The following is a 51,472-nucleotide window of genomic DNA, read 5'->3' as shown; positions in this document are numbered from 1 at the left end:
ATAAAAAATGAAAAGAAAGACTTTCTAAAAAAAAAGTCATTAACTGCTAAAAATAGAAGTGTTTCGACAATGATTAGCCCTATTATAGCCTTAATTTACCTCAGTGTTTTGTAGATAATTGGAGCAAAATATAGGTAGAGAGGAGGGATAAATTGAGAACAACCATCTTGATGATGTCAATGATATTGTTCGTTGTGCTAACAGGTTGTGTGTTGGAGCAGCAACGACCGCTTGGGGCTAAAAGCGACCCCGATCTAACGTTTAGCGGAGTGGGCACTAATGAAATGAGAAGTCATGAAGGTCCGATTACAGATATGCTTGTTCCTGATAATACTGTTTTAGGTTTAACAAAGGGCAAGCCGCCTTATCAAACAGGATCATTAGGGTATAAACGTAATATAGGAATAACGGAAAAAGGGACCAATTGGAATGGACTGATGAATAATCGTCCAGGTCTCATAAAGAAATTGTATCCACCTGATCAAAGCTATTTATTAGAGAGAAAACGAGGCATGGGAATACAGCAAATGGGACTAGATGCAACAGAACAGTTAAAATCGTCTATTTTATCGTTAGAAACAGTGGAAGATGTGCATATTATTGAAACAGACGAGCAAATGTTAATTGGAATTGAATCAAGTGAAGCGAATAATGATAAGTTAACCCGTAGTGTTCGTGAGGAAATTCAAGTTGATTCAATAGATAAGGAAGTGTTTATTACGTCAAAACGTTCGATTATTAATCGGATGGAAGCATTTGAAAACGGGGAACAAGCTGGCTGGCCATTTCGTTCTTTTAAAGGAATGGTTGCCGAAATGCAGGAACTATTCAGATAAATAAAGAGGACCAGCCGATGATTTCAATCATAAATTATCTGTGCTGGTCCTTTATTTTTTCATTAATAAATACCAAATTCTTCAGTGACTGAAAACCATTCACGTTCTAATGATTTATAATTGATAATTGCGTTTTCATAATGCACCCGAGCAGAATGATACTGTTTCGTATCGATTGGGGCACGCATGTCCATCAAAATGCGGTCTAATACGTCTAATTCAACGAGTAGACTTAAGTGAATTTCGTGAAAACCATTAAACGCTTTAGGTCGCTCTGTATTGATTAATTCTACGGTTTGGCTTCTAATTTCAGCTAATGCTTGTTGAAACGATTGGAGGGCATCTGTTTCATTGTTAGGGTTTTCAAAAAAGAATGCATGATTTTCAAGATAGGAAATGACATTACTTAAATATTGACCTGATTTGTCAGCGTAAAAAATCATTTGCTCATCCGCTAAGCCCTTACGTCGGTTTTGATCTTTATCGCTAGCTACACCTTGAAAACCTAATGGGCGTTCATTCTTTTGAGAATCTTCGATCATTTGTGATTCAGAATCGACTTGACAAGCGGCTAAAGGGAGCAAGAAGGCGATAAGTAGAAAAGTGAAGCATTTTTTCAAGATAAATCCTCCTTATAACAATAGATAAGTATAGTATGAATTAAAGAAACAGAACTTATGCATCTTTCTTCATAGATACTCATAAATTGTTAAAAGTGATGATATAAGGAGGAAGTGCCATGATTGCTTTTTTTCTTGTTTTAATTGCTCTCTTTTTTTGTTTATTTGCCTTTTCACTATTATGGGGGAATCGAATAATAGAAGGAATTGAAGCTAGGTCTGGAAAAGAAGCAGATGAAATGCTGCAAATAATTGAAGCGAAAATGAAAAAATAAAAAGCTTGAAATGCCTGTTATTACAGGTGTTTTTTATTTGTTTCGAAAACTGTATTAAAACAGTTTTAAAAAACACTTCACTTTTATAATACAACTGTGTATAATGAAATTAAGCAAATAAATAGAATAAATAAAAAATAGGAGGTTTTATCATGAATCATAATGCAGAGAAACCAAAAAATGAACAAGAGGAACCGACGATTTTAGAGATGATTAATGACTATTATAGTAAAAATTAATTTAAACATGGCTGGAGAATAGCCTACTCCAGCCATGACTTCTAATGGAAAAAGATTTGCATTTCATGCTTCAATATGCTAATATGGCTATATCAATTAAACATTTTTTGAATATTGTTCACATTTTATAAGGAGAAAAGAAACGTCTTTTTTCGTTATAATATGTGAAATGCTGATTTACCCAGATTGTAAAGACGATGAACATATTAAGTAAACAAACAGAATGGAGTTTTTTGCATGCAAACAGGTAAAGTAAAATGGTTTAACGCTGAAAAAGGTTTCGGTTTTATCGAAGTAGAAGGCGGAAACGATGTATTTGTTCACTTTAGTGCAATTACTGGTGAAGGTTTCAAATCTTTAGACGAAGGCCAAGCAGTTGAGTTCGAAATCGTTGAAGGCGATCGTGGACCACAAGCAGCTAACGTTGTTAAATTATAATTAACTTCTACACGATCTCATTCGAGGTCGTGTTTTTTAATAGCATTCAAAATAATTTCATGTACCATATTTCTTTATAAAAATAATCGGATAAAATAAAAAGCACTCACGGCTGTGAATGCTTTTTATTTATTAAGGATAATAAATCGGGGAAGCTGGTCCAATATTAATCCCAAGTGCCATCCAGATAAATAACATCGCCGTCCAGATGACGGTAAAGACAATCGCGTATGGAAGCATAACAGAAATTAATGTTCCAATTCCCATTTTTTTATCATACTTTTGAGCGAAAGCGATTATAATCGCAAAATATGGCATTAATGGTGAAATGACATTTGTAGTTGAATCAGCTACTCGGTAAGTAAGCTGAGTGAATTCAGGAGAATACCCTAAACCCATCATAATTGGAATAAAAACAGGTGCCATGATTGCCCATTTTGCAGAAGCACTTCCAACAAATAAATTAATGAGCATTGTAATAGCCATAAAGCCTAGTAGCAGTGGAATGCCTGTTAAATTGACACTATCAAGAAACTCTGCTCCATAAACTCCAAGAACGATGCCCATATTTGTTTCATTAAAAAAGGCAACGAATTGACCAGCTGTAAATGCTAAAACGATAAACATTCCCATGGAAGCCATTGTATCGGAAAGTTGGCTTGCCACATCTTTATCGCTTTTGATGTTTTTCATTAAAATCCCATAAACTAAACCTGGAATTAAGAAGACGAATAAAATAAGGATTCCGAGAGAGTTCATAAATGGTGATTGAACGATCGGATTATCACCATCTCCACGCATTGGTCCCCATTCAGGAACGACTAACAGAGAAAGAACCCCAACTGTTAACAGCATGGCAAGTCCAGACCATGTTAAGGCGCGTTTTTCAGGTTTTGATAAATATTGAATGTTTTCCTCGGCTTCTTGGTCTTTGTTTGCTTTGTATTTTCCTAAGCGAGGTTCAACAATTTTTTCGGTTACATATGTTCCAGCAGCAGTGATAACAAAAACAGAAACAATAAGGAAATACCAGTTCATCGCAATGTTTATATCTGCAGCATAAGCAGGGTCATATGTAGCGGCTGCTTGACGCGTTAATTCTCCAAGCATTGGATCAGTGGCGGTAATAAATAAGTTGGCTGCAAAACCACCTGATACTCCGGCAAAGGCAGCGGCCATACCAGCAAGTGGATGTCGTCCAATCGCAATAAATAATAAAGCTCCTAGTGGTGGTAACACGATGTAACCTGCATCAGCAGCTAAACTCGACATGATCCCAGCAAAAACAAGAGCAGCTGTAATTAAACGTTTTGGAACAGAGGTTACGAGTCCTCTTAATGCGGCGCTAATAAGCCCACTTCTTTCAGCAATTCCAATTCCGAGCATCGTTGCAAGTACAATACCTAACGGAGCAAAGTTAATGAAGTTATTGACCATTTCACTAACCATATAGTTGATACCATCAGCAGAAAGTAAGTTTTTAACTTCTAAAATTTCTCCTGGTTCAGCTGGATTATCCACTGAGACATTTAAGCTAGATAAAACAGCAGAAAGACCGACGACTATAAGTGCCATAATGGCAAATAATGTTATAGGGTGGGGAAGCTTATTTCCGACCACTTCTACAAAGGTCAAAAATCGGTTAAACAGCGATTTTTTCTCTTGGTTGTCCATCGTAATAAAAACACTCCTCATAATAGATAATATTTTCAGACTAATATAAATTATTTTAAGATAATGTCTGAAAATGACATGTGAACCATTGTACTATAATTTAACTTTTTTGACGTTTAAATTTCTCAAAAAAATAAAGTAAATGTTTTAGCAATCTTATTAAAAATTTGATAATTTAGTAAAAAGAGAAATTAAGAGATAGTTAGACTTGGTGCAAGCTGTAAAGAGAAGGACGCCATCCACTTCTGTTCCAATACATATAATGAAAGCCGGTGACATTTTAAACGAGTAAAATGTCACCGGCTTTTCATATCAAAGGTGGGTTTTGTCCAAGCCTCTTATCTTTTTAACTTTTACTTTGTAGATGAAGACATTTCCCAATAAGGGGTTATGTCGTAGTGTCTGTAAATTTGTTCTTCATGCTCACGTGTAAACGGTTGGTCGGCATTGTAATTAGGTCCATTTTCAATTAATTCTTTCTCAATGGAAACCGTTATCGTGCGGTCAAGATGGGAGATTTCCTTTAACATATCAACGGAAACAACGACTAGATCCTTAGATAGAAACCCACCTACATTAACGATAAAGTATCGTATTTCTGATGTGTCATAGTTCATAATACAATCTACTAATTGACCGACCTGTCCATTTTTTGCATGGATATGAAATTTATTTAAATGATCAAAACTTTGTAAAGTAGGTTCTTCAGTTGTTGATGTTGTTTCGTTCTCATCTGCACCTATGCTTGTTTTATCGAGTTCTCTCATAGGAGGTGTAGCCGGGGTGTAAGCAGTGCGTCCAACAAAGGAAGGTCCGGTTCCTGTAGGTATGGCTCCTGGTGCATGAAGCCAATAATGATCCCAGCCATAGTGGTCATTTAACCTTTTTTCAAACGAGCGAGAAAATGGTTCATGATCTTCAGGTTTTGGGCTGTTTTTAATTTGCTCCTTCGTCAAATTAACCGTTAGCGTTTTCTCAATAAAGTCAAGCTCTTCAAATGCTGCCATTCTCAGTAGCACTTGCCCTCCGATAAACCATTTTCTTGTATCAGCAACGACATAACGAATTTTAAATGTATCACTTTCGAAAATAAAATCATCAATGGATCCTAATTCATCATCTAGTGCTTTCATGGAATACTTTTTCAATTTACCAGCTTCTATTAACATAAGGGCCCAGCTCCTTTTAGTTATTTATGATCGTGCTTATTCTTCTTTAACCACCTTTCCTTTATTTAAAACATCCTTTTTATGAACAATTTTTTATTTAATAAAAAAAGTAAGTGAAAATCATTTACAAATTATTAGTTTAGTATTAAACTGATTGTAGTGGAGGTGATGAAATCGTGTTTCGAAAGCAAAGATTACCACTTTTATTATGGTTTCGTTTAGCTCGTATTTATAATAAAAGCAACCGAATGTCGTCCAAGTATTTATCGCAATGGAACTTAACGGTGTCTCAACTTGATTTATTAGCTCAAATCGGAGTCCATCAGCCAATTGCTCAAAAAGATTTGGCCGAAAAGTTATTTGTAACAAAAGGGAACATTACTCACTCGCTCCGAATTTTAGAAAATGCAGGTTTTGTTAGCAGAAAACAAGAATGGCGTACAAAGTATATTCAATTAACGGATAAAGGGGAACGATTATATGAAGAGGTCGTCCCGAAGCAAGAAGAAAAGCAAGCTCAAATCTTTTCCTCTTTAACAAAGGAAGAACAGAAAACTTTATTGGAATTATTAAAAAAGGTGGAAAAAAACCAACTAAACAGGAGTGATTGATAATGGAAAGAAAAAGTTTAATCGGAACTCACCATGTTTCTTCTCTAACAGCGAATGCCAAGGAAAACTACCGCTTTTATACGGAAGTATTAGGAATGCGACTCGTGAAAAAAACGGTCAATCAGGATGATACATCGGTTTATCACTTATTTTATGCGGACGAACGAGGAAATCCTGGAACGGATTTAACCTTTTTTGAGATTCCCCATGCGGGCAAAACTTATTATGGCAACAATGCGATTACATTAACGAGTTTAAGGGTACCAAATGATCAAGCATTAAATTTTTGGCAAGAAAGATTTGAACAATTTCAAGTAAAGTTTGAGCCGATTACAGAAGTGAACAAACGAAAAACACTTAAATTTTGGGATTTTGAAGGACAACGATTAATGCTCATATCAGATGAACATAATCAAGGGGTCGCTGGTGGGAAGGCTTGGGATAAAAGTCCAGTTCCAGTCGAATATGCGATTTATGGATTAGGACCGGTAACGTTGACCGTCCCCAAAAAAGAGACAACAGCAGCTGTTTTAAAAGAAGTCCTTGGCTTTAAGTTAGTTGGCGAAATTGCTCCTTTTGTCGAAGGGCAGGCAAATATTCAAGTATTTGAAACGGGTGAAGGTGGTACGGGAGCAGAAATTTATTTGGAAGAAAGAACGGATCTTCCACGTGAAAGGCCTGGAAGAGGCAGTGTTCATCATGTAGCCTTCCGTGTTGAAAATCAAGAGGAACTAGAAAAATGGGCTAACTTTATTTCTGGTGTTCGTCTTCCTAACTCAGGAACGGTTGAACGTTATTATTTCCGGTCCTTATATTTTAGAGAACCAAATGGGATTTTATTTGAACTAGCTACAGATGGACCAGGTTTTGAAGGGGACGAATCTTTTGAAACTTTAGGAGAAAATTTAGCCTTGCCACCATATTTTGAAGACAAACGAAAAGAAATCGAAGCTAAACTAGTGCCATTAAATACAAAGCAATAAAAATTGGAAAAGGAGGAGACAAAAATGAATCATATTTTTAAAAAAGGAAATCCAGATAAACCGACACTTGTCTTGTTACATGGAACGGGTGGGAATGAACATGATTTATTACCTATTGCCGAAATGATTGACCAAGAAGCGAGTGTTTTAGGGATACGTGGAAACGTGTTAGAAAATGGCATGCCGCGCTTTTTTAAACGATTAGCAGAAGGGGTCTTTGATGAAGAGGATTTAAAATTTCGCACGAAGGAATTAAACGATTATCTCACGCAAGCGGCAGATGATTATGAATTTGACCGTGAAAATGTGATCGCCATTGGTTATTCAAATGGAGCCAATATTGCCGCAAGTCTAATGTATCATTATAATGATGCGTTTAAAGGAGCGATTTTATTTCACGCGATGGTCCCATTAAAAAATATCGAGTTACCTTCACTAAAAGGAACCGAAGTATTTGTTGGGGCAGGAAAAAACGATCCGATAATTCCAGCAGAAAATACTCAACAATTAATTTCAGATTTAGAAAAAGCAGGGGCTCATTTGGAAGCATTTTGGACGAACGCTGGACACCAGCTCACTCGCGAAGAAGTAGAAGCAGCAAAAGAGTGGTATCAAAAATTAGTCTAAACTAAATCAAAGCATAAAGTGAAAATGAAGTTAAATTGAAACAATAGGAGGTGTCAAAAGGTCATTAAATGATCTTTTGATAGCCTCTTTTTTTCAAGTTGATCATTAATATAGAAACAAAAAAGATGAAATCTTCTAACTATCTCAAAAAGCATATGGTAAAATATAACTAAATATAATGAAGGGGAAGATGATAGTGCAAATAAAAATATGTAGGCTCTTTGTTTTAATGATTATTTCGATCGGATTGGTTGGCTGCAGTAATGACACACCTAATCCTGACGTGTTAGCAGAACAATTTTTGGAAGATTACGAGAGTCGAAATTATGAGGCTATTTATCCAATGTTAACAGAAGGTGTACATACGCAAATTTCTAAAGAGGATTTTATTAGCTGGTATGAAGAGACAGACGAAACGATTCAGGCATTAAATCGAATGCTTTCATTGGAAAAAGAGGAGGTGCCTGAGGAGGAAGAGGCTCCAGAAGGGGAACAATATTATCTTTATTCATTAGAAGTAGAAACAAATATTGGACTGTTAACGAATGAAGGCAGAGTTAAATTTGAATTAGTTGAAATGGAAGAGGGGCAAGAGTGGAAAATAGATTGGACTCCCGGATTGTTATTGCCACAAATGGATTATGGTGATGGAGTTCAATATACGCCGATCAACCCTATCCGTGGAGAAATTTATGACCGAAATGGTAAAGAGTTAGCGGTTAATGGAAAGCTTCTTCAAGTGGCAATGGTCCTTGGGCGAATGGAAGGAAAAGAAGAAGAAATGATAAAAAAGGCAGCAGAACTGCTTGATTTAAGCGAAGAATTTATTGAAGAAAAGCTTAATCAATCATGGGTACAGCCTGATCACTTAGTTCCAATTGTCGAATTAGTTTATGATGGAAATGAAGAGTTAATGGACATGTTGCAAGAGACGAGTACGGAAGGCTTAACCTTTCAGACCATTCCTGGTCGTCAATATCCACTAGGTGCAGCCGCTGCCCATTTAACAGGTTATCTCGGGAATATTCAGGCTGACCAACTCGAAGAATTAAAGGAAGAAGGCTATACGGAGAGCTCAAAAATTGGAAGAGCGGGTTTGGAAGCTTTATTTGAGAGTGAGCTACGAGGGCAATTAGGTGGAAAGATTTCCATCGTCGCTGAGGATGGTACAGAAAAGGATGTACTGGTGGAAAAAGAGGCGGTTGACGGGGAACAAATGACCTTATCGATTGATGCGGATATTCAAAAAATGGCCTATGATCAATTAAAAGATGAACATGGAACAAATGTGACGATGAATCCGGTCACAGGTGAAGTATTAGCTTTAGTGAGTATGCCGACTTATAATCCGAATGATTTTATTGTGGGGATTTCAACTGAGCAATTTAACGAACTGAATAATCACCCCGGTAAACCATTTATAGCGAAGTTTAATCAAAGCTTTACACCAGGTTCTACGATAAAACCGATTACTGCAGCAATTGCCTTAGAAAATGGTTGGGATCCGAACGCAAAAATTGATGTACCTGAAAATGATCGCTGGCAAAAAGATGATTCTTGGGGCAATCATTTTATCACCCGTGTTTCTGGTATTCCTTTAACCTCTCTTAATTTAAGAGAAGCAATGGTTTATTCTGATAACATTTATTTTGCCAAACTCGCCTTAGAAACAGGAGAGGCGGATATTGCATCAGGGCTCGAAGCATTTGGATTCGGAGAAAAGCTAGATTTTAGTACGAATTTAGCAACTTCTACTTACGCAAATGAGAATGGTTTAAATCGCGATGCCCTTTTAGCAGATACGGGGTATGGGCAAGGAGAATTACTCGTGAATCCATTACATTTAGCTGTCATGTTTACTACTTTTCTTCATGAAGGTTCGATGATACAGCCGACATTAGTGGCAAGTGAGCAAACGGGCTCTTTCTGGAAGGAGCAAGTCATTTCTACTGAAACGGCGAACACGGTCAAGCAAACGATTTTCGACGCTGTTCAAAATCAACATGCGACTGGTCATGTAGCTAATATTTCAACGATGAATTTAGCTGGTAAAACAGGAACAGCCGAACATAAATCAAGCCAAGAAGAAGAAGGTCCAGAAACAGGTTGGTTTATCGCTCTTAATGACGGAGAACCAGAAGTCTTATCGCTAATGATGATTGAAAATGTAGAAAATAAAGGCGGCAGTCGTTATGTAGCCGAAAAAGTGAAACAAGTATTAGAAGCGTTTAATTAATCAATGTTTAAGCTATGGACAAAAGGCCTTTGAAGTTTTCAGAGGCCTTTTGTTATGACAGATAGGAGGTTAGAGCATGACATTTAAACCAAAATCGTTTTCTTGCAAAGATTTAAACTTTAAAATTAGAGCTGCTGTTGAAACGGATGGAAAACATTTATCGGAATTAAGAGTTATAGTTGATAGGGAAACCGAAAACTTTGATAGAGAAAGTGGTGAAGATTTTATTAATATTATCTTAACTGAAACAAATGATAGCAATAGTCTATTTTTAGTTGCTGATGTTGATGATAAGATTGTTGGATTTATTAGAGCGAAAGGAAATAATTTAAAAAGAACCTCTCATAGAATTGAATTTGGAGTGGCCGTTTTAAAGGAGTTCTGGGGATATTCTATTGGGAAAAATCTTTTAACAGAAATGATAAATTGGGCGGATTCTAGTGGAATAAGGAAAATATCTCTTCAAGTTCTTGAAACTAATCAAAAAGCAATTAAGCTATATAAAAGTTTAGGCTTCAAAATTGAAGGTGTCTTGAAAGAAGATAAACAACTTACAAATGGTTATTACAATACTATCTTAATGGGGAGAATTAATACTGATAATTAGAAATACATAGTTATTAAACTACTTTTTTAATGATATAAAATTTGTTGAAAGTGAAAACGACCTTAACCTTTGGTCGTTTTATTCCTTTTTCAGATAGGAAACATTCAGTTGAAATCACCAATTTAATTTTTTTTACAAATAATTTCAAAAAAAGTGAAGTGTTTTTTGGCTTTGTGTCGTCTAATAAATAGATAGCAAATAAATGAACAAATATAGATTCATAATAATGGAAATTATGGTATATTTGTTGAGGTGAAATAGCTGTTTGATTAAACGAATATTCTAGCTACACCTGTTAGAAGCTCGAGAAAAATCGGTTCGTCTTATGAAGACAAAAAGCGTCTTCAGAAGCCGCCCCTAATTTTTTCTCACTTCTGACCGAACAGGCTTCGCTTTATATTCAATCTAGCTACGTCCGTTAGAAGTTCGAGAAAAATCGGTCTGCCTATAAAGTCAAAAAGCGACTTTTTAGTCAGCCCTGCCCACAGGACGTGGGTACAAGGCGTTGCGAGAGGACGTCGCGAACTTAGCGTTGTTCCTTAGTGTTCTCACTTCTAAGCAAACGGACTTCGCTTTATATTCAAGAGAGGAGATGTATTTGTGGATAGGAAACCAAAACTAGCAATCTGGATTTTAGTTTTATTTTTTTAGTCGTTTTATTTATTCCGATAACATTTGCGAATGCAGAAGGAGAAGAATCATTACATATTGAAACAAATGTTGGTTTTGAAGGGAAAATCTCAAGAGGAGGGGGGTTCCCGCTTGAATTAACACTCACAAATCAAGGAGAGGATCTTTCAGGTGAACTTGTTATTCGTACTTCACCTACATACAATACATATGGAAACCTTATTTTTCCATTAGACATTCCAGCAGGTGAAACCCGGACTTTATTAGTCACGATTCCTGGTTATGATTCTAGTTATTATTACGGACAAAATCAGCCAAGTGATATATCTTTTTATGAGTCGGGTTGGTCAAAAGGCAAGGAAATTAAAATAACAGGTAAAAAAACGATTACAGGTCAACAGTTAACTGATGACGCTACGGTTATGGGGATTTTGTCTAATGACCCAGATTCATTAAATTCATTAAAGTCAATGACAGTCTCACCAAGTGTTACAAAACCACAATTTGTAAATGTCGACCCTAAAATGATACCAGAAGATTATATCGGTTTAACGATGCTTGATTATTTGCTTCTTGATCAATTTTCATTAGCCGATTTAACCGACCGTCAGCAACAGGCAATTGAATCGTGGATTCAGTTTGGCGGACAGCTAATTGTTGGAGGAGATCCAGCGATCGTGCAAAAGAGTGGATTATTAAAAGACGCCTTACCGATGGGGGCTATGATTTCAACCGTTCGTGCAGATGCTTCTTTATTTAAGCAATTTAACGAAGAAGAATCTTACCCTGAAGAAAATGTTGCTTTATATATTGGTGAAGTAGAAGAGGGTGGTCAAGTAAATTACACGTCAGCCGAAAACTATCCAGTCGCTGTTCAAAAACGTTATGGCAGTGGGGAGATTATTCAACTCGCCTTTTCACCAAGCGAAAGTGCTTTTATTAATTGGGAAGGGAATACAGACGTTTGGAAAAGCTTATTCAATCAAGCTCTTGTGCAAAGAAATCATCAATATAATTCATCGATTTATGACAAGCTTAATTACACGATGACCGAAGTGAATAATATCTTTGCCAATTCAACGATTCCATTTGGGATTCTTGTTGCCGTCTTTTTTGGATACGTTCTGTTGATTTTTCCACTTCTTTTTATTTTTTTGAAAAAGCTTGATAAAAGAGAATATGCATGGTGGATTTTGCCTTCCTTATCGATTGTAATTGCTATAGGTTTGTTTGGCTTTGGGGCCAAAGATCGAATTGGACAACCGCAACTGAATGAATTTTCGGTCATGAAATTGCAGCCGAACAAACAAGCATATGGTTTTGCTAGTTTTGCTTTATTTAGCAATAATAGTGGTGATTATATGTTATCGATCAATGAGGAAACATTTGCAGGATTTCCATATTCAACGAATCAATATTCTTATAGAGGAGGCTATGAACAAGCTGGTCAGGATGTTCTATATAAAAATGCCGGTCAGTTGGATGTTTTATTTGAGGATGTCGAATATTGGGCCGTCCGTAATGTGACCGGGCCGATTGAAAAAGATGCCCAGATGGCCCTTACTCATGATTTAGTTGTTGTTGATAAAGAAGTGTCAGGTACGATTAAGAATGATACCGGTTACCAGATTGAAGAATTATTTTTCAAAACAGGAAATACGGAAGTATCACTTGGTCCAGTAGCGATCGGTGAAACAATTGAAGTTTCCTTTGAAGCAAAAAATCAAATTTTTGCAACGCCTACGAGCAATTATTATCATCAAACAAATGTTGATGATGACTTGGACTCGTACCGTAAAGACTCTTTAATGAAAGCCGCTTCAGAAAATGGCCTTTTTGATCAAGGGTTACCGGCCTTCATCGCGATAACTAATGACTCCATTTTTGATGTAGAAATTAAAGGGAAACCGTCTAAAAAGTCTTCGTATCATCTGCTCGTTCAGTCAGCACATATTGAGAGAGAAATGAGCGAAAGCTTTGATATTGAACTAAATGAGATTAGACCAGATGTTTATATGGAAAGTGGATATAGTTATTTAGATACTTACCCATTAGAAGAAGGAGAGAACTTCTTTTATGCGGATGCCGGCACGATTATGGTTGATTATCAATTACCACATGAAATATTTAATGAGAATGTTCAGTACACAGATTTAAAAATTACGGTAAAAAATCAAGTGAGTTATGAAATATGGAATGAAGAAAGTGGAGATTACGAATCATTAGAAAATGGCACAGAATTTGATAATCCTGAGCGATATATTAATGGAAATGGACATTTGTTATTTAGGATAACAAAAGCGGATATGCCGCATGACGTCTCCCTTCCTACTATCCAATTAAAGGGAGTGTTTGAAGAATGATTGAAACGATCCATTTAACGAAAAAATACGGGACATTTACGGCATTGGATGATTTAAACCTCTCGATTGGAGAAGGGACCGTTTTTGGTTTTGTTGGACAAAATGGGGCAGGAAAATCGACGACCTTTCAAATTTTAGCGACGTTAATGGCTCCAACTTACGGGACTGCTTATATTGATGGGGTTGATGTTTGTAAGGAACCTAGTCAAGTTCGGAGAAAAATTGGCTACATGCCAGACTTTTTTGGTGTGTACGATCAATTTCGAGCGGAAGAATATTTAGACTTTTATGGAGCGAGTTATGGGATTTCAGCAAGAGAAAGAAAAGAATTAATTCCGCAATTACTTGAGCTTGTCAATTTAAGTCATAAAGCAGACTCTTATGTCGATATTTTGTCACGTGGCATGAAGCAAAGACTTTGTTTAGCTCGTTCTTTAATCCATGATCCTAAAGTATTAATTTTGGATGAACCAGCATCAGGATTGGATCCAAGAGCTAGAATTGAGATGCGAGGAATCTTAAAAGAGTTAAAGACAATGGGCAAAACGATCATTATTTCTTCTCATATTTTGCCTGAGCTAGCAGAGATGTGTGATGAAATTGGTGTTATCGACCAAGGCTCATTAAAAGCACGTGGAACTGTAGCAGAAATCGAAAAGCAACTCCAAGCAAAAAGGCTTATTCAAGTTCAAATTGCTGATGCTATTGATGAGGCGAGACGTTTTTTTGAAGATCAAGCCTTTGTTAGTGAACTCGTTGTCAAAGACGGTAAACTTGAATTTCTTTTTACGGGGACGGAAGATAATCAAATTGAATTGTTAAGAAAAGCCGTAGCCCATCATTTATCACTTGTTAGTTTTAAACATGTTGAATCGAATATAGAAGATGTCTTTATGGAGATTACGAAAGGAGTGGAGGACTATTGAAATCTTTACTCATAAACCCTGTCTTAAATAAGGAAATAAAACTGCGCTTCCGCTCTATTAAAAGCTATATCGGTCTAGCTGCATATTTAGGAATTTTAGCGTTATTATCATTAGGTTTTATCGGCATTCAGTTAAGTAATGATATGTACGGAACATTTAGGCCGTATGAGAGCCAATTAATGTTTACCTTTTTAAGTATGTTTCAGCTTGCCTTAATTATCTTTATCACGCCTGGTTTAACAGCTGGAGTGATTAGCAGTGAGCGTGAAAGGCAAACGCTGCCGATTTTATTAACGACTGATCAAACGTCGGCCTCGATTATTTTAAGTAAATTATTTTCATCGATTGCTTTTTTGCTCGTTATCGTTTGTTCTAGTTTACCTTTATATATGATTGTCTTTTTATATGGGGGGATTTCACCAAATAAAGTCGTGCTTAGCTTTTTAATGTATATTTTTACGATGTTTGTGATTGGGGCGATTGGGGTTTTAGCTTCTACCCTTTTAAGAAAGACGATTATTTCGATTGTCACGGCTTATAGTTTAGCGTTTTTCTTAACGGGAGGCTTAGCTGTTTTGGCCGTGATCTTAGTCGATTTTAGTTATTATTATACGAATGTTAATCAAAGTTATCCATGGCCGTTTTTAATCGCCTCGATTAATATTCCGATTATGTTTTTTCATATATTAGAACCGAGTGTGCTTCCAGAACTTCAACGAATTGCTGGATTGAGCTTTTCACCGTGGATCGTCTTTTTTATTTTTTATGGTCTGTTATTTTTTGCCACGATCCTTGTGGCTATTAAGAAATTAAGACCTAAAATGAAAACAAAACCTTTTCCTGAAAGTAAACATGAACAATAAAAGAATCGTGGATAAAAGGGGGCAAAAACGATGAATGAAAAGGAACAATTTTTAAAATTATTACAGCCATTGGTGAGGCGATTGTTTCGTCTCCATTTTTATCACTTTATTGGATTGACTGTATTTTATACTTTAATGGCGGGTTTATGTGTAACGGTTCTTTCACGTTTTATTGTGATCCCTTTTATCCAGTATTACTACGTTAGTTTATTTGGAATGATGACACTTCTATGTTTTGTCTGGTTCATCCGAACAAAGCCGAAAAGAAAAGACGCCATCCACCGATTTGATGAGCAGGTTGGAGAAGAACGAGCGACGACTGCTTATTCATTTTTGGATGACATTCGTCCAATCACAAGTTGGCAGCGCCAAGATACAATTAAACGGATGAAGGAAAAAAACGAAAAGGTATGGAGTACGACCAAGCTCCAAATCAATGGGAAAAAAACATTAGTTGGCTTCCTTGCTATTGTGCTGATGACTTTTTCCTTTTTAATCCCAAGTCAATCGATGTTACTAGCAAAAGAAAAAGAAACGGAAAAAAAGATCAATGATGAAACGGAAGAGCAGCTGCATGACTTGGCTGAAAATGTTGATGAAGAAATAATTGAACAGTTAAAAGAAAAGATGAAAGAGCAAGCAACAACAGATGAAATGCTTGACGAAATTTTGAATGCGGAACAAAAGATAGAAGAGCTAAAGCAACAGCTTGCCATGGAGGAAAAACAAACTTTAGATGGACTGGAATCTGATGATTTACAAGCAATTAAAGAAACGTTAGAACAGAAAGACTCCTCTTCTTTAAAAGAACAGTTGCAGCAATTAGTTGACGAAGGGTTAACGGCTGCGATTGATGAATTGCAGCAAGCTTTTCAAAATGAACCTGTCGATTTTGAGGCAATGACAGAGGAAGAAAAGGAAAAATTCCTTGCCAGTCTAGAAGAGCAATTAAACGAATGGTTAGAAAACATCGAGAGCTTGGAGCAGTTGGTAGAGCTACAGCAAAATTTACAAGAACTTGCTCTCTCCCATCATCAATCGATGTCTCAAGCGGGTCTTGGGGGAAATCGCAACTTGTCCTTTAATCCATCACAACCGAATTCAAATGAAACAGCCCAATCGAATCAATCGAATGGATCGAGCTCAGACACAGATGGAGATTCATCTAATCAGGAGGGGACTGAAAACAATTCTTCTGATCAAAATGGTGAAGGTGAGGGTTCTGGCAATGGGCAAGGCAGTGGTTCAGGTAACGGAGCAGGGGCAGGAACTGGTGGAGCAAGTAGTGGTTCAGGTAACGGAACAGGTCTAGGAATGGGTAGTGGTGCTGGACAAGGGACAGGGACAAGAGAACTACTGACGATACCTGAACGAATCAATAGTGACGACAACACGGAAGGTGATTTCTCAGAACTCAGCGAAGGAGAAGGGGAAATTCAAGAAAGCGATCAAGTTCCAACAATGCGAGGAGAGGTCCGATCATATCAAGAAGTGTTAGGAGAATATGAGGCTGCTTATCGTCAAAGTGTTGAGCGTCAAGCACTCCCGACGCATTTGGAAGTCATTATTGAAAGCTATTTTTCTGAATTGAAATAAGAAAGAGGGAAAAAGATGGAAGAAAAAATCCAGTTATATGAGCAAGCGAAAGAAAAAATCGATCAAGTGTATGAAGAGGTATCTTCCTTTATTGTTGGACAAGAAAAAGCGAAAAAACAAGTGCTCTGGTCGTTGTTAGCGGGAGGACATGCCTTACTGGAAGGTTTACCAGGGGTTGGGAAGACGATGTTAATTCGAACCTTTTCTGACGTGTTATCCTTATCGTTTTCGCGGATTCAATTTACACCGGATTTAATGCCATCTGATATTACCGGAACGATGATGATTAACCAATCAGAGGAGCCAAAAAATCGTTTTCAATTTCATCAAGGTCCGCTTTTTTCGCAAATGGTGTTAGCGGATGAAATTAACCGAGCGACTCCGAAAACACAAAGTGCTTTATTGGAAGCAATGGCTGAAAAAACAGTGACGGTCATGGGAGATACAAAGGTTTTACCGCAACCATTTTTTGTTTTGGCAACACAAAATCCAGTAGAATTAGAAGGGACATATCCATTACCTGAAGCACAAATGGACCGTTTCCTTTGCAAAATCAAGATGGAATATCCAACAAAGGATGAATTGAAACTGATTATAACTCGGACGGTGAATCAGACCGAAATGACCTTAAAAGAAGTAATGGATGAACAGCAATTGCTTCACTTGCAACATTTAGTCAAGGACATTTTGATCGCCGATGAAGTGTTGGATTATGCGATTACGCTTATTCAAGCGACACAACCACATTCGGAGCTTTCATCAGAGAAGGTAAAACGATATGTGAGGTATGGGGCAGGGCCACGGGGACTGCAAAGTATGATTAGATTAGCCAAAGCCCGTGCCTTAACAGAAGGACGTGTCCATGTTTCGATTGGTGATATTAAAGAAGTGTGCACTCCTGTCTTACGTCACCGCCTTTTCTTAACATTTGAAGGGGAAGCTGATGGGTATGATGCGGATTCGATTTTAGCTGACATTATCGCTCAATTGCATGAAGTAGGTGGGCGAGTATGAAACCGCTTCTCTTCTCTCAATTAGAGGCTCGTCTAAAAAAAATTCAATTTACGACGAAAAAACGCTTATCAGCCGGGCAGCAAGGGAATCGGAGGGCAACCGGGTTTGGCCGAACCCTTGATTTTTCTGATTATAGGATGTATCACCCTGGCGATGATTTAAGGCAAATTGATTGGAATGTTTATGCTCGGACAAATAAACATTATATTAAACGTTATTTAGACGAAAAAGAAATGCAAGTGGCGATTTATATCGATTGCTCTTTATCGATGGGTTTTGATGAGGCGAAATGGCATCGAACGAAACAACTTGCCGCCCTTTTAGGCTATATCGGTTTTTCGAGTGGTGATAGAGTAAGTGTGATTCCAGTGTCACCAAGAGAAAAACCATTTCTTCATAAAAAAGGGGGAGGTTATACAGAAGGAATGATTTCCTTTTTAAACCAAATCAACGCAGATGAGACAGGCTCTTTTTTTGAGCAACTCATCCAATTTCGTCAGAGCCGAGCTTCGGTTCATTTTTTAATCACGGATTGTTATGAGGAAAGTCATCTTATCATCGAAAAAGTGAGTCATTTTCAATCGCATCAACCGTTAATGATCGTTCAAGTGACGACTGAAGAAGAGCTCAACCCTTCGATACGTGGCGATAAAAAATTGATCGATAGTGAATCAAATGATTATGTTAATGTGACGGTAAGAAAATCAACGGTTCAGGCTTATCAAGAGCGGATGAATACACATTTTCAGCAAATAAAGAATACATTTGTTAAGCGAGGCATTTCGATTGTCCAAATAAATGCGGATGCTCCGTTAGAAGAAATGCTCCTGTTCTTAAAAAAAGAACGGTTTATTTTATAACATCAATCATTCTCACTTGTAAGGGGGTGCGAAAGTGGGATTCGTTTCGCCATGGTTTTTAACAACGCTTATTTTTCTTGCTGGATTAGTGGCGATTTATATGTTTAAAAAACAATATGAAGATAAACAGATTGCTTCGGATTTATTTTGGAGAGAAGCGATGAATGAATGGCAAGCAACAAAATGGTGGCATAAATTACAAAAACATCTGCTCTTTTATTTGCAATTTCTGATTATTTTATTGCTCATTTTTGCCTTAATTCGCCCCTTTTCAGAAGTAGAGCAAGAAATTGAGGGAGAACATATTATTATCTTATTAGATACATCTGCTTCGATGTCAGCTAAGGCTAAAGAAGAGCAATCGAGATTTGAGCAAGCAAAAACGGAGATTGAAATTTTATTAGATAAAGTACAAAACAACCAGCAAGTAAGCTTCATTTTAGTTGGACAAACGTCTGAATTAGCGGTCACAAAGGATACTAACTTAAATGAACTAAAAGAGGTCCTAAAATCGAGTGAACTGAGTTATGAGGAAGCTAATTTTCCGTATGCTTTATCCTTAGTTGATGCTCTTTCTGTTGAACAAAATATTTCTGTACATATTTATTCTGATCACTTAAAAGAGGAAGAGTTAACAATAGAAGGTGATTATCCACTTTCTGTTCATAATATTGGAAAAGAAAATAGCAATAATGCTGGCATAGGGGCATTTGTGATGTTGGAAAGTGAACAAAAGGGTTATTTGCAACTTTATAATGAATCTGCTGATGAAAAAGTAGTCGAATATCAAGTGAAAGTGGATGGGGAATGGTTATTAACGGAAACGGTCACATTAGCAGGAGCACAATCAACGTTTATCGAAATGGAATCGATTCCAGCAGGTTTTATTTATGAAGCGATTATTCAATATGAAGATGATTACGAATTAGATAATCGTATCGTTACCTTTAGTCAAATCGCTGAACAACCGACCGTTTATGCCGTTGGTCATTTAAGCCCATTTTTACTACAGCTATTGCCACAGATTAGTGAGCAAGTGGTCTTGGCTGATTCGTATGAGGCGATACATGAATTTGAGCCGAATTCCGTCATTGTTACTGATTCAACCGATGGAGAGTGGCCAGGAAAACCGACATTGTTTATTGGAACAAATGAAGGTGGACCTTTGCGATTTTCAACTAAAAGAGAATTAACAGAACGTCCAACACAACAAACAGATGAAGCCTTATTAAATTATCTTGATTTTTCTTCTGTTTTTGTCTCGTTAGCTAGGGAGCGGACGGAAGAAGTATTGGCAGAGACTCTTGTTCATAGTGACTCGATCGCTTTAATTGAGCGAGGGGTATTGGATAACGAGCTGTTTCTTTCGATTAATTTTGATTTACATGATTCTGATTGGCCATTAAAGCCTGATTTCCCGATTTTTATGTATCAAGCGATTCATTATTTAGCAGGGGACACGACCTTATTAGGATATTTCTCACCATCGGAAAGAAGAGAAATTCATTTTCCGAAAATAGGAATCTATCAATTAATCGATGAAAATGGAAGAATTTTAGATGAATGGAGTTCAGAAGATAGGTTTATACAGGCACCGAAAAAACCAGGCCTCTATCAGCTTAAACATCAAGATGGCGAAGTGGAACAACAGCTATTTGTCCAGTTACCAGAACGAGACAATCAGACCACTATTGAGCCTTCTTTTGAAATCGGACAAAGTCAAGGGAGTACGGGAGCTGAGCAGTTGAACTTAAAGGAATATGGTCATTGGTTATTGCTTATCGCTTTTTTGGTGTTGCTCGTGGAATGGGAGGTGTATCGACGTGAGCTTCGAATTTAGTCAACCTATCTATTTTTTCTTATTTCTCCTCATCATTCCGGTACTCCTCTTTTTTTTATGGCCGCTAAAAGAACAGAAAAAAGGAGAAACGAAACTCATTGTTGGGCTTCGCTCTTTAGTATTCGCGTTGATTATACTTGCTTTAGCCGATCCATCTCTTGTGTTAACATCTAAGGTCATTGATACCGTCTTTGTTCTTGACCGCTCTGATTCAGTCGGAGAGAGAGAGCTAGAAATGGAGCGATTTATTGTTGATGCGGTTAATGGAAAAAAGGAAGAGGACTCCTTTTCGATTGTCTCATTTGCTAATGAAGCGGTCGTTGAACGATTACCAAATACTCAGACTTCTTTTACTTTAAATGAAAAACTAGCAGCTGGACAAACGAATATAGAAGCAGGGTTACAACTAGCCTTAAGTTTATTTCCTGAGCGAAGTGGACGAATTGTTTTAATCAGTGATGGACTTGAAACAAAAGGAGATGCGACATTAGTAACGAATATCGCCAAACAACAAGGGGTGACCATTGATACTTATTTAATGGAGCAAGAAGAAAAAATGGATGTGGCCATCCGCGATTTGAGTGTTTCACAGCAGGTGTATAGTGGAGAAGAAGCAAATATCACCTTTGATGTGACTAGTTCTACAGACGTAGTGGGAGATGTAAGAATCCGTTTAAATCGTGATGTCATCATTGATGAGACACTTTCTTTAAAAGAAGGGATGAATACCTTTCAATTCGCTTATCTTGCTTCTGAACCAGGTCTTAATTTGCTCAGTGTGGAAATCAATGCAGAAGGAGATCAAATTTCTGAAAATAATCATTTAATGGTTACTTCACAAGTCATTGGAGAACCAAAGGTGTTAATTGTAGAAGGTGAAGTGGGGGCAGCTGAAAACCTTGTCCAAGCATTAACATTGACTGGGTTTCAATCCGAAAGAATGAGCGTGGAATCATTCCCATCCAATCTCAATCATCTTTTAAATTACCAAGCGGTCATTTTTGCCAATGTTTCCGCTGTTTCTTTATCCGAAGAAAAAATGGAGTTAATGGAAACAGCAGTAAAACAATTTGGTGTTGGCTTTATGATGACAGGTGGGGAACAAAGCTTTGGACTTGGTGGCTATTTTAAAACGCCGATTGAAGATATTTTACCTGTTGAGATGGAAGTAAACGGGGAAGAAGAACTTCCTTCGTTAGGAATCATTTTTGTCATTGACCGTTCTGGTTCGATGGACGGCTACCGACTACAATTAGCAAAAGAAGCTGCTGCTCGATCGGTTGAGTTGTTAAGAGAACAAGATACGGTAGGAGTAATTGCCTTTGATGACACGCCATGGCAAATCGTTGAAACGGGTCCAATTGAGGACGTACAAGAAGTGGCTGACCAAATTGCCTCGATCACCCCAGGTGGGGGCACAGAAATTTTTGGAGCTTTAGACTTTGCCTATCCTCAGTTATTAGAGGAGGAACTTCAGCGAAAGCATATCATTTTGCTAACGGATGGAGAGTCTTATTCAGGGGGCGATTACCAAGCGTTAATTGAAGGTGGCCTAGAGGAGTCTGTTACACTATCGACCGTGGCCATTAGTTCGGGTGCGAATCATCAGTTGTTGGAAGAACTCGCTGAATATGGATCTGGACGTTTTTATTCCGTCTATGATGAAAGTACGATTCCGAGTATTTTATCAAGAGAAACGATTATGATGACGAGAACTTACATTGAAGATCATCCATTTTATCCGACCGTTGTAAGGGATTCAGAATGGACACCGCTTTGGTCAAATGGGATAGCGGAAATGAACGCATATATTGCAACGACAAATAAACCTCGGGCCGAGCTCATCTTAGAAAGTGAAAAAGGAGATCCTGTGTTATCAAGATGGCAATATGGATTAGGCAAGACGATTGCTTGGACCTCTGATTTACAAGGGCAATGGGCTGGAAATTGGTCCTCTTGGCAAGAGTGGCCGACGTTTCTTAATCAACTAGTTACTTGGATGTTACCGGCAGCTCAAACAGAATCCTTTCACGTTAAACAAACACAACATGGTTCGACCACAAAACTAGAATTAACGACAGAGAGCGAGATAGCCTCTCTACTTGATGCCGAACTCGTTAATGAATCTGGCCACCATGTTGAGAGTCAATTTAGAATGGTCGCACCAGGCCGTTATGAATTGTCATTTGAAGCGAATGCAGGTATTCATTATTTACAGCTCACGGATCAATTGGAGGAATCAACACCTATTTATCAAACGAGCCTTTCCGTACCTTATTCAGCTGAATACGAGGCAAAAGAGGCAGATGGCGCTTTTTTAGCAGAACTTGCGTTGAATGGAGGAGGGGAAGTACTAGTAGGGCCAGAACAAGTATTTCGGCCGTTAGAAAGTCCGAAACAAGAACGGGAATCTGTTGGTCATTGGTTTATTCTCCTTGCTCTAACAATCTTTTTTAGCGAAGTCGTCATTCGTCGTTTTGGTTTACCTCGACTTAAACTAATGAAAAGAAGACAAGTAACCGAAAATTCAGTCTCAAAATCGAGGTTGTCATCATTAAATCAGAAGGCGAAAAGAGAGAGCAAATTAAAAACGGCCCTTCAAGAAAAACCAATACTAGATAAAAAAGAAGATATTTCAAAACAAACGAATGAAAGGAAAGAATCTTCAAAAGAAAAACCGACAGAAGTAGCTAAACAAGATATGATGAAACGATTATTAGAAGCAAAAAAGAATCAAAAACGATAGAATCATGTCGTATATTCGAATATAAGGATATACGGCTTCTTTTTATGGCGAAATCCTGTCACATCAAGAGCACTTAATTAAAATAGAAAATAAATAAAAAAATAGAATGAAAATTAAGAAAAATTCATAGCATTATGTAAGGGCTTACATTATAATGGTGATAACGATAGTTTAATTATTTTTGTAAAGGGTGTGTAAACGATGGAAACAAACTTCAATGATTTCTCGGTACACATGTCAAAAGAGCAGCTAAATCAAATGGTTTATGAAGTGATGAGTGATAACTATCGAATTTTTTGGGGCTTTAATGAAGGGAAAATGATCTTAAATATTTACAACAAGGAAGTTAACAATAAACTAACCTTTATTAAACGAAGTGGTTCAATGGAGCTTATCCATGTTGATGTAAAAAGTTCTACGGTAGAAAAAGCTTTAAAGAAATCTACTAAAGATGCAACCAAAAAGGTTATCAAGAAAAAAGCAAAAAAAGCACGGCCAAAAATGGACATTCAAACCGATATTGACAATGAATTAGGGCGGTTGCATTGGTACATCCAACAAGGCGAACGTTTAAAAGTTAAAAAAGTAAAAAGACTTTTATCGGAGTTAGTAGAAGAATTAAGTGGAGTTTCATAAATAGTTTTGAAAACATGGTCGTTTTATGCCATGTTTTTTTGTTTGAAATGGTTCAAGTGATTCGTACGCTAATCTCTTGAAGGTTGGTTTTTCATTACGAATACCAATTATTAACTCAACTTTCGCATCGAGAAAATCCGTTCAACTAGTTGGCAGAGCGAAAGGGAAGCTCTTAAACAAATACCCTTGACACGTTTGAAAAGCGAGAACGCACTATCACACCAAACGGATAAACTGTTCATTAAGAAAAAATAGACAATGTACAATGCACTTCGGCGGTCGCTCCCAAACAGACACTCCGCTCCTTGCCGAGAACCTCATGAGCCTCCTCAGCGTTTCACGCTTGCGGGGTCTCATTGGACGGTTTATTCCTGCAGGACGCGGAGTATGGTTTTGGTAGCGACAGCCGAAGCGCTTCATTTTAGTGAACAGATTCTTTCAACAGCATACGAAGAGATGTGTTCAGACTGTCAACGATTGAACCGTTTATGTAAAGTCCATTTGAGTCTTGTATCGCCATGAAGTCAATCTCTATCAACGGTTAAGGGTCCATTATACGCTGCGAAAGTTGAGTTAATAAGTACTCGAATTCCACAAGGCCAAGCTTTTCATTACGAATACGAATTAATATGCCACCTAATCTCACAAAGCCGAATTTTTCATTACATATTCGATTTATTCTATTCAGTAACTAATCCTGCTCACTGTAAATGACATTAGGGGATGAGTAATATAGGTTTGCACTTGTTAACGAAGGCCCATTTTGTAAATCAACCTATAAATCTCCAGTTTCCCTGTAGCATCTTTGCCTTTTTTATTTTAAAATGGATACGGAGACTCATTTCAATGTATTTGAGAAGGAGAAGATTGATGTGACCGAAGTAAATCAATTAAACAAATCTGAGTTAGAAGAACAATTGGAGCAATTAAAGAAGAAATATGAATCGTACAAAGAAAAAGAGCTTGCCTTAGATATGTCACGTGGGAAGCCATGTCCTGAACAAGTGGACTTATCTAGACCGATGCTTGATTTAGTAACGTCAGAAGATTTACTTAAAACAGACTCAGGTGTAGATGTGAGAAACTACGGGGGTCTTGATGGATTAGCAGAAGCAAAGGAATTTTTTGCTCCGATTTTAGGTGTAGCGCCAGCCGAAGTTATTATCGGAGGAAATTCAAGCTTAACGATGATGCATGATACGATTGCTAGAGCGATGCTGTTTGGGGTTGTGGATAGTGAAAAACCATGGTCTAAATTAGAAAAAGTCAAATTCATTTGTCCAAGTCCAGGGTATGATCGTCACTTTGCGATTTGTGAATTATTTGGAATCGAAATGATTACGGTCGATTTATTAGAAGATGGTCCAGATATGGATAAAGTAGAAGAGCTTGTGAAAGAAGACGCGACGATTAAAGGGATATGGTGTGTCCCTAAATATAGCAATCCAATGGGAAATACTTTCTCGGATGAAATCGTGAACCGTTTAGCGAAAATGGAAACAAAAGCGAATGATTTTCGAATATTTTGGGATAACGCCTATGCCATTCATCATTTAACGCTTGTTCATGACAAGCTAAAAAATATTTACGATGCTTGTGTAGAAGCAGGAAATGAGAATCGAGTTTTCCTTTTTGCTTCGACATCAAAAGTAACGTTCCCAGGTGCCGGTGTCGCAGCAATGGCTGCAAGCCCAGATAACGTCACGAAGATTAAAAGTGAATTAAGTATTCAAACGATTGGTCCAGATAAAATGAACCAGCTCCGCCATGTTCGCTTTTTTGAAAAAGAAGGTTCTTTAGAAGAGCATATGAAAAAACATGCCGAACTAATTAAACCGAAGTTTGACAAAACAATTGAACTTTTTGAAAAGTTTTTAGGCGGTAAAGGAATTGCAACTTGGTTAAGCCCTGTAGGTGGTTACTTTATAAGCATAGATACGTTAGATGGTTGTGCGAAAGAAGTGGTTGCTTTAGCAAAAGAAGCAGGCGTGACCTTAACAGGTGCAGGAGCGACCTATCCATATGGAAAAGATCCATATGACAGTAATATTCGTATAGCCCCTACATTCCCAAGTTTAGATGAGTTAGAAGTAGCAATTGAAATCTTCTGTCTTTGTGTAGAAATTGTTTCAATTGAAAAGAAATTAGCCGCATAAAGTTGCAAGAAGGCTGTTTTAAAGGCGTTATCGACCTTTAAGACAGCTTTTTTTGAGGGGGGATAAGTTTAAATGAAAAAGATTGTGTTCAAAGATACAATAACTACATCACAGCAATTGCGTGAATTTTCGGGAGAGCCTAGCGAGCTTGTCCAAAATAAAGTACTTGATTCTTTAGATGAACATTGTGTTCAATTTATCAACCAATCACCATTCGTATTAATCGCTACCTCGAATCAACACGGCGAAAATGATGTTTCACCACGTGGAGATGGACCAGGTTTTATAAAAGTTTTAAACAACAAACAACTGTTAATCCCTGAAAGACCAGGAAATAAACGAATGGACTCTTTAACGAATATTTTATCCAATCCTCGAATCGGTCTGCTTGTCTTAATTCCTGGACTGGGTGAAACATTACGAATAAACGGGAAAGCAACGATTATTAGAGACTTATATTATTTGGAAATGATGGCTGTCCGTAACAAAGTCCCGGAAATGGCAATTGCTGTGGAAGTGGAAGAGTGCTTTATTCATTGTGCAAAAGCGATAAAACGTTCAAGTTTATGGAAGTCAGAAACTTGGTTTGATAAAGAGGAGTTACCTAATGTTGCCAAAGTATTAGCAGCCCATGTAAAAAAACAAGATTATACAGAAGAAAATGTAGCCAAAAGATTAAAGGAAAGTTATGAAAATCTCCTATATTAAGTATATAAAAACAAAGAGCATTTTATTTCGATAGGTGCTTTTTGTTTTGAACGGAATAAATAATTTCACGTACCATAATGTATATAAAAATTTAAACAATAAAAAAATCAAAAACCTTAAACTAATTCTATAAATCTAGCAACATGACTAGAAAAACAAACAAACATTCGCTACAATAAAAGCATTATAAACAATCCTTTTGCTCCGTCAATTGATAGTTAGAAAGAATGACAGGAAGTGGTGAATCTTTTGTTTAAACAAACATTAGAGGAATTAATCAAGAACTTAAAAAAAGACAAAGAATTTAAAGACCAAATTGCATATTGGCATCAAATCGAGGGGAAAGCAGCGAAAACAATCCCTTTTTCAAAATTAATAGATGAAAGAATTCAACACGCATTAATCAATCGTGGAATTACTGAATTGTATACACATCAATATTCAGCCTTTGAATATGCAACACGTAATGAGCATTTTGTCGCGGTCACACCAACAGCCTCAGGAAAGACTCTGTGTTACAATCTTCCAGTCCTACAGAAAATTTTGGAAAAGGAAGAAAGCCGTTCGCTTTATTTGTTTCCAACTAAAGCATTAGCCCAAGACCAAAAAAGTGAATTAAATGAGCTGATTGAAGAAATGGGGGTACCTGTGAAATGCTTCACTTATGATGGTGATACGGCGCCTAATATTCGTCAAGCTGTTCGAAAAGCAGGACATGTTGTTATGACCAACCCAGACATGCTCCATTCAGCGATTTTGCCTCATCATACAAAATGGGTATCTTTTTTTGAGAACTTAAAGTATGTGATAATTGATGAACTACATACGTACCGTGGTGTTTTTGGTAGCCATGTTGCCAATGTTATTCGTCGTTTGAAAAGAATAGCGAACTATTATGGAAGTAATCCAGTGTTTATCATGACATCGGCTACGATTGCCAATCCACAGGAACTAGGGGAAACACTTATTGGCGAGAAAGTAAGGCTCGTTAATAATAACGGGGCTCCACGCGGAAAAAAACACTTTCTTTTCTATAATCCACCAATCGTCAATCAAGCATTAAATATTAGAAAAAGCTCTACATTTGAAGTGAATACGTTAGCAAAACATTTTTTAGAAAATAAAATTCAAACGATTATTTTTGCTAAATCAAGAGTTCGTGTTGAAGTGATTCTTAGCCATTTGCAGGAATTAACACAAAAAGAGCTCGGACCAAAATCGATTCGTGGTTACCGTGGTGGCTATTTACCAAAACAAAGACGGGAGATTGAGCAAGGACTCCGGAATGGTGACATTATTGGTGTCGTCAGCACGAATGCTCTGGAATTAGGGGTCGATATTGGTCAGCTACAAGTTTGTATTATGAATGGCTATCCAGGTTCCATAGCGAGCGCTTGGCAGCAAGCTGGTCGAGCGGGGAGAAGACATACAGAGTCGCTTATTATTATGGTGGCCAATTCAAACCCGATTGATCAATATGTCATTTCGAATCCTGATTACTTTTTTGAGCGTTCACCAGAATCAGCGAGACTTAACCCGGACAACTTGATTATATTAGTTGACCATATTAAATGTGCGGCCTATGAACTTCCTTTTAAAAAAGGGGAAACATTTGATGGGGTTGAAATAGAAGAGGTGCTTGAATTTTTAGCAGAAGAACAAGTGTTACATCAAAGAGTTGATAAATGGTATTGGATGAACGATGCTTTTCCAGCACACGGAATTAGTCTCCGTTCAGCTTCACAAGAAAATGTCATTATCATTGATCAATCTGAACAAGCCAAGCCGAGCGTTATTGGGGAGATGGATCGTTTTAGTGCAATGACTCTTCTGCATGATGAAGCGATTTATTTACATCAAGGCATTCAATATCAAGTGGAATACTTAGATTGGGAAGAGAAAAAAGCCTTTGTTCGTCAAGTTGGGGTTGAATATTTTACCGATGCGAATTTAGCTGTCAATCTTAAAGTATTAGAAGAGGATGAAAGCAAAAGAGAAGACTATGCAAGCCTTTCTTTTGGAGACGTCATGGTCAACGCTAAAGCCACGATTTTTAAAAAGATTAAACTCACAACTTTTGAAAATATCGGTTCAGGTCCGATTCATTTACCTGAAGAAGAACTTCATACAAATGCGATGTGGCTAAGCTTTTCTTCACGGCTATTAGAAAAGTACGGGGAAGATCTTCTAGAACAAGCACTTATTGGGCTAGCAAATGTCTTTGGGCATGTTGCACCAGTATTTGTTATGTGTGACCGTTCTGATTTACATGTCATCCCACAAATCAAAGCAGACCATTCAGAGTTGCCAACGATATTTATGTATGACCGTTATCCAGGTGGGATTGGACTAGCAAAAGAAGTATATAAAAAAATCGAGCTTATCTTAAATCAAGTAAAATCTTTAATTGAATTTTGCCCATGTGAAGCTGGTTGTCCTGCATGTGTGGGGGCTTCTACTACGAATAGCCATAATTCAAAACGAGTCGTCTTGTCATTAATTCATGAACTTGAAAAATCCAAAGGTATGTGATGACAGTGTTAAAAAATAAATTAAACAGGATGAAATCTCATCTTAGCTTAAACGAATCTCCCACTCTAACCGATAAACGCTCAGTAACCAAAACCATTGTTACAGAGTCGCCTCTTCATTCTGAGGAAGAACAGAGCTTATTTAAAAAGTGGGAAAAGCTTGGAGCAAAGCCATACTGGTTTGACGGTCATTATATTTTTATTAAGGAGACTGCTTATCCAATTGAACACCAACATGGACTTTACCCTTTTTCTGATTTAGAACAGGTGACAACACAATGGAAGCAATTTAACGAACCTCATCCACTTTCAAGTGCTGATACGGATATAGAGAACCTGCTTTTTTTTGATACAGAGACGACAGGATTAAGTAGTGGTGCGGGGCACTCAATTTTTTTACTTGGGTTTAGTCAAGTTGTCGGTTCGAATGTTGTCGTCAAACAATATATTTTGCCTGGACCTGAAGCTGAAGTAGCTTTTTATCATTATTTTTTAGACGACCTTGGTTCAAATAAAAAGCTTGTAACTTATAATGGCAAAGCTTTTGATTGGCCAAAAGTAAAAACGAGACATACATTTGTTCGAGAACAAGTCCCGAAGCTTCCTAAAGTCGGGCATTTTGATTTATTACATGCGGCAAGAAGATTATGGAAAGAGACACTTCCCTCTTGTAAATTAGCAATTATTGAAGAAGAAATTCTTGAATTAAAAAGAGAGCAAGACACTCCTGGTTATTTAGCTCCAATGCTTTATTTTGATTATTTAAACGAACAGGAGCCGCTCTATTTAGAAGGGATTATTGAACATCATGAACAGGATGTTTTAAGTTTAATTACCTTGTATATTCACTTAAGTCATTTGATTACCTCTCCTAATAAAGTTGCTATTGAAAACAGGGAAGAGTACGAAATAGCTAGGTGGTTCTCATACATTGGAAACAATGAGCGAGCCGCCAAAATGTTTTGGCAATTGAGTCAAAGGGAAGAGGATATTCATCTTGCAAAGGCAAGCTTGTATCAGTACGCCCTTATCCAGAAGAAGCAAAAGGATGAAGCGGTTGCCTTACAATGTTTTTTAACTTTAATAAACTATAAACCTTATCAAATCGATTGCCTGATCGAAGCGGCTAAATTAAAGGAACGATTTGAAAAGGATATATTTGGGGCTTTAACACTTACCAATCAAGCATTGAAGCTGTTAGAAGAAAGAGAATTCATTTCCAATCAAAAAATAAGTAAATTAATAATGGAACTGCAAAAACGAAAACAAAGGTTAGAAATAAAATTATTAAAGGGGAAAAATTAAACTATTTCCAAGGAATGTTCTTAGGACGGCAATTATTTCCCGAGCAAGCGCATAAAATGAGGTTTGTCTACAAAATACAACAAGTTTAAAGGGTGGTTTATTGTCTGTTTTTGTCTGCTCGTCTGGCTGTTTGTCATCTTGTGTTAAGAGTGCTGCATGATTATATTTTAACTATTGGTTTTGTACCCAATTAGATTATTTTCGTAAATTTCTACCTAGAAATAGACGAAACAACTAGTACAACTAATTGGCTTTCATCATAGTTTATTAGTGACTCAAATAAAAAGGAGGAATTAATAATGTTTAATCATCATTGTCACAAACCAGCAAATGTATGTCAGAAGCCAACAACTACACAAGTAATGCCAGCGGTGGTTCACCCAACCCAACAAAACATCGTTCAAAAAACTTGTGAATATATCGTACCAGAAGTTCATCCAACACACACAACAAATGTTACAAACCATGTTTATAAACATGTTCATAGCTTCCCGCATACGACTTCACAACAACAAACGGTTACCAACCAACAGTTTGTAGGTGGCCCAAGTGCACCAGTAGCAGGAGCGATGTCACCTGGTTTCGGTGGACCTGTAGCAGGAGCGATGTCACCTGGATTTGGCCCTCAGTGGGGACATAAGCATGGTGGCGGCTGCGGCTGTAACCGCTAAAGGATAACAAACTTATCTTTAGCAAACTGTAAGACATGTTTGTCTGCAGTCGAAGAAGTGGGCAAAAGGTCCGCTTCTTCTCTTTTAAAGGAGGTATGATTTTGATAAAAACAGTTGCTGTTACTGGCTACAAAGCATTTGAATTAGGTATTTTTGATCAAAAGCATATTGGGATTACATATATAAGAAAGGCATTTAGGCAGAGACTCCTCACTTTAATTGAGGAAGGACTAGAATGGGTTATTATAAGCGGTCAACTAGGGGTTGAACTTTGGGTTGCTGAAGAAGTCTTCGCCTTGAAGGAAAAGAGTCCTCACCTCAAGCTTGCCGTTTTGACCCCTTTCTTAGAACAAGAGTCAGGTTGGAAGGAAGCGACCCAATCCTATTATCGGGAAATTATCGCTAAAGCGGATTTCGTGGATAGTATTACGAAACGTCCATATGAAAGTCCGCAACAACTCAAACAAAAAAATGAATTTATCATTCAAAAGGTAGAAGGATTAATCGTCTTATATGACGAAGAAAAACAAGGCTCACCAAAATATTATTTAGAAGTAGCAAAGCGAGAAAGTGAAAAAAGAGAGTTTTATCTTTCTATAATTACCCCATATGATTTAAATGTAATTATAGAAGATGAACAATATAATTCAGAACAATAACAAAAAAATGATAAAAAACCTCTTAATTTAAATTAAAATGAAGATTTCAAATTGACATTCTAGATAAGTTTTGAAAAAATATAACTATTAATGTATTTCCTAGGGGTGGATGACTTTGAGTAGTAATGAAATTCGTTTTACAGCAAATGAGATTTTAAATAAAGATTTTAAATCTAGTATGCGTGGTTACAATCAAGATGAGGTTGACAAGTTTTTAGATTCGATTATTCAAGATTATGAAGCATTTCAAACAATTATTGAGCGCTTAGAAAAAGAAAATGCGCAATTGAAAATGCAAGTGAAAACAGCTAGTGAAAGACCGACAAGACAAGCCACAACACCATCTGTCGGAAGTACCAATTACGATATTTTACAAAGACTTTCGAATTTAGAAAAAGAGGTCTTTGGAAGTAAATTATACGAATAACCTTATGATAGAAGAAGAGATCCTCATCTCTTTTTCTTATTTTATTTTGTAAAGGGGAAATTCTTTTGGTAGAAGTGTACATTGATGGAGCAAGTGCCGGGGAGCCAGGGGCGTCTGGTGCAGGTGTTTTTATCAATTTTAAAAATGGAACAATTGAAGAGTACTCTTTTCCTTTGCAACCGATGTCTAATCATGAAGCGGAGTATGAAGCTCTACTAATTGCTTTAAAGCTTTGTATAGAAAAAGGAATAAAAGTCGCCTCTTTTCGAACAGATTCGCAGCTCATCGATCAAGCAATTGAAAAAGGTTTTGTGAAAAATAAAAAATATCAAGCCTATTTAAATGAGGCATTAAATTTAATTGAACAATTTGATCTATTTTTTATTAAATGGATTCCGAGCAAGGCGAATAAAAATGCGGATAAATTAGCAAAGAAAGCCATTAAAAGATAAAGGCTAAGATTGGATATTGATTTAATCTCAAAGTGAATGTATAATGAATAAGGTCGCATACGACAAATAAGTGTTTAGGTAATCGCTGCACTTTATTGTGTAGAGGAAAGTCCATGCTCGCACAAGCTGAGATGCTTGTAGTGTTCGTGCCTAGCGAATTCATAAGCTAGGGTAGTTTGGGTCTTATCAACCTGGACTAACGGCAGGATAAACACCTAAGTCTTTTTAAAGATATGGTGTGAGGTCCTTGAAAGTGCCACAGTGACGTAGTCTGATTGGAAACAATGAGAGTGGAACGAGGTAAACCCCTCGAGCGAGAAACCCAAAATATGGTAGGGGCATCTTCTCTTTCGGAAATGAACGAATAGGAAGAACAGGGAAAATTCCTTGTAGATAGATGGTTACCACCGGAGTACGAGGTTCATCACCGTTTGGAGTACAAAGGTACAGAACATGGCTTATCAAACATTTATGAGATGAATAGTTGCGATATTGGAAACTCCTTTTATAAGGGGTTTTTTATTTTATTTAATTATGGCGTTAATTTCTATATTCTCATAACATTAAAACGCAGAATATTTATATTAATCAAACTTTATTTTATCAGAAAACGCTTTAAAGGGTTAAATTTTTTATTTACTTTCCTCATTTATTGTTTTAAGATAATACATAACTATTAGAAAATTATAAAAAAGGGGTCTGGAAGATGAAACACTCATGGAAAAAATGGACAGCAATTACTCTACTAGGAATGACCTTAGCAGCTTGTGGTACTTCAGAAAGTAGTGGCGATGGAGAGTCCTATAAGGTAGGAGCCACACAAATAGCCGAACACCCATCTCTTGATGCCGCATATGAAGGGTTTAAGCAAGCACTTGAAGATGCTGGTTTAGATGTTGAATATGACTATAATACGGCACAAGGCGATCAAAATAATAATGCGGCGATTGCAAGTAATCTCGTATCGAATGATGTTGATTTAATTTTTGCGAATTCGACACCAAGTGCCCAAAGTGCGTTACAAGCAACGGATAGTATTCCGATTATCTTCACTTCTGTAACAGATGCTGTTGCAGGTGAGTTAGTTACGGCAATGGATGAGCCGGGTGAGAATATTACAGGAGTTGTCGACTTGCATCCTGATACAATTCAATTTACGGTTATCTTTCTAGAAGAATATTTTGCGAATTCACGGATTGGTATGATTTATAACGCAGGCGAAGCGAATTCAGTCGCCCAAATTAATTTAGTTGAAGAGGCCGTGGAAGGTACAAGTTTATCACTTGTCACAAGATCTGTAGCAACAGCGACTGAAGTTCAGCAAGCTGCTGCCTCATTAGTAGGTGATATCGATGTCTTTTATATCATTACAGATAACACAGCTGTTACTGCTTTAGACGCGATCGTTCAGGTGGCAAACAGTGAACAGATTCCATTATTTGTAGGAGAACCAGACTCATTAGAGAAAGGTGGATTTGCCACTTTTGGGATTGATTACTTCTCAATTGGATATCGCTCAGGCGAAATGGCCGCTGAAGTTCTGCAAGGTGAAAAATCAACATCAGATATTCCTGTTGAATACCCATCAGAGATGCAGTTATTTATTAATAAAGACGCTGCAGAAGCCCAAGGGGTCGAATGGCATAGTGACTGGGATGAGGATGCAGAAATCGTAGAAGCTGAATAAGAAAATAAGTGTGTCGATTGGCGATTCAAATGCAAAAACTAATCGTAGTTGCTTTTATCGTTTGGACTCCAAATTAGCTCTGTCGACGACCTTCTACACCGAATCAATTTATACGTTATTCATGTATAAAATGAACCGACCTGCAGAACTTTGGGCACGTCGGTTTTCTTTTGAGTGATGAACATCAAGAAGTGAACAAAAAGGGGGAAGTAGGATGGCTTATGCAATATTTAGTGCTTTTGAAACAGGAATCATCTATGCGATAATGGCACTTGGTGTTTATTTAACTTTTCGTATACTCGATTTCCCTGATTTAACTGTAGACGGAAGCTTTGTCACCGGTGCGGCTGTTGCGGCAATTTCAATTATCGCTGGAGTACCACCGTTCCTTGCTAGTTTATATGGATTTGTGGCTGGGTTTGTAGCTGGGATGATTACCGGAATTCTACATACAAAAGGAAAAATTAATGCCTTATTATCAGGGATTTTAATGATGATCGCCCTTTATTCGATTAATTTACGAATTATGGGTAGCTCCAATATTAGTTTAATGAGTCAAGAAACGTTTTTTAAACAAACACAATCTTTTACGAGTTCAACTGGAATCGATTCTCTATTAAACTCAATGTTTTTCTTTTTAGGATTAAATCGAAGTTGGGGAATTATCCTGGTCATGATTGTGATTACATTGGCCATTAAGTTTCTGTTAGATTTTTTCTTGAAAACCGAGGTTGGTTTAGCTCTGCGGGCAACAGGAGATAACCAAAGGATGATTCGTAGCTTTTCCGCTAATACCGATTGGTTAATTATTTTAGGTTTAGGTCTATCAAATGGTCTAGTTGCCTTCTCTGGTGCACTAATTGCCCAACAAGGTGGATTTGCTGATGCTGGAATGGGTGTTGGTTTAATTATAGTTGGTTTGGCATCAGTTATTATTGGAGAGGCCTTATTTGGGACAAAGACGATCTTCCGAGCAACGTTGGCGATTATCGGTGGAGCGATCGTTTATCGGATCGTTGTGACCTTAGCGTTACGGGCTGATTTTTTAGAGGCCGGGGATGTCCGTTTAATCACAGCTATTATTGTTATAGCTGCTCTTATTACTCCTAAAATGATTCAAAAAAATCGTGAACAAAAACGAAGAAAGCAAAAACGCTTAAAACAAGCAAAGGAGGTTGAAAACCATGCTTGATCTCCATCAATTATCGGTCACTTTTAATGAAGGAACACCAGATGAGAAAAAAGCGTTACAAAATATAAACCTCTCTTTGCAAGCTGGACAATTTGTTACGATTATCGGTAGTAATGGAGCAGGGAAATCAACCTTAATGAACATGATATCCGGAGCCTTAACACCAGATGTCGGGGATGTGATGATTGATAACCGGACAGTCACCTTTGAACCAGAATATAAACGTTCACAATTAATTGGTCGTGTTTTCCAAGATCCGATGGCAGGTACGGCGCCATCGATGACAATCGAAGAAAATTTAGCCCTTGCTTATTCAAGAAATAAAAAAGAACTTTTAAATTTGGAGTAACCAAAAAGCGAAAAGAGGCATTCAAAACCCATTTAGAATCTTTAAATCTAGGTTTAGAAAACCGTCTTAATGCTAAAGTTGGACTATTATCTGGTGGAGAAAGACAGGCATTATCACTGTTAATGGCCACATTTACAGAACCAAAAATTTTATTATTAGATGAACATACAGCGGCACTAGATCCATCAAGAGCCGAGTTAATTACTAAATTAACTAAGGAAATAGTTGAGAAGCATCAACTAACGACCTTAATGGTTACTCATAATATGCAACAAGCCCTTGATTTAGGCAATCGATTGATAATGATGGATAAAGGACAAATAATTTTAGATGTCAATGAAGAGGATAAAAAAGCATTGACAATCGAAAAGCTCTTACATGAATTCCAACGCATTCGCGGAGAGCAAATGGTAAACGATCGGGCGATTTTAGGTTAATTAAGCGGGGCATGATTTTCGGGAGCGATGAATAGAGCTCCACATATGGCTATCGATTATCTCTCCAATAAAAATATTAAAAGTCGGTGTAATTTTACAATTTCAAGTAAAATTTCCCGGCTTTTTGACTTTAGGTTTAGGAGGCAGTTTCTCACGATTTAGCGTATGCACATAATCAAAGTTCGTTTTTAGTAGGGGAAAAAAACTGTTTTTTTTAAGTGATTCAATATATTATTAGGGGAAATAGTTCTTTATTTGAGGTGATTACATTGAAAGCTAATGAATTATGCACAGTTGTGATTGTGGATGATGAAATCTTAATAAGGGAAGGAATTAAACATTATCTCGATTGGGAACAAGAAGGTTTTCAAATTGTAGGGGAAGCTTCAAATGGTAGAGAGGCACTTAAAATCATTGAGGAAACAAAGCCTCATATTGTCATGACTGATATTGTTATGCCACTTATGGATGGGGAGGAATTGACCAAAGAAATAAAGGCTCAATACCCAGATATCGAAGTGATTATTTTAAGTAGTTTTGGTGAATTTGATTATGTTCGTTCAACGTTCCAAAGTGGTGTTGTTGATTATATATTAAAGCCTAACTTAGATACAGAAGGACTTTTGAAGGTATTAAACAGGGCGAATGAGCGAATCATACTAAATCATCATTCAACAAATGATTCCCCTAAAAACAATTCAATTTGGAACATAGTTGAAAAAACCATTAAAGGATATGAAGTCAACTTGGATGAGCCTGTCATCACAGAGACATTTCCCTATAATACTTTTTATCTATTAGGAATTAATACAAAAAGAGCGAGTCATCAAGAAGAATGTGATGAGAATATATTAACGGATTTTAATTTAGATTCTGTTGTTCAATTGCCATACTATGATCAAAAAACAAATTTAGAAGTCGTCATTTTAAACTTTTGCAAAACGGATGAAGAGAAAGTGAAAAACAAGCTGTTACAAAATACGCAAAGAATAACTGAAGTTGGTTTGGTCTTAACGGAGTCTTTTTCTACCTTTAGCGATATTGGTATTTACATAGAAGAAATTCGTTTGTTGCAAGAGTATCACTTTTATTTTCCTAATATTACCTTGTTGCAGAAGTTAGATTTGCCAAAGCAAACTCCAAGTATAGCAGCTTTTAATCTAGATCAATTTACAGAGGATTTCACTCAACAGCGTTTTGATTCAGCTATTCAATATGTTCGAGATTATGCGAAGGTGTTTTCAACTTGTTACACAACGAAAGTATCAGAATATAAATCCTTTTTTAGCAATATCATCTTTAATATTTCCATACTTCTTAGGAATATGGATTATGATGTCACGGAGTTAGAAAAGGTAAAATATGAATCGCTACAATTCGTGGAGGAATCCAATACCACATCTAAGGTGGACGAGTATTTAAATAAGTTTTTAATGGAGTGTTATCATTGTATAACGATTAAGCGGAATCAAACAGGTAATCCTAATATGCGTAAGCTATTAGCTTATATCCAAAAGCATTATGCAGAATCTCTTACGCTGACAGGTGTGGCCAATCATTTTCATTTTAATCCTTCTTATTTGTCTAATTATTTTTCTGTTCATAATAAAGAAGGTTTTGTTGACTATCTTAACAAGATTCGAATTGAAGAAGCGACAAAATTACTGATTCAAAGTGATCATTCTATTTCAGAAATTGGTCCGATGGTTGGTTATACCGATCATAGTTACTTTTCGAAAATGTTTAAAAAACTAAAAGGGATGTCACCAAGTGCTTATCGAAGAAAATTCGTGGAGTAGGGAATAAAATGAAAAACAAAAACTATCGCCTTAAACATAATAGCTTATTTTTAATTTTGTTCTCTTTAACGGTTGTTAGCATCATTTCAGTTGCAACGGTAACAACGTTGACAACACTTCGTATGTCTGAACAATTTTTTATTGATAAATTTAGTATTACGAATGCAAAAGTATTAGATCAAGTTACCGATAGTTTTGAAGCCTTTCATTATTCGATCATCATGGCTTCGAATAATTTAGCACAAAGTGGAGCACTAAAGACGATTCTTACGGAAGAGCAAACCAATCTAGAAAAAATGAAAAGTTATTTTGATTTAAAACAGCTAGTCAGGCGTACAGAGCCTAATCTTGATGCTTATGATGTTAGCATAATGATTACGGGGATTAATGATATTAGCTTTTCAACAAACAGGGCCTACTGGCCGATTTCTGATGAGGAACTAAGGGACAGTCATTTGACCAATAATACGTTGGATCATCTTAGGAGGTTAACTTATCAATATGATCAGCGCTCAATTTCCGAAGAGTTTAGTCCATATGTGATCGCAACGCGTGCTTTAGTAGATCGTCCTTCTGAGGAAGTGTATGGAATTATGTATTTTGCGATTCAAGAGGAAGAGTTTCGTAGATTTTATTCCAACTATACGAGTCCAGGCAACGATATTTTTGTCATTGATTCAACGGGAAGAATCGTATCTAGTAATCGAGAAGATTTAATTGGGGAGCGAGACCTAGCACTGCAAGAATATGCTTCTGCCCTTGAAGGAAGTAAGGATAGATATGTGATTAACGAATTTTTAGGAAAAGAGCAAATATTTGTTGGAGAGTACCTCGATTCATTTGATTTACATATATTAAATGTCATTGACCAAGAAACTGCGGTTAGTGGATTAATTAATAAAAAAGAAATGACCATTACTTTTATCGTCATCATTTTGCTTGCTATCATTTTAGTCTTCCTGATGTCAAAGAGATTAACCAATGCTTTATCAACTCTGGTTAAAGAAATTTCAAATGCTGGAAAACATAATTTTGATCAATATGTATCCGTAAAAGGAACATATGAAACAAAGGAACTTGGACTGGCCTTTAACTCGATGTTAGATGAGCTCCATGATTATGTGGATCAGCTTGTCGATTCTCAGAAACAAATAAGACATGCAGAACTCGCTGCACTTCAGCAACAAATCAATCCACATTTTTTATATAATACGCTTACCTCTATTAAGTTTTTAGTGAAGCATGGAAGTAAAGAGGAGGCGGAAGATATGATGAATGCGTTTATTTCGCTTCTTCAAAATACAATTGGAAATGGGAGTGAAACCGTTACAATAAAGCAGGAAATTGAGACTTTAAAGGATTATGTTCTGATCAATCAAAAGCGCTACGGAAATCGAGTTGATGTTAGTTATTTCATCGCAAAGGATACTGAAGAGCACAAGATTCCAAAATTAATCTTGCAACCCTTTATTGAAAATGCTTTTTTTCATGGTTTTAACCTTAAGTCAGAGGGTTCTATAAAAGTATTCGTCTGGAACCAAGGGCCTTATTTAATATGTGAAGTGATTGATAATGGGGATGGCATGAAGCTAGACGAAAGTGACGAACTCCCGATATCGAAAAGAAAGCATGGACGTTTTACAGGTATAGGAATTAGAAATGTCGATGAACGGATACAGCTTCATTATGGACCTTCTTATGGTGTATCCATATCTAGTGAAATAGGAAAAGGGACAAAAGTAAGAATTGAGCTACCTGTTGAAGAAATGCAGAAGCTCCAATAATAGCTTAGATAATATCGATTTTGTCTGTACAAACATCACATTCATTATGATTCAGTGATATTAGTAAGTGCTGCGACTTTACATGGAGAGCTAGCCAGAATGGGAAGTGCCATATTTTCTTGACCGTAGAGACTCAATGTCATAGAAAAAGAAGTAGTTGGGACAACATTGAGCGATGTTCACCGCTCCCGAAAATCATGCTCCGCGTCCTGAAGGTCACTGAAAAAAGTCTACTCGTTAAAATAGGGTTTCATGAATTAGTTGTACTCCGCCAGCTCCATACCCTACGCGTTCCGCGGGTGAACCGGGAGCCTCCTCGCTCCGCTGCGGGGTCTCCCGTGTTTCACTTCTCCCACAGGAGTCTCTGGGTATTGCGCTGGCTCCGTTTTGGATTACAAAAAAACGTTTGATGCTATGAGTGACATTCTAATAAATAACCTGATTTTCTAGGAGACTGTCTCGCCTAAGTTAAACTTGAGACTTCTTCAGCAAGCTCCGCGTCAATCGCAAGGCACCGAACTAACTTTTATAAAAAAGTGGGTTTGTCCTTACCTTTTTTACTCATCATATTCTTTTCTTCTTGAACTAACGCACCAGCTAATTGAATAGCTGGAGTAAAGGATAAAACAACCAAGCATCATCTACATAAAAAACCATGAGGGATCCAATTAGAATACCGAAACAAAGAAAAATAATGCTATGTGTTTTGCTTTGTATCCAACCAAAAGAATATCCAATCGCTAAAGTTAATGGGATAAAGGTTAAACCAACTGTTATTTGCCCTATCGAAAACCCTGCTATAAAACTGAAAATATAAATTCCAATGGCTGAAACCCAGTAAAATCGATACTTACCTCTAGTAGCGAGAAAAGTCGACACTACTGCTAGAATTAAAGCAGAAAATGCAATTAAAGAAAAGATGATTTCCTCCCCCTATATACCTAGTTAAGTATTCCTACCTTTTTACTAAAATGGAATGCCTCTCAGATTCGAGGCCATTCCATTTTAGTACGTTATACAGACATATCTTCCTTATAAAACTTTTCTTTCTCTTTATTCATAACAACGCTACAAATATAGAGAGCAAACAAGAGAAAGATGAACGAACTCACGAGATAGACGGGACGAATCGCAATCCATTCTGCAAATAAACCAATGAGAGCAATCATCACAACTGTACTGCCTGCTTCAATCATGCCAACAAGACTTGTAAACCGACCCATAATGGATACAGGGACATGGTTTTGATAGAACGTTAAAAAACCGACATGTGCAAAAGTCATCGCGAACGTTAATGTGAAAAAACCAATCGAAGCTCCTAGGAAAGAATTCGAGAATGCAAACAACAAATAGCCGATAGGAGTGATAATTGATCCGAGACCAATTAATAGATTAATTTTCATCACTTTGGCAAACCATGCATTGATTAATGAGCCTGTCACCATTCCTAAGCCAGCAATTCCAACCAAAAATCCATATGTGCTCTCTGAAAAAAGTAACACAGTTGTCGCAAAAGCTGCTTCGAGCGAATCAATCATAGCTAAAAATACGCCAAATCCACCAAATAACAGATACACCCACGTGACATATGTATGTTTTCTCCCAAAAGAAAGAACGGTTTTCCAATCTTCTTTGATGATGGCAAACGTGATTCTCGTATAGACAACGTCTTTATCGATTCGATCGAGATTCGGAAGCAGCATAATAACAAATGCTGAGAGAATCAAAGCAATGGCATTAATAAAAATCGCCATTGTTGGTGTACTAAAAACAAAGAGAAGACCAGCAATGGATGGACCTAGTATAAAACCACTAGACTGAATAAAATTACGCAATGCATTAAATCGTTGCCGGTTTTCTTTTGGAACCAATTTCGTCATGTAGACAAGAGACGTCGATTCAAAAATTGTACTTCCCATATTAATTATTAAGACAAGCAAATAAATCCAGAGCAATGAATCCAAAAAAGGCAAGCAGAAGATGAGACATGCTCGAGCGACATCTAATATGATCATCAGCGTTCGTTTGTTTAGCCGATCAATGAATGAACCTGCCCACACATCGGTAACGAGTGTAGCAATTGGAATAAGCATATATAATACGGCCACGGCCAATGGCGACCCCGTCATCGTTAACACCATTAAATTTAACGCAAGTAAATAAATCCAAGCACCAATATTTGATATACCAATCCCAACTAGCAAAAGCAAAGGGGCTTTCCAATTCATGTAGCACCACTCCTAACAAATTTTTTGAACAAAGAAAAAAGTCTCACCCCCAAGGTCCTAAGCCTTGGGGACGAAACTTCGGATTGTTAAAAGTTCGCGGTGCCACCCCAGTTTGTTATTGTATCGCTACAACAACCTTTTCAAGTACGTCATTCAAACATGGTTATACTAATCTCTATAACGGGAGAACCCGGCACATCATCACTTTCAATTGAAAGATCCTTTGTACAGCTCAGAGGCTTGTTTCCTTGTGCCATTACATTCTCCATTCCCACCATCTGGAGTTCTCTGTTATGCTTGTGCACAAGTACTCTTCTCATCATCGCCTTTTCGTTTTTTATTTTATCGAATTTTCTAAATAAAGGGAAGAAAAAGTTATTTATTAGCGTGAAAGATAAACGTCGAAGACGTTGGAGTTGCTTTTTCAAATGTCCAGTCATCATAACTTCGAACAGTTGAGAAGCCTTTATGTTGTAAAGCACCGTTTTTTATTGACACGACCCCTGAATGAGATTTTCTATCGGAGTGCTGGAATTTGTGAAAAGCAGCACTTAAGATATCCTCTCTTTACAAAAAATAATGATAAAATCTAAAAAAATTACAAATTACCTTTTTGAAAGCGGATACAAATAACAAAGATAATCCAAATTTTATTAAAAATTGTCCTAACTGATAAAAGAGGACGGGTGATAAGATAAATTTGTAAGAAGAAAGTGCTTACAAAAGAAAAAAGACAAGGGGGAACTACAATGAAGAAAATGTTAGCTTTTCTATTAGTATGTTTTTTACTATTATCAGCTTGTTCATCTGGAGGAGCAGATGAATCGGTAGAAGGTTCTACTGAGGCGGACGAAATTACTGTTTGGACATGGGACCCTAATTTTAATATTAAAGCCATGGAGATAGCAAAAGAGTATTATGCAAGTGAAAATCCAGACCTAACTATATCAGTTATTGAAAACGCACAAGATGACATTATTCAGAAATTAAATACATCTTTAAGTTCAGGAACAACAAGGGGTCTTCCAAACATTGTGTTAATAGAAGATTACCGTGCCCAAAGTTTCTTGCAAGCGTATCCAGATTCGTTTCATGAAATCACAGGTTCCTATAATGTAGATGACTTTGCACCATACAAAATTGCCCCAACAAGTATCAATGATAAAAACTATGGTTTACCATTTGATACGGGAGTTGCGGGACTGTATGTACGTACTGATTATTTAGAGGAAGCAGGATATACCGTTGAGGATGTTACAAATATTGATTGGGACGCATTCATTGAAATTGGAAAGGACGTGAAAGAAGCGACTGGGAAGGCGATGCTAACGCTAGATCCAAACGATTTAAGCCAAGTTCGTATGATGATTCAAACAAGTGGTTCTTGGTACGTGAAAGAAGATGGTGTGACACCAGACTTAGTTGATAACGAAGCTCTTAAGAAGGCCTTTGAGGTGTATAAGGCTATATTAGATGCAGATATCGCGAAACCGGTATCTGATTGGAGTCAGTTTCTAGCTGAATTCAATAATGGTAGTGTGGCATCAGTTCCAACCGGAAACTGGATTACTCCGTCTATAAAAGCAGAAGATTCACAATCAGGTGATTGGGCAGTGGTTCCATTTCCGACTCTTCCGGGTATTGAAGGAGCTGTAAATGCTTCCAACTTGGGAGGAAGCTCTTGGTATGTCCTTGATGTGGAAGGGAAAGAAAGTGCGGTAGACTTTTTAGCGAAAACATTCGGTTCAGATGTTGACTTTTATCAAAGTCTAGTGACTGAAATTGGAGCAATTGGGACTTATATTCCGGCAGCAGAAGGTGAGGCTTATCAAGCAGAAGATGAATATTTTGGCGGCCAAACGATTATAGCCGATTTCTCATCATGGACGGAACAAATTCCACAAGTAAATTATGGCTTGCATACGTATGCGATCGACGACATTTTAGTTGTTGAGATGCAAAATTATTTAAATGGTAAAAGTATAGAAGATGTATTACTAGACGCTCAGAAGCAAGCAGAGATTCAAGTACAGTAACGATATTGAATTCTCTTAATTGGGTGCCTCTAGAACTCTCAACTATTTACAAATTTAGTCGAGGTTTTTGGGGCATCTATTTCTTTAGTAAGGAGTGAGAGAGATGATTTCAAAAAAGCCAAACATAGAACGACCTTTTCTTAAAATGAATTCGATAAAAGGTCTTCAGTCTAAAACGACATTCGCTGGTTGGGGATTTATCGGTCTAGCTACATTGATGATTTGTTTATTTTATTTTTATCCAATGATACAAGCACTCATCCTTTCTTTTCAAACAGGAAGTGGCAATAATTTAACCTTTGTAGGTTTGGATAACTATAAACGATTACTACTAGACCCAACATTTAAAGTAGCTGTTTTTAACACAGTCATTTATCTTATTATACAAGTACCTTTAATGATTTTATTGGCTCTTGTTTTTTCCGTTATGCTTAATGAAAAGACTTTGAAATTTAAAGGATTTTTCAGAACAGCTATCTTTTTACCAGCTGTAACATCACTAGTTGCCTATTCCGTTGTGTTTAAATATTTATTTGGTCCAGACGGTATGATTAATATGATGCTTTTAAAAACATCACTTATTTCAACACCAATTCAATGGCTTACCGATCCTTTCTGGGCAAAGATTGCGATTATAATTGCGATTACTTGGAGATGGACAGGCTATAATATGATCTTTTATCTATCCTCTTTACAAAATATTGACCCTGCTATTTATGAGGCGGCGAAAATTGATGGGGCATCACCAATTCAGCAATTTTTTAAAATAACGGTTCCGTTATTAAAACCGATTATTTTGTTTACTTCTATTATGTCTACCATTGGAACACTTCAATTATTTGATGAAGTCATGAATATTACAGGCGGGGGACCAGGTAACTCAACTCTAACAATCTCTCAATATATTTATAATCTTTCCTTTAAATACACACCAGATTTTGGATATGCAGCAACCGTTTCTTATGCGATCCTTATCATGATTGTCTTTTTCTCCATTATTCAGTTTAAGGTGGCAGGTGATAAAAATGAGTAAGATCAATCGAATCATTTGTTATGTGATCTTAAGTATCGCAACAATCATTTCTGTTTTTCCATTTTTATGGATGGTTATTAGTGCAACAAATAAGTCTGTCGATGTCACAAGAGGTACGTTTTTACCAGGTACCCACTTAATTGAGAACTTCCGTATGTTATTAAGTACCGTTGACTTAGTTCCGGCTCTTATAAATTCGGCTAAAATCTCTGTATCTACTACCGTGTTAGCTTTGTTAATCGGTTCCTTAGCAGGGTATGGATTTGAAATTTATAAAAGTAAAGCGAAGGATATTGTGTTTAATATTTTGTTGCTTTCGATGATGATTCCTTTCGCAGCCTTAATGGTACCACTATTTAGAATGTTTGGATCCATTTCTCAGACGGCTCCTTTTATGGGGATAGATACATTAACGGCTGTTGTTTTACCAACCATAACGACTGCTTTCCTTATTTTCTTCTTCCGTCAAAGTACTAAAATGTTTCCAAAAGAGATTCTTGAGGCAGGAAGAATGGATGGTGTAAGTGAACTCGGACTATTTTTCAGAATTTATATCCCTACAATGAAAACAACTTATGCCGCAGCGGCTATTATTACTTTTATGGCCAGTTGGAATAACTATTTATGGCCGTTAGTCGTGCTACAATCACCAGAAAATCAAACATTACCTTTACTTATTTCTAATCTAGGTTCAAGTTATACACCAGACTATGGCGTTATAATGTTAGCCATTGTAATTGCTACTTTACCTGCAGCACTCATCTTCTTTTTAATGCAAAAACACTTTGTTCAAGGAATGATGGGTTCTGTGAAATAAGGAAAGAGCAAAAGATAATTCGTCATTGATTTGTTAAAGAAGGAGTGTATAAAATGATGTCAATAAAACCAACGATAAATTGGTTATCGGATCCATCTGTGTTTGCAGTGAATCGAATCCCTGCCCATTCGGACCATTTATATTATGGATCATTTGAAGAAGCGAAAATAAAAACACCTATGAATATGCGTTTTTCGTTAAATGGAAATTGGAAATTTAGTTATTCAAAAAATGCCGCACTTAGACCAGAAAAATTCTATGAGGAAGACTTTGATTGTACGAGTTGGAGTCATATTAAAGTACCAGGACATATTCAATTACAGGGATATGGCAGTCCACAATATGTCAATACGATGTACCCGTGGGACGGGCTTCATGACATTCGTCCTCCACATATACCAACCGATCATAATCCGGTTGGTAGCTATGTAAAATATTTTACCGTTCCTAGCCAAATGAAGAAAAAACCGATCTTTATCTCTTTTCAAGGAGTAGAATCCGCTTTCTTTGTTTGGTTAAATGGGAAATTTGTAGGGTATAGCGAAGACTCCTTTACACCAGCTGAATTTGAGCTTACTCCTTTTCTAAAAGAGGGAGACAACAAGCTCTCTGTTGAGGTTTATCAACGTAGTACAGGTTCTTGGTTAGAGGACCAAGATTTCTGGAGATTTTCGGGTATTTTTAGAGAGGTCTATCTTTATACCGTTCCAGATCTTCATGTTCAAGATCTTCATGTTCGAGCTGATTTAGATCAGTCCCTGACATTAGGGCAACTCCAAATTGACCTTGATTTTTTAAACACTTTTGATAGCGACATTTCCTTACAATTTGAATTATATGATGCTGAACAAAAACTTGTATTAACTCAAAATGGGGATTTTATAGACAAAAATCATTCCTTTTTGATGACTTTAAAGGAACCTCATTTATGGAGTGCAGAAAATCCATATTTATATAAACTCTATATTCAAGTATTTAATGAATCTGGTGAACTAGTAGAGGTCATTCCACAAAGTGTCGGGTTTAGAAGATTTGAACTTGTTGATAAAATGATGCTGATCAATGGGAAACGAATCGTATTTAATGGAGTCAATCGCCATGAATTTAATTGTCGGACAGGTCGGGCGATTACGAAAGAGGATATGATCTGGGATATCAAAACCCTTAAACAAAACAATATTAATGCCGTTAGAACGGCGCATTACCCTAACCAAACCCTATGGTATGAGCTTTGTGATGAATATGGGGTTTATGTGATGGATGAAATGAATTTAGAGACTCATGGATCGTGGCAAAAAATGGGGGCCGTTGAACCTTCATGGAATATTCCTGGTAACCTACCAGAATGGCATGATATTGTGTTGGATCGTGCCGTTTCCATGTTTGAAAGAGATAAAAATCATCCCTCGATTTTAATCTGGTCATGTGGAAATGAATCGTATGCAGGTGAAGTGATTTTAAGTGTTTCAAAGTATTTTAAACAGGTTGATTCAAGTCGCCTCGTTCATTATGAAGGCGTCTTCCACAATCGTGAATTTGATGAAACGAGTGATATGGAAAGCCGCATGTATGCGAAACCGAATGATATAGAGCAATATTTAATAGAAGATCCACAAAAGCCGTTTGTCAGTTGTGAATACATGCATGCGATGGGTAATTCACTAGGCGGTATGGATAAATATATGGAACTAGTAGAGAAGTATCCTATGTACCAAGGTGGCTTCATTTGGGACTATATGGATCAAGCACTTATAAAGAAAGATCGATACGGTCAAGAGTTTTTAGCCTATGGCGGAGACTTTGGAGATCGGCCAACCGATTATGAATTTTGTACAAATGGTATCGTTTACGCAAACCGTGAATTATCAGCCAAAATGCAAGAAGTAAAATTTTTATATCAACCGATTACATTACAACCTGACCAAACAGGAGTAACGATTACTAATAATCATTTGTTCACAAATACATCCATTTATGATTTTGAATATATATTGTATCGCAAAGGGTTAGAAATTGACCGTCATAAACTTTTGGTTTCGGTCCCTCCTTTAACGGAAGGTAGACATGAGTTTAATTGGCCATCTGAAATCATGGATGAACCGGGAGAATATAATGTCCTAGTCTCTTTACGTTTAAAGAATGAAACTAAATGGGCCACAGCCGAACATGAAATAGCCTTTGGACAATTTATTTTTACGGTGGAACAAAAGATAAGTGAGCCACCAATGGAACAAAACAACCCGTTACGACTCATAGAAGGAGATGTCAATATCGGGGTTCATGGTAAGGACTTTTCAGCTATTTTCTCGAAACAAGTAGGAAGTTTAATTTCACTAAATTATGCAGGGAAAGAAATGATCGAGCAACCTCCTAGTCCGTTATTTTGGAGGGCGACAACAGATAATGATCGAGGTTATGCCCAAGCTTATCATTCAGGAGCTTGGTTAACCGCTAGTCTTAGTCGTAAGTGTATAGATGTAAATATACAGGAAGAGCCATATGGTATAAAAGTAATCTTCTTCTATCAATTATCTATCAATAGCGAGGTTGAAGTGAAAGTTGAGTACACCGTTGGACAGAATGGCGAAGTGAAAGTGAACTTCATCTACCGTGGTGTGGAGCATTTACCGCAAATGCCTATCTATTCCTTATCATTCAAAACATCTGCTGATTACAATCAATTAGAATGGTATGCGAAGGGTCCAGAAGAAAATTATTCGGACCGAAGTAAGGGGGCGAAATTATGTCGCTTTAAAACTCAGGTTGGCGAAAATATTACTGGTTATGTCAGACCACAAGAATCAGACAACCGCACAGGTGTTCGTTGGGTGGAGCTAAAGAACCAAGAAGGAGTAGGCATAAAAATCTCATCGACCGACGAACCATTAGAATGCAACTTCTCTCCTTATACAGCATTTGAATTAGAAAATGCTCAGCATATCTACGAACTCCCACCTGTACATTATACAGTTGTCACTGTAGCTGGGAAACAAATGGGGATTGGAGGAGATGATAGTTGGGGGGCACCGGTGCATGAGGAACATTTAATAAAAGCAAATGAAGATAAAGAGTTTGAATTTATCATTTCACCAATATCATTCTGAAGAAGTTTAAGAACGATATGGATAGGAGTTCTTATATGAATATATTTGTTAACGAAGAAAACAAACAATTTCATTTAACAAACGGAAAGATCAGTTATATTTTTAATGTTTTAAAAAATGGAAGTCTTGGGCACTTATATTTTGGGAAATCCATTAAAAATCGGGATGATTTTTCTCACTTTTTAAGAACGGACATACCAACGGCCGCAAGCTGCCATTTCTTCCAGGATGACCCTGCTTACTCGCTCGAAACAGTGAATCATGAATATCCAGTATACGGTAAAGGTGATTTTCGTGATGCAGCTATTGAACTAGAAACAAAAGATGGGCGAATCGGAAATGGCTACGTTTTTAAAGATTATAAAATATCGCATGGTAAACCAAAATTCAATGGTTTGCCTGCAACATATGCTAATGAAAAAGAGGCAAGTACGATAACGGTTCAACTCGTTGACGAGTCCACTCATACGAATCTTTATTTATCGTATACGATTTTTCAGCACTATCCAGTTATCACAAGAAGTGTAGCACTAGAAAATGTCGGTACAGACGATGTTTATATAAAAAAATAATGAGTTCTTCTATCGATTTCCCAGATTCAGATTATAAAATGATTCATTTAGCAGGGACTTGGTCAAGAGAAAGACATATAGAAGCGCATGATCTGAGACCGGGCGTTCAATCCATTGCTAGTATTCGAGGAGCAAGCTCACATCATCATAATCCATTTATTGCTCTCAAACGTAAGACGGCAACTGAGCATGAAAATGAAGTATATGGATTTAATTTTGTCTATAGCAGTAATTTTTTGGCTCAGGTAGAAGTCGATCATTACGAAGTAGCACGAGTGATGGTTGGCATTCATCCGCATCAATTCAGATGGAAATTAGCTGCTAACGAATGCTTTCAAGCTCCGGAAGTCGTTATGGTTTATTCGGAGAAAGGATTGAATGGGATGAGTCAATCATTCCATGATCTTTATCGAAATCACTTAATAAGTGAACCGTGGAAAACAGTCGAACGCCCAATATTAATTAACAACTGGGAAGCAACCTATTTTGATTTTGATGAAGAGAAATTAGTTAGGATCGCAGAAAGCGCAAGAGAACTTGGTATTGAATTATTTGTTTTAGATGATGGATGGTTTGGCAAACGAAACGATGATACGTCTTCTTTAGGTGATTGGTATGCAGACGAAGAAAAACTCCCTAAAGGCTTACCATCACTTGCAAAAAAGGTGAATGATTTAGGGATGCAGTTTGGGCTGTGGTTTGAACCTGAAATGATTAACCCTAATAGTCAATTGTATCAATCTCACTCTGAGTGGGTTGTAGGAAGGCGAGAGGAACACTTAACATTCGGTCGAAATCAACTGGTACTTGATTTTTCAAGAGAAGAGGTTGTTCAATATCTGTTTGAGAAAATGAGGGATATCATTATAAAAACCCAACTATCTTATATTAAATGGGATATGAATCGAAATATAACAGATGCTTTTTCAGTCGCTTTAAAAATCGATCAGCAAGGTGAGTTTTTCCACCGCTACATTTTAGGAGTATATGCGTTATACGAAAAACTAACGACTGAGTTTCCGAATGTGTTATTTGAATCATGTGCAGGTGGAGGAGGCCGTTTTGACCCAGGTATGTTCTATTACGCACCTCAAGCTTGGGCAAGTGATAATACTGACGCAGTGGAAAGGCTTAAAATTCAGTATGGGACATCGCTTGTCTATCCGATTTATAGTATCGGTTCACATGTTTCAGCATCACCTAATCATCAGACATTAAGAGCCACTTCGTTAGAAATGAGAGCAAATACAGCTTATTTTGGCACTTTTGGATATGAACTTAATCCTCTCGAATTGAATGAAGAAGAGAGAAGCATCATTAAAGACCAAATTAGACTTTATACAACACATCGCAGTCTAATTAGGGATGGAGATTTTTATCGCTTACTAAGTCCTTTTGAACAAAATGAAACAGCCTGGATGATTGTTTCAAAGGATAAAAAAGAAGCATTAGTCGGTTATTATAAAGTTCTGACTACACCCAATTCAAAAAAACAACAAATACTAAGCTTAAAAGGTCTTGATGATGATGTCCTTTATACAATAGAAGAGACAAAGCAATCTTTCTGTGGGGACGAATTGATGTATCGGGGGTTACCTTTATCAATAGAATTTAATGGTGTCAATTCAAATAAAGCCGAACGTGGTGGAGATTATCAATCCGTAGTTTATTTTTTAAAAGGGAAATAAAGATACTTAATTTGAAGTGATGGGGGCTGTCACTAAAGTCTACTAAAC

37 protein-coding genes, 1 other RNA gene, 2 pseudogenes and 1 other annotated feature are annotated in these 51,472 nt (G+C 37.0%); of the genes and pseudogenes, 36 read left to right on the top strand and 4 right to left on the bottom strand.

Translation table 11 applies throughout. From position 1 onward, the window contains the following. The first annotated feature begins 152 nt into the window (after positions 1 to 152). Positions 153 to 836: a YhcN/YlaJ family sporulation lipoprotein gene (locus tag BALCAV_RS09855; RefSeq protein WP_003324797.1), complete on the top strand. Its 684-nt coding sequence runs from the start codon at positions 153 to 155 to the stop codon at positions 834 to 836. Between the two features lie 62 nt (positions 837 to 898). Here BALCAV_RS09855 and BALCAV_RS09850 read toward each other — a convergent pair whose 3' ends face one another. Beyond that, positions 899 to 1,456 (bottom strand): hypothetical protein, encoded by a 558-nt coding sequence (locus tag BALCAV_RS09850; RefSeq protein WP_003324796.1) that lies wholly within the window; start codon positions 1,454 to 1,456, stop codon positions 899 to 901. 119 nt (positions 1,457 to 1,575) lie between these two features. Here BALCAV_RS09850 and BALCAV_RS22270 point away from each other — a divergent pair, with 119 nt between their 5' ends. After that, a complete protein-coding gene (locus tag BALCAV_RS22270; RefSeq protein WP_160173399.1) occupies positions 1,576 to 1,731 on the top strand; it encodes a hypothetical protein in 156 nt (51 codons plus the stop codon). A gap of 476 nt (positions 1,732 to 2,207) precedes the next feature. Continuing rightward, positions 2,208 to 2,408 carry a cold-shock protein CspD gene (gene cspD, locus BALCAV_RS09845; RefSeq protein ID WP_003324794.1) on the top strand — a complete coding sequence of 67 codons (201 nt, stop codon included), beginning with the start codon at positions 2,208 to 2,210 and terminating at the stop codon, positions 2,406 to 2,408. 132 nt (positions 2,409 to 2,540) lie between these two features. Here cspD and BALCAV_RS09840 read toward each other — a convergent pair whose 3' ends face one another. Continuing rightward, positions 2,541 to 4,082: an AbgT family transporter gene (locus tag BALCAV_RS09840; RefSeq protein WP_003324793.1), complete on the bottom strand. Its 1,542-nt coding sequence runs from the start codon at positions 4,080 to 4,082 to the stop codon at positions 2,541 to 2,543. 353 nt (positions 4,083 to 4,435) lie between these two features. Beyond that, entirely contained in the window at positions 4,436 to 5,251 is an 816-nt protein-coding gene (locus BALCAV_RS09835) for a PRC-barrel domain-containing protein (RefSeq protein WP_003324119.1), read from the bottom strand. A 176-nt stretch (positions 5,252 to 5,427) separates the two neighbouring features. Between BALCAV_RS09835 and BALCAV_RS09830 the strand changes: the two genes are divergently transcribed. The 28 genes and pseudogenes from BALCAV_RS09830 to BALCAV_RS09700 all read left to right on the top strand — a co-directional run bounded on the left by BALCAV_RS09830 (position 5,428) and on the right by BALCAV_RS09700 (position 39,946). Then, on the top strand, positions 5,428 to 5,862 hold the full coding sequence (locus BALCAV_RS09830) for a MarR family winged helix-turn-helix transcriptional regulator (protein ID WP_003324118.1): 435 nt from the start codon (positions 5,428 to 5,430) through the stop codon (positions 5,860 to 5,862). 2 nt (positions 5,863 to 5,864) lie between these two features. Continuing rightward, positions 5,865 to 6,845: a ring-cleaving dioxygenase gene (locus BALCAV_RS09825; protein WP_003324117.1), complete on the top strand. Its 981-nt coding sequence runs from the start codon at positions 5,865 to 5,867 to the stop codon at positions 6,843 to 6,845. A 24-nt stretch (positions 6,846 to 6,869) separates the two neighbouring features. Then, on the top strand, positions 6,870 to 7,472 hold the full coding sequence (locus tag BALCAV_RS09820; protein WP_003324116.1) for an alpha/beta hydrolase: 603 nt from the start codon (positions 6,870 to 6,872) through the stop codon (positions 7,470 to 7,472). A 196-nt stretch (positions 7,473 to 7,668) separates the two neighbouring features. Further along, positions 7,669 to 9,708 carry a penicillin-binding transpeptidase domain-containing protein gene (locus BALCAV_RS09815; RefSeq protein ID WP_003324115.1) on the top strand — a complete coding sequence of 680 codons (2,040 nt, stop codon included), beginning with the start codon at positions 7,669 to 7,671 and terminating at the stop codon, positions 9,706 to 9,708. Positions 9,709 to 9,784: 76 nt separating this feature from the next. Continuing rightward, a complete protein-coding gene (locus tag BALCAV_RS09810) occupies positions 9,785 to 10,315 on the top strand; it encodes a GNAT family N-acetyltransferase (RefSeq protein ID WP_003324114.1) in 531 nt (176 codons plus the stop codon). Positions 10,316 to 11,367: 1,052 nt separating this feature from the next. Continuing rightward, positions 11,368 to 13,308, top strand: coding sequence for a hypothetical protein (locus tag BALCAV_RS09805; RefSeq protein WP_040323843.1), 1,941 nt, complete (start codon positions 11,368 to 11,370; stop codon positions 13,306 to 13,308). Next, positions 13,305 to 14,234 carry an ABC transporter ATP-binding protein gene (locus BALCAV_RS09800; protein WP_003322546.1) on the top strand — a complete coding sequence of 310 codons (930 nt, stop codon included), beginning with the start codon at positions 13,305 to 13,307 and terminating at the stop codon, positions 14,232 to 14,234. The genes BALCAV_RS09805 and BALCAV_RS09800 overlap by 4 nt, the downstream gene beginning before the upstream one ends. Further along, positions 14,231 to 15,097 (top strand): ABC transporter permease, encoded by an 867-nt coding sequence (locus BALCAV_RS09795; protein WP_003322547.1) that lies wholly within the window; start codon positions 14,231 to 14,233, stop codon positions 15,095 to 15,097. Before BALCAV_RS09800 ends, BALCAV_RS09795 begins: the two co-directional genes overlap by 4 nt. 30 nt (positions 15,098 to 15,127) lie before the next feature. Next, positions 15,128 to 16,693: a hypothetical protein gene (locus BALCAV_RS09790; protein ID WP_003322548.1), complete on the top strand. Its 1,566-nt coding sequence runs from the start codon at positions 15,128 to 15,130 to the stop codon at positions 16,691 to 16,693. Positions 16,694 to 16,708: 15 nt separating this feature from the next. Then, positions 16,709 to 17,707: an AAA family ATPase gene (locus BALCAV_RS09785; RefSeq protein ID WP_003322549.1), complete on the top strand. Its 999-nt coding sequence runs from the start codon at positions 16,709 to 16,711 to the stop codon at positions 17,705 to 17,707. Next, positions 17,704 to 18,567, top strand: a complete 864-nt coding sequence (locus BALCAV_RS09780) for a DUF58 domain-containing protein (protein WP_003322550.1) — start codon at positions 17,704 to 17,706, stop codon at positions 18,565 to 18,567. The genes BALCAV_RS09785 and BALCAV_RS09780 overlap by 4 nt, the downstream gene beginning before the upstream one ends. Before the next feature lie 34 nt (positions 18,568 to 18,601). After that, positions 18,602 to 20,407 carry a vWA domain-containing protein gene (locus BALCAV_RS09775; RefSeq protein WP_003322551.1) on the top strand — a complete coding sequence of 602 codons (1,806 nt, stop codon included), beginning with the start codon at positions 18,602 to 18,604 and terminating at the stop codon, positions 20,405 to 20,407. Beyond that, a complete protein-coding gene (locus BALCAV_RS09770; RefSeq protein WP_003322553.1) occupies positions 20,391 to 23,153 on the top strand; it encodes a VWA domain-containing protein in 2,763 nt (920 codons plus the stop codon). Before BALCAV_RS09775 ends, BALCAV_RS09770 begins: the two co-directional genes overlap by 17 nt. 201 nt (positions 23,154 to 23,354) lie before the next feature. Continuing rightward, positions 23,355 to 23,789, top strand: a complete 435-nt coding sequence (locus BALCAV_RS09765) for a hypothetical protein (protein WP_003322554.1) — start codon at positions 23,355 to 23,357, stop codon at positions 23,787 to 23,789. 872 nt (positions 23,790 to 24,661) lie between these two features. After that, a complete protein-coding gene (locus BALCAV_RS09760; protein WP_003323700.1) occupies positions 24,662 to 25,945 on the top strand; it encodes an aminotransferase class I/II-fold pyridoxal phosphate-dependent enzyme in 1,284 nt (427 codons plus the stop codon). Positions 25,946 to 26,017: 72 nt separating this feature from the next. Beyond that, on the top strand, positions 26,018 to 26,653 hold the full coding sequence (locus BALCAV_RS09755; RefSeq protein ID WP_003323699.1) for a pyridoxamine 5'-phosphate oxidase family protein: 636 nt from the start codon (positions 26,018 to 26,020) through the stop codon (positions 26,651 to 26,653). Between the two features lie 249 nt (positions 26,654 to 26,902). After that, positions 26,903 to 29,185, top strand: a complete 2,283-nt coding sequence (locus tag BALCAV_RS09750; protein WP_003323698.1) for a DEAD/DEAH box helicase — start codon at positions 26,903 to 26,905, stop codon at positions 29,183 to 29,185. After that, a complete protein-coding gene (locus BALCAV_RS09745) occupies positions 29,185 to 30,489 on the top strand; it encodes a ribonuclease H-like domain-containing protein (protein ID WP_003323697.1) in 1,305 nt (434 codons plus the stop codon). The genes BALCAV_RS09750 and BALCAV_RS09745 overlap by 1 nt, the downstream gene beginning before the upstream one ends. A 299-nt stretch (positions 30,490 to 30,788) precedes the next feature. Further along, positions 30,789 to 31,160 (top strand): spore coat protein, encoded by a 372-nt coding sequence (locus BALCAV_RS09740; RefSeq protein WP_003323696.1) that lies wholly within the window; start codon positions 30,789 to 30,791, stop codon positions 31,158 to 31,160. 104 nt (positions 31,161 to 31,264) lie between these two features. Then, positions 31,265 to 31,819 (top strand): SLOG family protein, encoded by a 555-nt coding sequence (locus BALCAV_RS09735; RefSeq protein WP_040323846.1) that lies wholly within the window; start codon positions 31,265 to 31,267, stop codon positions 31,817 to 31,819. Positions 31,820 to 31,934: 115 nt separating this feature from the next. Next, on the top strand, positions 31,935 to 32,246 hold the full coding sequence (gene gpsB / locus BALCAV_RS09730) for a cell division regulator GpsB (protein WP_003323694.1): 312 nt from the start codon (positions 31,935 to 31,937) through the stop codon (positions 32,244 to 32,246). Positions 32,247 to 32,311: 65 nt separating this feature from the next. Continuing rightward, positions 32,312 to 32,698, top strand: a complete 387-nt coding sequence (locus tag BALCAV_RS09725) for a reverse transcriptase-like protein (RefSeq protein WP_003323692.1) — start codon at positions 32,312 to 32,314, stop codon at positions 32,696 to 32,698. Positions 32,699 to 32,768: 70 nt separating this feature from the next. Then, positions 32,769 to 33,164: RNase P RNA component class B (rnpB, locus tag BALCAV_RS21615), an RNA gene on the top strand. Between the two features lie 240 nt (positions 33,165 to 33,404). Next, the gene (locus BALCAV_RS09720) at positions 33,405 to 34,385 is read left to right on the top strand and encodes an ABC transporter substrate-binding protein (RefSeq protein WP_003323691.1); all 981 of its coding nucleotides are present in this window, start codon (positions 33,405 to 33,407) and stop codon (positions 34,383 to 34,385) included. Between the two features lie 214 nt (positions 34,386 to 34,599). Then, positions 34,600 to 35,577: an ABC transporter permease gene (locus tag BALCAV_RS09715; RefSeq protein WP_003323690.1), complete on the top strand. Its 978-nt coding sequence runs from the start codon at positions 34,600 to 34,602 to the stop codon at positions 35,575 to 35,577. Then, positions 35,570 to 36,363: pseudogene (locus BALCAV_RS09710) on the top strand (ABC transporter ATP-binding protein). Before BALCAV_RS09715 ends, BALCAV_RS09710 begins: the two are co-directional and overlap by 8 nt. A 269-nt stretch (positions 36,364 to 36,632) precedes the next feature. Next, on the top strand, positions 36,633 to 38,162 hold the full coding sequence (locus tag BALCAV_RS09705; RefSeq protein WP_040323845.1) for a response regulator transcription factor: 1,530 nt from the start codon (positions 36,633 to 36,635) through the stop codon (positions 38,160 to 38,162). Positions 38,163 to 38,170: 8 nt separating this feature from the next. Then, positions 38,171 to 39,946, top strand: a complete 1,776-nt coding sequence (locus BALCAV_RS09700) for a sensor histidine kinase (protein WP_003323687.1) — start codon at positions 38,171 to 38,173, stop codon at positions 39,944 to 39,946. A gap of 1,013 nt (positions 39,947 to 40,959) precedes the next feature. On the opposite strand, the gene BALCAV_RS09695 is transcribed toward BALCAV_RS09700, so the two are convergent. Then, on the bottom strand, positions 40,960 to 42,174 hold the full coding sequence (locus tag BALCAV_RS09695; protein ID WP_003321718.1) for an MFS transporter: 1,215 nt from the start codon (positions 42,172 to 42,174) through the stop codon (positions 40,960 to 40,962). 63 nt (positions 42,175 to 42,237) lie between these two features. Continuing rightward, positions 42,238 to 42,506: a binding site (T-box leader), on the bottom strand. Between the two features lie 417 nt (positions 42,507 to 42,923). Here BALCAV_RS09695 and BALCAV_RS09685 point away from each other — a divergent pair. The 5 genes and pseudogenes from BALCAV_RS09685 to BALCAV_RS09665 all read left to right on the top strand — a co-directional run bounded on the left by BALCAV_RS09685 (position 42,924) and on the right by BALCAV_RS09665 (position 51,424). Beyond that, positions 42,924 to 44,210 carry an ABC transporter substrate-binding protein gene (locus BALCAV_RS09685; RefSeq protein WP_003321717.1) on the top strand — a complete coding sequence of 429 codons (1,287 nt, stop codon included), beginning with the start codon at positions 42,924 to 42,926 and terminating at the stop codon, positions 44,208 to 44,210. A 145-nt stretch (positions 44,211 to 44,355) separates the two neighbouring features. After that, the gene (locus tag BALCAV_RS09680) at positions 44,356 to 45,243 is read left to right on the top strand and encodes a carbohydrate ABC transporter permease (protein ID WP_052044362.1); all 888 of its coding nucleotides are present in this window, start codon (positions 44,356 to 44,358) and stop codon (positions 45,241 to 45,243) included. Beyond that, on the top strand, positions 45,236 to 46,060 hold the full coding sequence (locus tag BALCAV_RS09675) for a carbohydrate ABC transporter permease (protein WP_003321715.1): 825 nt from the start codon (positions 45,236 to 45,238) through the stop codon (positions 46,058 to 46,060). Before BALCAV_RS09680 ends, BALCAV_RS09675 begins: the two co-directional genes overlap by 8 nt. Positions 46,061 to 46,113: 53 nt before the next feature. Next, positions 46,114 to 49,164, top strand: a complete 3,051-nt coding sequence (gene lacZ, locus BALCAV_RS09670; protein ID WP_040323841.1) for a beta-galactosidase, LacZ type — start codon at positions 46,114 to 46,116, stop codon at positions 49,162 to 49,164. A 35-nt stretch (positions 49,165 to 49,199) separates the two neighbouring features. Beyond that, positions 49,200 to 51,424 (top strand): annotated as a pseudogene (locus tag BALCAV_RS09665) (alpha-galactosidase). Positions 51,425 to 51,472: the final 48 nt, after the last annotated feature.

It is taken from the genome of Alkalihalobacillus alcalophilus ATCC 27647 = CGMCC 1.3604 (genome assembly GCF_000292245.2).
GTDB classification, from domain to species: Bacteria; Bacillota; Bacilli; order Bacillales; family Bacillaceae_D; genus Alkalihalobacillus; species Alkalihalobacillus alcalophilus.
The sequence above is the reverse complement of the archived record's forward strand: the minus strand, read 5'-3'. Positions and strand labels throughout refer to the sequence as shown.

Excerpts from the sequence above, each read along its gene's own strand:
- BALCAV_RS22270 (WP_160173399.1), top strand. The coding sequence starts at position 1,576 with ATGATTGCTTTTTTTCTTGTTTTAATTGCTCTCTTTTTTTGTTTATTT.
- cspD (WP_003324794.1), top strand. The coding sequence starts at position 2,208 with ATGCAAACAGGTAAAGTAAAATGGTTTAACGCTGAAAAAGGTTTCGGT.
- BALCAV_RS09840 (WP_003324793.1), bottom strand. The coding sequence starts at position 4,082 with ATGGACAACCAAGAGAAAAAATCGCTGTTTAACCGATTTTTGACCTTT.
- BALCAV_RS09835 (WP_003324119.1), bottom strand. The coding sequence starts at position 5,251 with ATGTTAATAGAAGCTGGTAAATTGAAAAAGTATTCCATGAAAGCACTA.
- BALCAV_RS09825 (WP_003324117.1), top strand. The coding sequence starts at position 5,865 with ATGGAAAGAAAAAGTTTAATCGGAACTCACCATGTTTCTTCTCTAACA.
- BALCAV_RS09820 (WP_003324116.1), top strand. The coding sequence starts at position 6,870 with ATGAATCATATTTTTAAAAAAGGAAATCCAGATAAACCGACACTTGTC.
- BALCAV_RS09810 (WP_003324114.1), top strand. The coding sequence starts at position 9,785 with ATGACATTTAAACCAAAATCGTTTTCTTGCAAAGATTTAAACTTTAAA.
- BALCAV_RS09805 (WP_040323843.1), top strand. The coding sequence starts at position 11,368 with ATGGGGATTTTGTCTAATGACCCAGATTCATTAAATTCATTAAAGTCA.
- BALCAV_RS09800 (WP_003322546.1), top strand. The coding sequence starts at position 13,305 with ATGATTGAAACGATCCATTTAACGAAAAAATACGGGACATTTACGGCA.
- BALCAV_RS09790 (WP_003322548.1), top strand. The coding sequence starts at position 15,128 with ATGAATGAAAAGGAACAATTTTTAAAATTATTACAGCCATTGGTGAGG.
- BALCAV_RS09785 (WP_003322549.1), top strand. The coding sequence starts at position 16,709 with ATGGAAGAAAAAATCCAGTTATATGAGCAAGCGAAAGAAAAAATCGAT.
- BALCAV_RS09780 (WP_003322550.1), top strand. The coding sequence starts at position 17,704 with ATGAAACCGCTTCTCTTCTCTCAATTAGAGGCTCGTCTAAAAAAAATT.
- BALCAV_RS09765 (WP_003322554.1), top strand. The coding sequence starts at position 23,355 with ATGGAAACAAACTTCAATGATTTCTCGGTACACATGTCAAAAGAGCAG.
- BALCAV_RS09755 (WP_003323699.1), top strand. The coding sequence starts at position 26,018 with ATGAAAAAGATTGTGTTCAAAGATACAATAACTACATCACAGCAATTG.
- BALCAV_RS09745 (WP_003323697.1), top strand. The coding sequence starts at position 29,185 with ATGACAGTGTTAAAAAATAAATTAAACAGGATGAAATCTCATCTTAGC.
- BALCAV_RS09740 (WP_003323696.1), top strand. The coding sequence starts at position 30,789 with ATGTTTAATCATCATTGTCACAAACCAGCAAATGTATGTCAGAAGCCA.
- BALCAV_RS09720 (WP_003323691.1), top strand. The coding sequence starts at position 33,405 with ATGAAACACTCATGGAAAAAATGGACAGCAATTACTCTACTAGGAATG.
- BALCAV_RS09715 (WP_003323690.1), top strand. The coding sequence starts at position 34,600 with ATGGCTTATGCAATATTTAGTGCTTTTGAAACAGGAATCATCTATGCG.
- BALCAV_RS09700 (WP_003323687.1), top strand. The coding sequence starts at position 38,171 with ATGAAAAACAAAAACTATCGCCTTAAACATAATAGCTTATTTTTAATT.
- BALCAV_RS09695 (WP_003321718.1), bottom strand. The coding sequence starts at position 42,174 with ATGAATTGGAAAGCCCCTTTGCTTTTGCTAGTTGGGATTGGTATATCA.
- BALCAV_RS09685 (WP_003321717.1), top strand. The coding sequence starts at position 42,924 with ATGAAGAAAATGTTAGCTTTTCTATTAGTATGTTTTTTACTATTATCA.
- BALCAV_RS09680 (WP_052044362.1), top strand. The coding sequence starts at position 44,356 with ATGAATTCGATAAAAGGTCTTCAGTCTAAAACGACATTCGCTGGTTGG.
- BALCAV_RS09675 (WP_003321715.1), top strand. The coding sequence starts at position 45,236 with ATGAGTAAGATCAATCGAATCATTTGTTATGTGATCTTAAGTATCGCA.
- lacZ (WP_040323841.1), top strand. The coding sequence starts at position 46,114 with ATGATGTCAATAAAACCAACGATAAATTGGTTATCGGATCCATCTGTG.